Source organism: Nocardia wallacei (assembly GCF_029869545.1).
Taxonomy (GTDB): domain Bacteria; phylum Actinomycetota; class Actinomycetes; order Mycobacteriales; family Mycobacteriaceae; genus Nocardia; species Nocardia wallacei_A.
Window position 1 is genome coordinate 1 of record NZ_JARWQD010000055.1, and the last position, 43,364, is coordinate 43,364.

Below are 43,364 nucleotides of genomic sequence, written 5' to 3' on the forward strand. Positions count from 1 at the left end.
CTCAAACATTTGAACGGCCTTGCTCCGCGCGGTCCTCCGGCGTGTCGACCACCGGAACGCGTTGCCGCAGAAGGCCGTACGTTTCCGCGCCCAGCACGATCAGCAGCGCACCGACGACGGTGAGGAACAGGGTGCCGGGGCGCCCGGGTCCCCCCCCCGCGCGCTGGGGCGGCGGCCACGTCCCCCTGCAGACCGGGCTCGGGTGCGGAACCGGGACCGCATGGCGCGGGCTTCGCCGCGTCGCGGGAGATCGTGGTGATTTCCTGCGCGGGAACGGCTTTCGGCGGTTGGGCGACCACGGTGACCGGCAGTAGCGCCGCCGCGGTGGCGAGGATCACGACGGCGCGGCGCGCCGGACGTCTGAACGAGAAGGTCATACGGCACCGCCCTCGACGCTGAGGGCACCTTTCGTGTGAGCTGGTCGATCCCGTGCTGCTATCCGGTGGCTCTGCGGGCGCGGATGGCTTCGAAGACGTTGGGGTCGACGAGGGTGGAGGTGTCGCCGAGTTCGCGGCCTTCGGCGACGTCGCGCAGCAGGCGGCGCATGATTTTGCCGGAGCGGGTTTTGGGGAGTTCGGGGACGATGTGGATTTCGCGGGGGCGGGCGATGGGGGAGATTTCGCGGGAGACTTCGGCTTTGAGTTCGTCGATGAGGTCTTGGCCGGTGTCGGTGGCTTCGCCGGTGAGGATGACGAAGGCGACGATGCCCTGGCCGGTGGTGGCGTCGCTGGCGCCGACGACCGCGGCCTCGGCGACGCCGTAGTGCCCGACCAGCGCGGATTCGACCTCGGCGGTGGAGATGCGGTGCCCGGAGACGTTCATGACGTCATCGACACGGCCCAGCACCCACAGGTCGCCGTCGGTGTCGAGTTTGGCGCCGTCCCCGGCGAAGTACCAGCCCTGGTCGGCGTAGCGCGACCAGTAGGTGGCCTGGTAGCGGTCCGGGTCGCCCCAGATACCGCGCAGCATCGACGGCCACGGCTGGTCGAGCACCAGGTAACCGTTGGCCTCGGTCTCACCGAGTGACACCGGACGGCCGTCCTCGTCGACGACCTGCGCGGAGATGCCGGGCAGCGGGGTCATCGCGGCGCCGGGCTTGGCGGCGGTGACCCCGGGCAGCGGGGAGATCATGATGGCACCGGTCTCGGTCTGCCACCACGTATCCACCACCGGGACCCGGTCGGCGCCGATGACCTCCCGGTACCAGCGCCACGCCTCCGGATTGATCGGCTCACCCACCGAGCCGAGCACCCGGATACTGGACAGGTCGTGGGCGGCGGGGATCTCACGGCCCCACTTCATGAACGTGCGCACCAGCGTCGGCGCCGTGTAATAGATGGTGACACCGTACTTTTCGACGATCTGCCAGTGCCGGTGCTCGTCGGGGAAGTTCGGGGTGCCCTCGTACACCACCTGCGTGGCCCGGTTCGACAGCGGCCCGTACACGATGTAGGAGTGCCCGGTCACCCACCCGATATCGGCGGTACACCAATACACGTCCTGCCCGGCCTTGTGATCGAACACCGCATGATGGGTGTAGGACGCCTGGGTCAGATAACCGCCCGAGGTGTGCAGGATACCCTTCGGCTTCCCGGTGGTACCGGAGGTGTAGAGGATGTACAGCGGGTGTTCGGCATCGAAAGCCTGGGCCTCGTGCTCGGGCGACGCCTGCGCCACGGTCTCGTGCCACCACAGATCGCGGCCCTCGGTCCACGGCACCTCGATCCCGGTACGCCGCACCACGAGTACGTGCTCCACGCTCGACGGCGTGCCGCCGCTGGCGTACAGCGCCTCGTCCACGGCCTCCTTCAACGGCGCCGCCTTACCGCGCCGCCACTGCCCGTCGGTGGTGATCACCAGCCGCGCCTCGGCATCATCGACCCGCTGCCGCAAAGCGGACGGCGAGAAACCCGCGAACACCACCGAATGCGTCAACCCCAGCCGCGCGCAGGCGAGCATCGACACGACCGCCTCGGGCACCATCGGCATATAGATCGCAACGCGGTCACCGGCCTCGAGGCCCAGCCCGGTCAGATAGTTCGCGGCGCGCGACACCTCCGCCAGCAGATCGGCGTAGGTGATATCACGGGAATCGCCCGGCTCACCCTCCCAATGAATCGCGACCTGATCACCATGCCCGTCGAGCACATGCCGATCCACACAGTTGTAGGCGACGTTCAACTTCCCGTCGCCGAACCACCGCGCGAACGGTGCGTCGTCCCAATCCAGGACACGGGTGAAAGGCTGATGCCAATACAGCCGCCGGGCCTGCTCCGCCCAGAACGCATCCCGGTCGGCAGCGGCCCGGTCGTAGAGAGACGCATCGGCATTGGCAGCAGCAGCGAACTCCGCGCTCGGCGGATACACATCCCGGTGTTCAGCGGTGGTTTCGGTCATCTCGTCTCTTCCTTCGCCTGCGCTTCGGCCGGGGGTGACCGCGGCCACGTTCCCGACCCTAGTGGACGGTGACCGGGGCGGCGTTCGGTCCCGGTCGGTGGTTGGCCGAATGTTGCACCGCTGACACTTCGGTTCGGCCGACTGCTCAGTGTCCTCGCGTATCGATGATCGAATCGCCAAGTCGGTGCCCGCGCGGTTGTGCAAAATGTGACCTCGACCCGCCGTCATGAGTCGGCCATGTTGCCGGATTGCTAACAAGGCGAACAAACCCCGCGCGAACCGCTGACAACGATCCGCCGGGTAGCTACTGTCCGATTCACCCAGGGTGGAGCGAGGGATGCGTGCCGGAGGATCCCCGCGCGTACTCGACGCTGTGCCCAGCCCTTCCTGGAATCGGGAGATTGCGTTGCGATTCAAGACGATCACCGCGCTGGCCGCGGCAGCATTGGTGGCCACGAGCCTCGCACTGACGGGCTGTTCCTCGGACGGCGGCGACAGCGACATCGTCACCGTGAACGCCGGTGAACCCCAGAACCCGCTGGTGCCCACGAATACCAACGAGAACATGGGCGGTCGCGTGGTCGACCGGCTGTTCGCCGGGCTGAAGTACTACGACGCGAACGGCAAGCCGCACAACGAGATGGCACAGTCGATCGAGACGCCGGACCGGCAGCACTACACGATCAAGATCAAACCGGACTGGAAGTTCACCGACGGCACCACGGTGACGGCCAAATCGTTCGTCGACGCCTGGAACTACGGCGCCCTCGGCACCAACGGCCAGGTGCAGAACTGGGTCTTCGCGCAGATCGCCGGGTACGACGACGTGGCCTCCAATCCGCCCAGGGCGCAGACGATGTCGGGCCTGAAGGTGGTCGACGACCAGACCTTCACCGTCGACCTGAAGCACCCGTCGATCGATTTCGAACTGGAGATGGGCTTCGCCCCGTTCTATCCGCTGCCCGAGGTCGCGTTCAAGGATATGAAGGCGTTCGGGGAGAAGCCGATCGGCAACGGCCCCTACAAGTTCGACAGCTGGGACCACAACGTCAAGATCGAGATGACGCCCAATCCGGACTATCACGGCGGCCGCCCGGCCAAGAACAAGGGCCTGCGGTTCGTGATGTACCAGTCCTTCGAAACCGCCTACGCCGACCTGCAATCCGGCAATCTCGACGCGCTCGATGTCATCCCCGACACCGCGCTGGGCACCTACAAGCAGGACCTGGGTGATCGCGCGATCAGCAAGCCGATCGCCTACAGCCAGCACATCGGCGTGCAGCAGAACGTGCCGCACTTCGCCGGTGAGGAGGGCCTGCTGCGCCGCAAGGCGATCTCGATGGCGATCAACCGGCAGCAGATCGCGGACAACATCTTCCACGGAACCCGCGTTCCCGCAAAGGATTTCACCGCCTTCACCCTCGACGGCTTCCGGGACAACCTGCCCGGCTCGGAGGTGCTGAAGTACAACCCGGACGAGGCCAGGAAGCTGTGGGCGCAGGCCGACGCCATCTCACCGTGGTCGGGCACCTACCAGATCGCCTACAACTCCGACGGCGGCCACCAGGCCTGGATCGAGGCGGTCGCCAACAGCGTGAAGAACACGCTGGGCATCGACGCGGTCGGCGTGCCGTATCCGACGTTCAAGAACATCCGCGACGAGATCAACGCCAAGACCGTCGGGAAGGCGTTCCGCTACGGCTGGCAGGGCGACTATCCGTCGATGTTCGAATTCCTGACCGCGCTGTATCTCACCGGTTCGGGGACCAACAACACCGACTACAGCAGCCCGGAGTTCGACCGGCTGCTGTTCGCCGCGCAGGCCGCGCCCACCCCCGAGCAGGCCTACGACATCGTCGCGCAGGCACAGGCGGTGCTGTTCAAGGACATGGCCGATATCCCGATCTTCGACTACAACGTCGCGGCCGGGCACTCGGACCGGGTGAAGAAGGCCGAGGTCACGTGGAGCGGCCTGTTCGACTTCGAGAACATCGAAAAATAGTCGCCGCTCGATGGAGTGAAACATGGCTTGGTATGTCGTGCGGCGGCTGCTCCAGATGATTCCGGTCTTTCTCGGAGCGACGCTGCTCATCTACGCAATGGTCTTCCTGATCCCCGGCGACCCGATCCGGGCGCTGGCGGGTGACAGGCCGATGACCCCCGCGGTCGAGGCCACGCTGCGGGCCCGGTACCACCTGGATCAGCCGTTCTTCGTGCAATATCTGCAGTACCTGAAGGGCATCCTCACCTTCGACTTCGGCACCTCCTTCTCCGGACGGCCGGTGCGTGCCGAGCTCGCGCGGGCATTTCCGATCACGCTGAAGCTGGCGGTCATGGCGGTCGTCATCGAGGGCGTGTTCGGCGTGCTGTTCGGCCTGATCGCCGGGCTGCGCAAGGGCAAGCTGTTCGATTCGACGATGCTGGTGCTGAGCCTGATCGTCATCGCCGTGCCCATCTTCGTCATCGGCTTCCTCGCGCAGTTCCTGCTCGGGGTGAAGTGGGGGATCGTCCCGGTCACCGTGACCGGCAAGGCCAGCTTCACCGATCTGCTGGTCCCGGCGTTCGTGCTCGGCTCGCTGTCGTTCGCGTATGTCCTTCGGCTGACCCGCAATTCGGTCGCGGAGAACATGACGTCGGACTACGTGCGCACCGCGACCGCCAAGGGTTTGAGCGGGCGGCGGGTGATCGGGGTGCACATCCTGCGGAATTCGATGATTCCGGTGATCACCTTCCTCGGGGCCGATCTCGGCGCGCTGATGGGCGGCGCGGTCGTCACCGAGGGCATCTTCAACATCCCCGGTGTGGGCGGGACGCTGTTCCAGGCGATCACCCGCGGTGAGCCACCCACGGTGGTGGCCTTCGTGACGGTGCTGATCGTGATCTTCCTGATCTCGAACCTGATCGTCGACCTGCTCTACGCCGCACTCGACCCGAGGATCCGCTATGCCTGAGCAGCCGACCGACGTCCGGGAGAGCAGGCCCGGGCAGGAGCATTTCGTGGCACCACCGGACGAGGTGGAGGTGCTGGCCACCGACCGGCTGGACGAGACCTCCACCCCGACCAGCATCTGGCGCGACGCCGGACGGCAGCTGCGGCGCAATCCGATATTCCTCGTGGCGGCGCTGCTGATCGCGATCGTCCTGCTGGTGGTGGTGTGGCCGAGCCTGTTCACCGACCAGGACCCGCGGTACTGCAGCGGTGATTTCAGCATGCGGCCACCCGGCGGCGGCCACCCCTTCGGTTTCGACAAGCAGGGGTGCGACATCTACGCGCGCACCATCTACGGCGCGCGCGCCTCGGTGGTCACCGGTATCGGCGCGACCGTGATGTTCGTGCTGATCGGTGGCGTATTGGGTTCGCTCGCAGGGTATTACGGCGGACTGCTCGATTCGGTGGTGTCGCGCATCGCGGAGATCTTCTACGCGCTGCCGCTGATGCTGGCCGCCATCGTGATCATGCAGCTGCTCGAGTCGCGCACCGTGTGGACGGTGATGCTGATCCTCGCCTCGTTCACCTGGCCGCAGGCCGCGCGCATCGCCCGCGGTGCGGTGATCCAGGCGAAGAACAGCGAATACGTCACGGCGGCAAAGGCATTGGGGGTATCCAGATTCCGGATCCTGCTGCGGCACGTGCTGCCGAACGCGGCCGGACCGCTGATCGTCATCACCACGATCTGGCTCGGGGTGTTCATCGTCACCGAGGCGACGCTGTCGTATCTCGGTGTCGGCCTGTCCCGCACCATCGTGTCCTGGGGTTCGGATATCGCCGCCGACCAGAAGGAGATCCGTACCTCGGCGATCCTGTTCTATCCCGCGACCGCGCTGGCGCTCACCGTCCTCAGCTTCATCATGCTGGGCGACGCGGTGCGCGATGCGCTGGATCCCAAGGCCCGCAAGAGGTGATGGCGATGGACCCACTGCTCGAAGTACGCGATCTCAACGTGTGTTTCACGGCCGAGCGCCAGAAGATACCGGCGGTGCGGGACGTGAGCCTGTCGGTGTATCCGGGGCAGACGGTGGCGATCGTCGGGGAGTCCGGATCGGGCAAGTCGACGACCGCGCACGCGATCGTCGACCTGCTGCCCGGCACCGGCGAATGCACCTCCGGCTCCATCATTTTCGACGGCAAGGATCTGACGAAGGCGTCGAAACGAGACATCGTCGCGGTCCGTGGCCGGGGGATCGGTTTCGTTCCCCAAGACCCGATGTCGAACCTCAACCCGGTGTGGAAGGTCGGCTTCCAGATCCGGGAAACGTTGGAGGCCAACGGAATCGCCAAGGGTAAGGCCGCCCGGGAGCGCTCGATCGAGCTGCTGGACGAGGCCGGGATGTCGGATTCGGCACGGCGGGTGAACCAGTACCCGCACGAGTTCTCCGGCGGAATGCGGCAGCGGGCGCTGATCGCGATCGGACTGTCCTGTCGGCCCAAGCTGCTGATCGCCGACGAGCCGACCTCCGCGCTCGATGTCACCGTGCAGCGGCAGATCCTCGACCATCTCGACGGACTGACCAGCGAGCTCGGCACCGCGGTGCTGCTGATCACGCACGACCTGGGCCTGGCCGCCGAGCGGGCCGAACATCTGGTGGTGATGTATCGCGGCCGGGTCGTGGAATCCGGTCCGGCACTGCAGATTCTGCGTGAGCCACAGCACCTGTACACCAAGAGGCTGGTGAATTCGGCGCCGTCGCTGGCCTCGCAGCGGCTCTCCTCGGTGCGCAAGCGCGCGGAGGTGCGCGAACAGGCCGTGCAGGTCGCCGGTCAGCTGGCCGAGGCGGATGACCAATTCTCCGGCGCCACAGACGATGTCGTCATCGTGGACGAACTCACCAAGGTGTTCAAGATCCGCGGCAGCGCGCCCTGGAAGTCGACCACCATGACCGCCGTCGACGAGGTGTCGTTCCGGCTGCGCCGCGGCACCACCCTCGCCATCGTCGGCGAGTCCGGCTCGGGCAAATCGACTGTGGCGCAGATGGTTCTGGGCCTGCTCGCGCCGACCTCGGGCAGGGTGACCTTCGACGGCCGCGAGGTGGCGAAGCTGGACCGCAAGGCCGCGTTGGCATTTCGGCGCCGCGTGCAGCCGGTGTTCCAGGACCCTTACGGCTCACTGGATCCCATGTATTCGATCTACCGCACCATCGAGGAACCGCTACGCACCCACGGCATCGGCACCTCGAAGGAGCGCGAGGCCACGGTGCGGGACCTGCTCGACAAGGTGTCGCTGCCCGCCTCGGTGATGCGCCGCTACCCCAACGAGCTGTCCGGCGGCCAGCGCCAGCGCGTGGCGATCGCGCGGGCCCTGGCGCTGTCGCCCGAGGTCGTGGTCTGCGACGAGGCGGTATCCGCGCTCGACGTCCTGGTGCAGGCACAGATCCTGAACCTGCTCAACGAGCTGCAGGCCGAGCTGGGCCTGTCCTACCTGTTCATCACCCACGACCTGGCCGTGGTCCGCCAGATCGCCGACGACGTGGTGGTGATGCAGGAGGGAAGGGTCGTGGAGGCGGCGACAACCACCGAGGTCTTCGACAACCCGCAGTCGGCGTACACCCGCCGCCTCCTCGACGCCATCCCGGGGAGGGACCTACTGCGCTCGGCCTGACCGCCGCCCGGCTCGGCCGCACCGCCGGGTTGTGGACCGGGGCCGCGAGCGTCTCGAGTAGCGTGTTCCCTCGTGACCGATGTGCTCCAGCCCCTTGCCGACCTGCCGGGCGTGCGCGCGGCGGCCGATCGCGCGCGCGACGCGCTGGCCGAGGTGCACCGGCACAAGACGAATCGGCGGGGCTGGCCGACCACGGCGGCCGAGGCGGCGCTGCGGGCGGCGCGGTCGTCCTCGGCGATCGACGGCGGTGGTACCGAGCTGTCGGCCGCTACCGGCGACGACCATCCCGCCGATCCGATCCTGGCGGGAGCGCTGCGGGTCGGACAGGCGCTCGACGGCGACGCCCTGCAGAACCTGGTCGGGGTGTGGCAGCGCGCGCCGCTGCAGGCCCTGGCCCGGCTGCATCTGCTGGCCGCCGCCGATCTGGTCGATGATCAGGAGCAGCTCGGCCGACCCCGCTCGGACGCGGGCGTCGCCGAGCGCCTCGACCTGCTCGCTCAGACCGTTCTCACCTCGACCGTCTCCGCGCCGGTGCGGGCCGCCGTGGTGCACGGTGAGCTGCTGGCGTTGCGCCCGTTCGGCAGTGCCGACGGGATCGTCGCCCGTGCCGCGTCAAGGCTGGTTGCCGTGTCGAGCGGGCTCGACCCGCACAGCCTCGGTGTGCCTGAGGTGTTCTGGCTGCGACGGCGGCAGGCGTATCTGGACGCGGCCGCGGGCTTCGGCGGCGGCACGCCGGAGGGCGTCGGCGGATGGGTGATCCTGTGCTGCGGTGCGCTGGAAGACGGTGCGCGCGAGGCCCGTTCGATCGCCGACGCGGCCGCGGCGCAGTAGCGCGATGAACCCCCCGCACATCAAAGCGGGCGGCGTTGTCGTTGACGACCTCACCGCCCGCTAGCACGGATCACCCGGTTACCAAGCGTGCTTTCTGGGTTGTGTTCTGCGGCCTCGGCGATCGTCCGCACCCCGGCGGTTCATCCCCACAACCTGTGCGAGGCCCTCGCCGCCGGAAGCCCGGATTTCGCAGGCCCACAACGCTGCTGCCCTGTCGCGGCGTGCTCCGCGTGGGTGCCTGGCGTCCGTGCTGGGAAGGGTGGGATGGGAGATCGAACCTTCTCTTCCGCTCCGACCTTGGCCTTCCGTCCTTCCGTGGCTCCATTGTTACTCTGTGCCCCCGGTCACAGCAAGAGCTGCGGAAACATTGAAGTAATCGGTGTGTCGCCCGGCGTTTCGTGGTTTTATTGATAGTTGGTGTCAATCAACGCCGCTTCCGAAGCAGCCGGTAACTGATCGCGCCCGCCAGCACCGCGCTCACCCCGACCGCGGCGGTCGCGGCGACGGTGGTCGACGACGGGGCCGGTAGTCGCGCCCACAGCGACACCGGATTCGAGAAGGTCAGCACCGGCCAGCCGCGAGATGTGGCCTCCCGCCGCAGATTTCGGTCCGGATTGACCGCCGTCGGGTGCCCGACCGCGCTGAGCATCGGCAGATCGGTGATCGAATCGGAGTACGCGTAGCACCGGGACAGGTCGTAGCCCTCGGTGGCGGCCAACCGGCGCATGGCCTCCACCTTGCCCTCGCCGTAGCAGTAGAAGTCGACCGCACCCGTGTACCGGCCGTCCGCCACGACCATGCGGGTGGCGGCGGTATGGGTGGCGCCCAGGGCGGCGGCGATCGGGCCGACGATCTCCTCGCCCGACGCCGACACGATCACCACGTCGTGACCCCGGATCTTGTGATCGGCGATCAGGTCCGCCGCCTCGGCGTAGATGAGCGGGTCCACCAGTTCGTGCAGGGTCTCGGCGACGATGGCCTTGACCTGCCCGACGTCCCATCCGGCGCACATCTTGGTGAGGTGCTCGCGCATGCGTTCCATCTGGTCGTGGTCGGCGCCGGAGAGCAGGAACAGGAAGTGGGCGTAGCTGCTCTCCAGCACGGTCCGGCGGTTGAGCAGGCCCTGATCGAAGAACGGCTTGCTGAACACGAACGCGCTGGACTTCGCGATCACCGTCTTGTCCAGGTCGAAGAACGCCGCCACCCGGCTCTGCCGTGCGCTCGGCGCGGGGTGCCGCTGCGTGCCCCCGCCGGTCTCGCCTGTCCGATCCTCCGCAGCTGTCGGGTCGCCCTCGGCCGTCACGGTGTTCAGAATAGGGAGCTTTTCGTCCGCCGTCGTGGTGGGGGCCGGTGGGCGTCCTCCGGTGCTGTTCCCGCGCGGTTTGCCGCCGTTACGCCCGGTGTCCGGCACGAAACTTCCTCGCCGGTGGACTTGCGTTTCCGCCGGGGCCTGGGTGTAGTATTGCTGGCACCTGGACATGGTCCAGGCGCGTTCAGCCCGACCCCCCGGGGCTGAACCCCGACGGCCCCAGCCTCCTCCCCCCCCGGCTGGGGCCGTCCTCTATTTCTGGACGCCCTGTGTGCGTGGTACTCGGCGTGCACCTTTCGCTCACAGCCCCGTAGTTATCCACATTCGGTCCGAGGGTGGTGGTGCGGCCGTGCTCGTCGAGCGAGGCTGGCCTGCATGAATTCCATTGCGGCAAGCCTGGATTGCGGTAGCGAGGCACCGGGACCGGCGCTGGTGCTGGTCACCGATCGGCGCCTGTGCGACGAGGTCGGGCGGGTGGCCGCCGCGGCGGATCGGCGCATCGACGAGGGCCGGATGCCGGTCGGCAGGCACGCCTGGTCCGGTGCGGCGATGGTGATCGTCGACACCGCCACCGCGCAGGCCTGTGCCGCCGCCGGATACCCCCGCCGAGCGGGCGTTGTGCTGGTCGTCGAGGGGGAGCCGGGCCTGCCGGAATGGCAGGCGGCGGCCGCGGCCGGTGCCGAGCGGGTGCTCGCGCTGCCCACCGCCGCCGACCTGCTGATCGAATCCTTCGCCGAGCATGCCCACTGCGGCCGGGGCGACGGCAGCGTGGTCGCCGTGATCGGCGCGCACGGGGGAGCCGGGGCGTCCACGCTCGCCGCGGCCGTCGCGCACACCGCGGCCGTCGCCCGGTTCCGGCACGACACGATCCTGGTCGACGGCGCTCCGCTCGGCGGCGGGGCCGACCTGCTGCTCGGCATCGAATCGGTCCCCGGGTTGCGCTGGCCGGATCTCGTCGTCGAGCAGGGCCGGGTCGCCGCCGCGGCACTGCACGACGCGCTGCCCGCCGCGGCGCCCGGGCTCGCCGTACTCGCGTGCGGGCGCGTGGTGGGCGATGCCGTCCCCGCCGAGTTGGGGCCGGGTGCGGTGCGCGCGGTGATCGAGGCGGGCCGCTCCGCGGGCGACCTGGTGGTCTGCGACGTCTCCGGGGAGCGCGGCCCACACGCCGACCAGATGCTCGACGCCGCCGATCTGGTGGTGCTGGTCGTCCCCGCCCGGTTGCGCTCCGTGGCGGCTGCCCGTGCCGTGGTCGCCCACACTCGCCGCCGAAACCCCAACCAGGGCGTGATAATTCGCGGTCCCGCTCCGGGCGGGTTGCGTGGCGGTGAGGTGGCCGCGGCGCTCGGCGTGCCGCTGCTGGCCGCGGTCCGGGCGCAGCCCCGGCTCCCGGCGCGGCTCGAGCGCGGTGGCCTGGGCGTACCGCGCGGCCCATTGCGTACGGCGGCCGACGCCGTGCTGGATGTGCTGGACGGGGGTGCGTGATGAATCTTTCGGTCATCACCCGCCGCGAGTCTACCGCGCAGCTGCTTGAACGTTTCGCTCATGGGCAGCGAAATCGACTGCGGCACTGGCACATCAGTGGCACAGTCGCGGTGCTGGGCATCGCTGTGGAGCGCCACGGCGCGGATGAACTCGGGCGTCGGCGGCCAGCGGGCCCGGTGCGGTCGCAGTCTCCTGCGTCGCGGTCCGGCCTCGGGCGGAAATGTGGAGTCCGCCGCCGCGCAGGGAGCCCCGGGCCGCTCGCCCTCGTAGCTGTGCATCGCTCGGAGTTGTTCGACACGGTCGCGGCCGCGCGCCCCGGGCCACTCGGCCCCGTAGCTGTCCCGCGCCCTTCGCAGCCGTTCGACATGGTCGCGGCCGCGCGCCCCGAGTCGCTCGGCCTCGTAGCTGTTCTGCGGCCTTCGCAGCCGTTCGACATGGTCGCGGCTCGGCAGCTGGTGCAGGTCGCTGTCCTGCGCAAATGCCGAATGCGCCGAGTGGCGGTACAGGCCGCTGCCGCGTGGTGGAAGGTCCGCCGATGAGCGCGCTCGTGACCACGGACCTGCTGGACCGAGTGCGGGAGCGGCTCGCCGCGCAGGCCGGTGATCCGGATCCGGCCCGGCTGGCCGCGGCGATTCGCGCCGAATCCGGTGGCGTCCTGGGGGATACCGACCTGCTGCGGGTGCTGCGGCTGTTGCAGACGGAGCTGACCGGGGCGGGCGTGCTGGAGCCGCTGCTGCACGATCCCGAGGTCTCGGATGTGCTGGTCACGGCGCCGGACGCGGTGTGGGTGGACCGTGGCCAAGGCCTGCGGCGTACGGCGGTGACGTTTCCCGACGAGCACGCGGTGCGTCGGCTGGCGCAACGGCTGGCCCTGGCCGCCGACCGGCGCCTCGACGATGCGCAGCCGTGGGTCGACGGGCGGCTGCCGGGATTCGAAGGGGCGCTGGGGAATTCGTTCGGCGTGCGGTTACATGCGGTGCTGGCGCCGATCGCGCACGGCGGCACCTGCCTGTCACTGCGGGTGCTGCGACCGGCCAGCCAGGGGCTGGATGCGCTGAGCGCCTCGGGTTCGGTGCCTGCCGAGGCAAAGTCGTTGCTGGAGGCCATCATTCGCGCGCGACTCGCCTTCCTCGTCGTGGGCGGGACCGGGGCGGGCAAAACCACCCTGCTGTCCGCCATGCTCGCGAAAGTCGCCGCGGCGGAACGCATCGTCTGTGTCGAGGACGCGGCCGAGCTCGCCCCGCCGCATCCGCATGTGGTGCGGCTGGTCGCCCGGGCGGCGAACGTGGAGGGCGCGGGCGCGGTCACCGTGCGCGACCTGGTCCGGCAGGCCCTGCGCATGCGTCCCGACCGTATCGTCATCGGCGAGGTGCGCGGCGCCGAGGTAGTGGATCTGCTGACCGCCCTCAACACCGGCCACGACGGCGGTGCCGGAACCGTCCACGCCAACTCGCCGCGGGAGGTGCCCGCCCGATTGGAGGCGCTGGCCGCGCTGGGCGGGATGGGCCGAGCCGCCCTGCACAGCCAGCTCGCCGCCGCGGTCCAGGCCGTCCTGCATATGCACCGGTGTGCCGACGGCACCCGCGCCCTGCGCGAGATCGGTCTCGTGGTCCGCGACGCCAGCGGCCAGGTCCATATCGAACCCGCCTGGTGCGCAGAAGGATCCGACGCCCCCGCAGCCCCCGACCTCGAACGCCTACTCACCGATCGGCTCGCCCGGTGAACGGGCCACGCCGCCGCCTGGCTGATGCCCCGGCCCTCATCGGCCGTGCGGTTGCGAGCGGATCACGCACCGGTGCGCTCGAGGTCCTCGACGCCAACCGCGCACCACAGCCCGGCATAGCCTGTCGTTGCGAAAACCCCCGCGCCCGCCGACCACCCCGTGGGCAGCGGTCCAGTAATTCCGACCTACCCATATTCCCGTTCGGTGGGTTGTGCCGGTGCCCGGTCGGTGGGCTGTGGCGGTGCCCGGTCGGTGGGCCCTGCCGGTGCCCGGTCGGTGAGTTGTGCCTGTACGCGGGAGGTCGGACGTGAGCGCGGCCCTTGTCTGCCTGGCGTTGGCGGTGGGGCTCTTGCCCGCGCCTGCGGGACGGCGTCGTTTCACTCGGGTATTCGGCGGCACACGAAGGACGCGAAAAGTACCACCGGGATTCATATTTCGCATCGGGGCTGTACTAGCCGTGGCCGGTGCCGCGGTAGCGGGGATCGGCCCGTTGCTCGCGGTTGCCGCGGGAGTCGGCACGGCGGCCGTGCGCATGCGCCGCTCCCGTCGCGATCGGGAGCGCGCTGCCGAATGCGTGGCGCTGGCGGAGGGACTCGATACGGTCGTCGGCGAACTGAGAGTCGGCGCCCACCCGAGCGCCGCCGCGGCTGCGGCCGCGGATGCGATGTGCGACATGCCGAATGGGCGGTATGGCAACTCGCCACCGACGCGGAACCCCGCGGGCATCGCCGACCGAGTCGAACCCGGCCGTCTCGGGCCGTCGGCCGAACCGGTAGGCCGCGCCCGTGGCGCAGCCACCAGGGCATTCGCGGTCTGCTCGGCACGCAGTCGGTTGGGCGGCTCGGCGGCGGCCGGTTTGCGCGATCCGAACGCGGTGATCGCCACCGAGCTGTCCCGCATCGCGGATGCCTGGGATGTCGCGGACAGGCACGGTCTGGCCCTCGCCGACCTGCTCGCCGCGGCCCGCGCAGACCTGCTGAGCCGCAGGCGATTCCGCGACCGCACCGTGGCCGCCCTGGCCGGTGCCCGGGCCACCGCCACCGTCCTCGCCGGACTCCCACTCCTGGGCATCGCACTCGGCCAGCTACTCGGCGCCGCCCCACTGCGAGTCCTGCTGACCCCCGGCCTCGGCACCATCCTGCTCCCCCTGGGCACCGCCTTGATCTGCGCCGGACTCCTATGGACCGACACGATCACCCGAAGGGTCATGACATGACCCCAAACCAACCCCCTTGTCCCCCTTACCCCGTCCCCACACGACCTCGCCGCGCGGCCTCGCCGCCCATCGGGAGACGACCGGGCCTGCCCGAGCAGAAAAGGAGCGGTTGTGCCCACTTCCGTGCCCCCGATCCTCCTCCGACCCGTCGCCGCACGTGCCCGCGCGACATGAACGGCAACCGCAACCCGTCGCCTGGTTGGGGCGGCGAGGCTACTCGAGCGGAGGAGCAGTGTTGTGTCCACATCCGTGATTCCGTTGCCGCCCTGGCCTGTTGCCGCATGCATGCGCGAGGCGTGGGCGGTGAGCGGGGTTTGTCGCCATGGCGGGCACGGTGCGGCCGCTCGAGCGGGGGAGGAGCGGTAGTGGCACCTTGCGTGATTCCGTTGCTGCCCTGGCCTGTTGCCGCATGTGTGTGCGAGGCGTGGGCGGTGAGCGGGGTTTGTCGCCATGGCGGGCACGGTGCGGCCGCTCGAGCGGAGGGGAGCGGTTGTGGTGGCTTCGGTGATTTCGGTGCTGCTCTGGTCCGTTGCCGCGTGGGTGCGCGAGGAGTTGGCGGTGAGCGGGGTTTGTCGCCAGGTCCGGGGGACGGTTGTCGTCGGAGGGATGAAGGAGCGGATGTGGCGGGTGGCGTGATTCCTTTACTGCTCTTGGCTGTTGCCGCGTTGGTGGTGCCCCGAGGCGTTACGTCCGGGGCGCGGCTGTCGGCGTTACCGGGTGGGGCGGGCGGTCCGGTGGTGCGCGCATCGCGTGGCGGGTTGGGGGGTCCGGTGGTGCGCGTACTGCGTGCTGGGCGGGGCGGTTCGGTGGTACGCACATCGCGTGCTGGGCGGGATCGTCCGCCGAGACGCCTGCCGGGCGGTGGCTCTGCCTGCGCGGATCCACTGGCCACCGCCTCGGTTCTCGAGCTGCTGGCGGCATGTCTGCGGGCGGGTTTGCCGATCGGGTCCGCCGCTCGGGCCGTGGCGCCCGCCGCGCCCGCGCCGATAGGTGACGCACTGCGCCGTGCCGCCGACCTGATGACGCTCGGGGCGGACCCCATCGACGCCTGGGAGCGGGTCGCGGGCGAGGCGGGTGGTGACGAGATCCGCGCGTTGGCCCGGCTGGTGCGCCGCTCTGCCCGATCCGGTGCCGCGCTGGCGGCCGCGGTATCCGACCTGGCCGAACAGTGCCGCGGCACCGTCGAGGACGCGACCATAGCCCGCGCCGAGCGGGCCGGGGTGCTGATCAGCGGACCGCTCGGCCTGTGTTTCCTTCCCGCATTCGTGTGCCTGGGCATCGTCCCGGTGGTCGCGGGCCTGGCCGACCGGGTGCTCGAGGGCGGGGTGCTGTGAACACACGGGAGCCTCGGCGCGGACCGGCCGCGCCTGTGGAGGAGAAAGGGGACAACGGTGCGCTTGGCAGTTCGTTCTGCGGTACTGGAGGTGCGCTCGCGCCTGATCCAGGCGGCGGTGGCCGACGACGGCATGAGTACCGCCGAATACGCGATCGGCACCATCGCCGCGGCGGCGTTCGGTGCGGTGCTGTACACGGTGGTCACCGGCGATTCGATCGTGAACGCCCTGACCCGGATCATCGATCGGGCCCTCAACACCGAGGTGTAGGGGAAGGGCGCGAGGCACGTTCGGCCGCAACGGATTACGGTCGCGATGCGGGTGCGGTGACCGTGGAGGCGGCGATCGCCCTGGCCGCGCTCGTCTCCGCGGTGCTGCTGTGCCTCGGCGGCCTGCTGGCGGCGCCGACCCAGGTCCGCTGCGTCGACGCCGCCCGCGAGGCGGCTCGCCTGGTCGCCCGCGGCGCCGACTCCGACGCGCTGCCCGCAGCCCGCCGGATCGCGCCGCGCGGCGCCGAAATCACCATCCGAACAGACGGAGACCAGGTCATCGCGATCGTCACCGCGGGCACCCCCTTGCTCCCCCTCCAACTACGCGCCGAAGCGGTCGCCGTCCTGGAACCGGGAGAACCGGGATGATCGCCCCACGCCAACACACCGTCCACCCCGGCCACGCGACAGAACGCGGCGACCAACCACCGTGCACCGACCGCCCCGGGTGCGCGAAGGGATGCGGTGATGCGGGCATCGCTACGGTTGCGGCGTGTCTTGTGTTGGCTGCGCTGCTTGCGGGGACGCTGTTGATCGCGCATGTCGGGGGTGTGGTTGTGGCGCGTCATCGGGCGCAGGCGGCGGCGGACCTGAGTGCTCTCGCGGCGGCGGGCGCACTGGACGAGGGGGCCGAGGCCGGATGTGTACGGGCCGATGAGCTGGCCCGGCGTATGCGCGTGCGGGTGCGCGCCTGCGAGGTCGTCGGGTGGGAGGTGACCGTCACCGTGACGACCGCGGTGTCGGTGGGACCGCTGGGCACCCGCGCGGTCAGTGCCACGGCGCGCGCCGGTCCCGTGACCGAGTCCGGTGAGCAGTCGTGAACGATCTTGAATACCGGACGGTTGGTAATAGAAAGAATGCGTGACCCAAGCCACATCGCGCGCGGGATAGTGTCCGAGGTTGTCGAATTCGCGCCACCCCGGAATTCTGGTATCGCCGCTTTTCAATTTGTCCACGACTCGCTATTCGAGCGAATCGGCGGGATGGCTCGAATCGCAAGAGCAATGCCTCAGTTAACATGAGCACATTCCTCTTTATTAATTTGTTGAAGTGTCATCGGTGATGTGGCTCGCTCGGCCGACAGCTCATTCGGCCCCGGACACATCGTTGCGCTGCCGTCTCACGATGATGACCGCACCGTCACGTTTCGGGCGCATCGCCGTGATCGGGCGGATCGTCCGGCAGTTCCGCCAGCACCGCGGTCAGCAGCGCCGCGGCGCCGCGCTTGTCCAGCGGATGATTTCCGTTGCCGCACTTGGGCGACTGCACACAGGACGGACAGCCGCTGGGGCACCCGCACGACTCGATGACCGCGCGCGTGGCCGCCAGCCAGGTCCGCAGGCGGTCGAACCCGCGCTCGGCGAATCCCGCACCTCCGGGATGTCCGTCGTAGACGAAGACGGTGGGCAGTCCGGTGTCGGGATGGTCGGCGGTGGACACCCCGCCGATATCCCACCGATCGCAGCTGGCGACCAGTGGCAGCATCCCGATCGCGGCGTGCTCGGCGGCATGCAGCGCGCCCGGCACCCGCTTCGGCTCGATCCCGGCCCGCGCCAGCAGGGCGGGGGTGACCGTATAGAACACCGCCCTGGTGGCGAGCGTCTGCTCCGGCAGCTCCAGCTCCACCAGATCCAGCACCTCGCCGGTCGGCAGCCTGCGCAGATATCCCACCACCTGGCGGCTCACCCGGACCTGCGCCAGCGCCGCGGTGACCGCGCCGTGGACGCGCACGGTGGTCACCGCGTCGACGGCGATCGATGTGACGGCCCGGGCGCTGGTCGTCCATCCGGGCTGGTCGGCATGCACGAATGCCACGCCGGCGTCCAGGTCCAGCTCGTCGACCACATAGGTCTCGCCCTGATGCAGATGTACCGCGCCCGGGTGCACGGTCGCCGCGGCGCGGCCCGCGTCGGTGGTGCCGAGCAGGCGCCCGCTCTCCTCGTCGACGATGGCCACCGGCGTCCCGATGCCGCCGCGCACGTCGACGGCGTCGTGCGGCTGGTCCGTCGCCGTGGCGAACCAGCGCGCCGGGCCCTTGTTCGTGGTCCGGCGCCGGATCAGTCCCTGTGCGGCGAACTCGGCGACCAGCTCGGCACCGCCGAACTCGTCCACTTCGGCATCGGTGAGCGGCCGCTCCAAGGCCGCGCACAGCAGATGCGGGCCCAATACATAGGGATTGCGCGGATCGGTGATGGTGGCCTCGACGGGCCGCCCGAGCAGGGCGTGCGGGTGGTGCACCAGATACATATCGAGCGGATCGTCGCGCGCGACCAGCAGCACCAGCGACCCCTGCGCCCGACGTCCGGCCCGCCCGGCCTGCTGCCAGAACGAGGCGACCGTGCCCGGAAATCCGGTGATCACCACGGCATCCAGCCCGGCGATGTCCACACCGAGTTCCAGCGCGGTCGTGGTCGCGGCGCCCAGCAGCGAACCGTCGGACAGCCCCGCCTCCAGCTCCCGGCGATCCTCGGCGAGGTACCCGGCTCGGTAGGCGGACACCCGGGCGGCCAGCTCCGGGTCGACCTCGGCCAGCATGCGGCGGGTTTCCAGCGCCACCACCTCGGCCGCCCGGCGCGATCGCACGAATGTCAGCGTGCGGGCGCCCTCGGCGATCAGATCGGTCATGATGCGGGCCGCCTCCACGGTCGACGGCCGCCGCACCGGGGCGCCGTTCTCACCGCTGACCTGGGGCAGCAGGCCGGGTTCCCACAGCGCCACGGTGCGCGCACCCTGCGGTGAGCCGTCCTCGGTCACCGCGACGCAGGGCGCCCCGACGAGCCTGGATGCGGCGGCCGCCGGGTCGGCCGTGGTGGCCGAGCACAGCACGAACACCGGGTCGGCGCCGTAGTGCGCGGCGATCCGCCGCAGCCGCCGCAGGACAAGCGCCACGTGCGATCCGAACACCCCGCGATAGGCGTGGCATTCATCGACGACCACGTAGCGCAGCTGCCGCAACACCCGCGCCCAGCGCTGATGCGATCGGAGAATCCCCAGGTGCAACATGTCCGGATTGGTGAAGATCCAGCGGGCATTGGCCCGAACCCACTGCCGTACCTCGGCCGGAGTATCCCCGTCGTAGGTGGCCGGATGGATATCGCGCAGCGGGCCCTCGTGCGTGAGGGCCCCGATCGCGCGCAGCTGGTCCGCGCCCAGCGCCTTGGTGGGGGACAGATACAGCGCGGTCGCCCGCGAATCCTGTTGCAGCGCGGTCAGGACGGGCAGCTGGTAACCGAGCGACTTGCCCGATGCGGTCCCGGTGCACACCACGACGTGCCGTCCGCTCGCGGCCAGTTCGGCCGTGCGAGTCTGATGCGACCACGGTTCCCGCACGCCCGTTTCCCGCAGTGCGGCGACCACCTCCGGCGTCACCCACGAGGGCCAGGTTGTGACCCGTGCCGCGCGCGCGGGCAACTCGGTCACGTGAGTGAGACGGGCGTCTCCGTCCGGTAGTCCGAAAAGGACACGATTCAGCAACGATCGACCAAAGCTCGAATGGTCGAGTGGACGAACTGGAGCGGACGGGTCGGTCGGATTCATCGAGCTGAGACCACGACACGCAGGGAATGTGTGAATCGTGTGTGTCGCAAGAGCCCTACCTGCCTTTTCACTACCGAGTAGCGATCTGCGTCACAGCCTGTTTGCCTGACGCTCGCTCGGTTATCCGGAAGCAAACCTACTCCAAGTCTGGATTTGGGCATTGTGCCCCTCACCTGCGCATTCGCAAGATCATCTTTTTTGCAAATTGTCGGTAACTCGACTGTTGAATTGCTCGGAGACATGGTTCACTGGTTCCTGGTCGCAAGCTTCTGTGTTCGAGGGAACGGATCCAAAGTCCAAACCATCAGCAGGATCGATGTTGCGAACGGTGTGCTTGATGCTTCCTGCAGGGGGAACAGAGTACAGCGGTCGGAACGGACCCGGTGGACGAACCAAACTTGTCCGCCGTTCCGGTATGGAAAGAGAAGGAACAGAATGGCACAGGGAACTGTGAAGTGGTTCAACGCGGAGAAGGGGTTCGGCTTCATCGCGCCCGAGGACGGCTCCGCTGACGTCTTCGTCCACTACTCCGAGATCCAGGGGACGGGCTTCCGCACCCTCGAGGAGAACCAGAAGGTCGAATTCGAGGTAGGCCAGGGCACCAAGGGCCCGCAGGCCACCGGAGTTCGCGCGCTCAGCTGAGCGGGCAACCCAACAAGGTCCGATCGCTCGTCCCTCACCGCCCACTGCGGTGGGGGACGAGCCGTTTCCAGGGGCAGTACACTCGACCGCAAACCGGGGCTATCCACCGAACCACATCCGAAGTGTGGCGGTCCGTGACCCGTCGTACCGCAGGTGCGGCCACAAACACGGTATAAACGTCATCGGCGGGGGACATCTGTCTTCCGCCGCTTGCCCCAGCCGCGCGCTGCGTCACCCCCGCCGCGCGGGTCGACAGGAAAGGTGTGTTCGCCGGTGGCAACACGAGACCGCGGTGCAGCGCCGACTCCCGACCAGGGCCGTCCCCTGCGTCGTCTCGTGATCGTCGAATCACCGACCAAGGCCCGCAAGATCGCCCCCTACCTCGGCCGCGGCTACACCGTCGAGGCCTCCGTCGGCCATATTCGTGACCTGCCGCGCGGTGCCGCGGATGTGCCCGCCAAATACAAGGGGCAGTCCTGGGCGCGCCTGGGCGTCGATGTCGACAACGATTTCGAGCCGATCTATGTCGTCAGCCCGGATAAGAAGGCCAAGGTCTCCGAGCTGAAGAGCCTGCTCAAGGACGCCGACGAACTGCTGCTGGCCACCGACCCCGACCGCGAGGGCGAGGCCATCGCGTGGCATCTGCTGGAGACGCTGAAGCCGAAGGTTCCGGTGCGGCGGATGGTGTTCCACGAGATCACCGAACCGGCCATTCGCGCCGCCGCGGCCGACACCCGCGACCTGGACAACGATCTCGTCGACGCCCAGGAGACCAGGCGCATCCTGGACCGCCTGTACGGCTACGAGGTCAGCCCGGTGCTGTGGAAGAAGGTCATGCCGCGGCTGTCGGCGGGCCGCGTGCAGTCGGTGGCGACGCGCATCATCGTGCAGCGCGAGCGCGAGCGCATGGCGTTCCGAACCGCCGAGTACTGGGATATCGCCGGGAAATTCGATGCCGGAACCGGCGAGGGCGACGCCGCCAACCCGCGGACGTTCGGGGCGCGGCTGGTCAGCGTCGACGGCTCCCGCGTGGCGGGCGGCCGGGACTTCGGATCCGACGGTCAGCTCAAGACGCGCGGCGTCACCGTGCTGGACGAGGGCTACGCCCGGCGGCTGGCCGAGGCGCTCGAGGGGGCCGACTTCCAGGTCAGCTCGGTCGAGTCCAAGCCGTACACGCGTCGCCCGTACGCGCCGTTCATGACCTCGACGCTGCAGCAGGAGGCCGCGCGCAAGCTGCGGTTCAGCTCCGAGCGCACCATGCGGGTGGCGCAGCGGCTGTACGAGAACGGCTACATCACCTATATGCGTACCGACTCCACCACGCTGTCGGAGTCGGCGATCGCCGCGGCCCGCGCCCAGGCCACCCAGCTGTACGGACCCCAGTTCGTGCACCCGACGCCGCGCCAGTACAACCGCAAGGTCAAGAACGCGCAGGAGGCACACGAGGCGATCCGGCCCTCCGGCGACACGTTTTCCACTCCGGGCCAACTGAGTTCGCGGCTGGACACCGACGAATTCCGGCTCTACGAACTGATCTGGCAGCGCACCGTCGCGTCCCAGATGGCCGACGCCCGCGGCACCACGCTGACCGTGCGGATCACCGGCCACGCCGGGACGGGCGAGGAGTGCGTGTTCTCCGCCTCCGGCCGCACCATCACCTTCGCCGGTTTCCTCAAGGCCTACGTGGAGAGCGTCGACGAGGATTCGGGCAGCCAGTCCGACGACGCCGAGTCGCGGCTGCCCGCGTTGACCGAGGGCCAGGGCGTCAGCGCCGTCGAGCTGACCCCGGACGGGCACACGACCAATCCACCCCCGCGCTACAACGAGGCGTCGCTGGTGAAGGCCCTGGAGGAGCTGGGCATCGGCCGCCCGTCGACCTACGCGTCGATCATCAAGACCATTCTCGACCGCGGCTACGTGTACAAGCGCGGCAACGCGCTGGTGCCGTCGTGGGTGGCGTTCGCGGTGGTGGGTCTGTTGGAGGCGTACTTCGGCCGCTTGGTCGACTTCGACTTCACCGCGGCGATGGAGGACGATCTCGACGCCATCGCGGGCGGTCGCGAGCAACGCGGAAATTGGTTGTCCAGCTTCTACTTCGGGGGCGATCACGGCGTCGAGGGCTCGGTCGCGCGCTCCGGCGGGCTGAAGCGGATGGTCGGCCAGCAGCTCGACGACATCGATGCGCGCGAGGTCAACTCGATCAAGATGTTCACCGACGACGAGGGCCGCGATGTGGTCGTGCGCGTCGGTCGTTTCGGGCCGTACCTGGAACGCATGGTCGCCAATCCCGATGACCCGGACGGTGATCCGGTCTCGCAGCGGGCCAACCTGCCCGACGATCTGCCGCCGGACGAGCTGACGCCCGAGGTCGCCGAGAAGCTGTTCGCGACCCCGCAGGAGGGCCGCTTCCTAGGCAACGACCCGGAAACCGGGCATCGAATCGTGGCCAAGGAGGGCCGATTCGGGCCGTACGTCACCGAGGTGCTGCCGGAGCCGGAGGAGGATCCGGACGCCAAGAAGAGTTCGAAGAAGGCCGCCGGTCCCAAGCCGCGCACCGGATCGCTGTTCAAGTCGATGGATCTGTCGACCATCACCCTCGAGGATGCGCTGAAGCTGCTGTCGCTGCCGCGCGTGGTCGGCAAGGATCCCGAATCCGGCGACGAGATCACCGCGCAGAACGGCCGCTACGGCCCATATCTGAAGAAGGGCACCGATTCTCGGTCGCTGACCAGTGAGGACCAGATCTTCTCGGTGACGCTGGAGGAGGCGCTGAAGATCTACGCCGAGCCCAAGCGCCGGGGGCGGCAGGCGGCCAGTGCGGCGCCGCTGCGCGAGCTCGGCAACGATGCGGCCAGCGGTAAGCCGATGGTCATCAAGGACGGGCGGTTCGGGCCCTACGTCACCGACGGCGAGACCAATGCCAGCCTGCGCAAGGGCGACGAGGTCGAGTCGATCACCGACGAGCGGGCCTCGGAACTGCTCGCCGATCGCCGGGCCCGCGGCCCGGTGAAGAAGGCGGCCAAGAAGACCGCCAAGAAGACGACCGCCAAGAAGGCCGCGGCCAAGACCACGACGGCGAAGAAGACCGCCGCGAAGAAGACGGCCGAGAAGTCCACCGCGAAGAAGGCGGCCGCGAAGAAGACGTCGAGCAAGTCCTGAAGGGCGACAACCGAATTGCGGCCACACGCCGGGTGGAGTAGCGGAAATCGGTCAGCCCTCTTCCGTTCGCCACGTTCTGCCGTAGCGTGGGCAGCCATTCGGGCCCGCCGGCGGAAGGACATTCGATGACCGCACCCTCGACCGAACGCACCGACCCGGAGCGCGAGAACCTGATCGCCATGCTGGCCGAGCAGCGCGAGATGTTCCGAATTACGTTGCGCGGCATGGAAGATGACCAGGCGCGTCAGCGCAGCACGGTCAGCGAGCTGACGCTGGGCGGGCTGCTGCATCACCTGGTGCACGTCGAGCAGCACTGGACGACCGTCATCATCGAACGCGACGAGAACGCGGAAATCGATGTGTCCCAATTCGATTCGGAATACCAGCTGGCTCCGGAGGAGACGGTCGAGGGACTGCTGAAGGAATGGGATGTGGTGGCGGACAACACCGCTCACCTGATCCGGACCGTCGACAGCCTGGACACCTCGATCCCCACCCCGACCGCGCCCTGGGCACCCGAGCGGGTGTGGTGGACGGTCCGTTTCACGCTGCTGCACATCCTGCGGGAGATCTCGCAGCACAGCGGGCACGCCGACATCATTCGCGAGGCGCTGGACGGCGCCAATACGACCCACCAGCGCGCCTCCTGAATCCCGGCGCGGCACTCGGCCCGCTCGGGTTGTCGGGGGCGGCCGCTAGGGTGTACGACGTGGCGGGTGTCTTCGATCGGCTGGTCGGCCAGGATGCGGTCGAGTCCGAGCTGACCGCGGCCGCGGTGGCCGCGCGCAGTGGTGTGGTGTCGTCGGCTATGACGCACTCGTGGCTGTTCACCGGGCCGCCCGGGTCCGGTCGCTCGGTCGCTGCGCTGTGCTTCGCGGCGGCGCTGCAGTGCACCGACCCGGAGCGCCCCGGCTGCGGCCGCTGCCATGCGTGCACCACGACGATGGCGGGGACCCACGGCGATGTGCGCCGGGTGATTCCGGAGGGGCTCAGCATCGGCACCAAGGAGATGCGCGAGATCGTGCAGGTCTCCGCGCGGCGGCCCAGCACCGGCCGCTGGCAGGTTGTGCTGGTCGAGGATGCGGACCGGCTGACCGAGGCCGCCGGGAATGTGCTGCTGAAGGTGGTCGAGGAGCCGCCCGAGCGGACGGTGTTCCTGCTGTGCGCCCCGTCCGACGATCCCGAGGACATCTCGGTGACGCTGCGATCCCGCTGCCGCCACATCCATCTGGTGACACCGTCGACCGACGCCATCGCCCGGGTGCTGCGCGAGCGCGACGGGCTGGCCGCCGACAAGGCATCCTGGGCGGCCTCGATCAGCGGCGGGCACGTGGGCCGGGCCCGGCGCCTGGCCACCGACGAGGAGGCGCAGGCCCGCCGCCGGCGCGCATTGGCGCTGGTGTCGGCGACCGCGCGCCCGGCAGCGGCCTATGCCGCCGCCGACGAGTTGGTGAAGACGGCCGAGGAAGAGGCCAAACAGGTCAGCGCCGCCCGCGACGAGCGCGAGCGCGAGGAGCTGGCGACCGCACTGGGTGCCGGTGGTACCGGCAAGGGCGCCGCCTCGGCGACGCGAGGGTCGGCCGGGGTGCTGAAGGATCTGGAACGCCGCCAGAAGTCGCGCGCCACCCGCACCAGCCGCGATTCGCTCGACCGCGCCCTGATCGACGTCGCCGGGCTGTACCGGGATGCGCTCGCGGTCCGATTCGGCGCCGCGAAACCCGACCCGGCGGCCGGGGTCACCCTGACCCACCCCGACCTCCCCGACCAGATCCGCGACCTGGCGTCCGAGGTCCGCCCCGAGGGCCTGCTCCGCTCGATCGAGGCGGTCCTGGCCTGCCGCGAGGCCCTGGACCAGAATGTCAAACCCCGCTTCGCCGTCGCCGCCATGGTCGCGGGCCTGATCGCCGCCCGCACCCCGTGAGTGGGGGCGGCGAATAGCGGGACTTCTCGACACATTTGGTTGCTGCCCGGCGAACACGACCAGGTGCTTGTCGTCTATTCCGCCAGCGGCGGTGCGGCTGCTCGCGGGTGGTCATGCGGTTGCGGGTGGTGTGGTGTGTGGCGGGTTGGGGCGTCCCGCAGCGGCATTCAGGCGGTACGCGCCGCCGCGTCCGTGGAATATCGCCATCGGCAAGGCCCCGAGAAACAGCCCGGTGAGCCCGGCGAGGGGGTGGTCGGGGAGGTGGGCCCAGTAGCCGAGGCAGGCCGAGATCGCCAGGCCGACGGTTCCGGCGAGGGCGTTGCGCACGGGGTCGTTGCCGAGCAGATTCGGAAACTGTTCTCCCACCATGCCTTTGACGAAATGCGGGATCGCGTTCGCGCCCATCGTTCCGGCGAGTGCGGACAGCAGAGCCGTGTGCCACATGGTGGCCACCTCCATTCGGTCAACAATCGTAGACTGAATGCTACTGAGCGATACCGCTTCGGTCAACGGTTGTAGGCTGAGGGAGTGAGTCCGTCGAGCCGAGCAGCGCAGCGCCGTGATACCGAATCCCGGATCCTGGCGGCGGCGCGGAGATTGTTCGCCGAGGTCGGCTACGACCGGGCCACCATTCGCGCGATCGCGTCGGCGGCGGAGACCGACCCGGGTCTGGTGATGCGGTATTTCGGATCGAAGGACAATCTGTTCGCGCAGGCGTCGGGGTTCGATGAGGACGAGTTGGTCGCGGGGACGCCGGAGCAAGCGGCCGAACAGCTGCTGGCCGCGCTGGAACAGAAGCTGGCCGACCGCCCGACCGATGCGCTCGCGGCGATCAGGTCCATGTTCACTCACCCCGACGCCGCCGGTGAGGTACGGGCCGCCATGCTGTCGCGTCAGCAACAGGCGGCCCAGCATCTGGCCGAGGACGACGCCGACCTACGCGCGGGCCTGATCGGCGCGCTCACGATCGGAACGGTCATCGGACGGCACCTGCTGCGGCTCGACGGCCTGCACGACGCACCGCCCGAACGAGTCTCCGCACTACTCCGAGGCGCGTTCCACGCCATCGCGCACGGCACGCCGGATGAGGGATCGCCCCGGCCCGGCAGGGCTGACGCCACCGCTCGCCCCGCCGATACGCTGCCCTGACCTGTAGTTTTCGTGATCCCGCCCCGATTCGATAGACTCGCGGGGCCGCAAGGCATGCCGCCTTAGCTCAGTCGGTAGAGCGCTTCACTCGTAATGAAAAGGTCGGGGGTTCGATTCCCCCAGGCGGCTCCAGGTGGAGGGTGGTTCGGCGATCTGGCTCCACGCCACCGATGTCCGGGCCATCCACGATGCGCTTGTCGCCGACGGTCACATCATCGTCTCGGCACCGGTCGATGGGCCCTTCGGCCGCACATTCACCGTGCCTGATCGGCTGGGTGTCACCGTTGAGCACCCCGTATCGTCACGACCGTCTCAGAATCGCTGGTTCGACGAGGAGATTCCGCATGAGCATGGTCCCTGTCACCGCCGACGGCCCGACCGAACGGGACGTCGAACACCTGCGGGCGACCGTCGGGATCGCGGTGCGGTCGCGGGACAACGGGAACCACCCGTTCGGCGCGCTGCTGGCCGGGTCCGACGGGCGGGTACTGCTCGAAGCCGAGAACAGCGTCGTCACCGGGCGCGATGCGACCGGTCATGCCTAAACCAACCTGGTCCGGGCGGCCTCGGCCGCCTACGACCCGGACTTCCTGCGGGACTGCACGCTGTACACCAGCACCGAACCGTGTGCCATGTGTTCGGGCGCCATCTACTGGAGCGGTATCGGGCGCGTCGTCTACGCCTTGGGCGAGGATCAATTGCTGGCGCTGACCGGCGCCGACCCGGAGAACCCGACCATGGCGCTACCGTGCCGCCAGGTCTTCGCCGCCGGGCAGCGCCTCCTGCCGGTGGTCGGACCGATCGAGCTGCCCGAGGCCCGCGCCGTCCACGACGGTTTCTGGAACCGGGGCTAGGCGTCAGCGGACCAGGCCGCGGCCCGTGGTGAGTGGCAGGTCCACCGCGGTGAGGAGGCCGGGCCGGGCGGCTACGACCGCGGGGACGGTACTGACCAGGCGGGCCGCCGTGCCGACCAGGCCCGCCTTGGCGTGGTCGCCGCCGCTGTAGAGCTGCAGGTCCAGCTGGTAGTCCGGTTCACCCTCGATTTCGACTCGGTAGCAACCCTTTCCGGTCGGCTGCGGCCAGTCGGGGGCGAGCGACGGGTGCAGGCGGGTGATGTGCTCCAGGACGAAAACCTCTCGGCCGGAGTGGATTCCGCTGACCTGGAAGCGGAGTGCCGCGGCGGTTCCGGCGGCGACGCGCTGCCCGGCGACATCGAGCGGCTCCGGTGTCGGCAGACGGTCGAAATGCTGTGTCACCTCGTCCAATTCGACGTCCAAGGCGGCGGCGAGCTGGCGCACGACGCTGCCCCACGCGAGCGTCAGCACGCCCGGCTGCAGCAGCAGCGGCAGGTCGTCGAGATCGCGGCCGAAGCCCATGATCTCGAACAGCACCTTCGGATTGTCGTAGGTGGAGTAGTCCATCAGTTCGGAACAGGTGACCTTGTCGATGCGTTCGCAGCCGCTGGACAGCAGCAGCGGCAGCCAGTCGTTGGCCCAGCCGGGGTCGATCCCGTTGACCCACAGCGACGCGCCGCCCTCCTCGGCGGCCGCGACGACCGGATCGATCATCTCCGAAGGCACTGTGCCATAAGGGAATTGGAGAAACACCGGACTGCTCGACACCACATTGATGCCCGCCCGCAGGAACATCTTCAAGTCCTCGACCGCCTCCAGCAGCCGGTCGTCGGCCATGGCCGTGTGCACGATGCAGTCGGGCTTCAGTGCCAGCAGCGCCTGCGCATCGTTGGTGGCGAGCACGCCCGTCGGCTCGTCGAGCCCGGCGAGTTCGGCGGCATCCCTGCCCGCCTTGTCCGGGCCGGAGACCCAGACGCCGACCAGTTCCAGTTCGGGCCGGGCGATGATCGACCGCAGCGCCCATCTCCCGACATTGCCCGTGCTCCACTGCACTACGCGATAGGTCATCGTGATCTCCTCACAGATCCGGAAGTCCCAGTTCGAGATTCGGGCTCTCGATGCCGCCGTCGACCTCGAGGATCTTGCCGGTGACATACCCGCCCGCCCGCGAGCTGAGATAGACGATGGCGGCGGCGATCTCCCACGGTTCGCCGAGCCGGTGCAGCGGCGTATCCGCCTCCATGCGCTGCTTGATTTCCGGTTGCTGCGCAACGACCTCCAGCGCGGAGGTCAGGACCGAGCCCACCGCGATGGCGTTGACCCGGATGCGCGGGGCGAGATCCGTTGCGGCCAAACGGGTCCAGTGGGCCAGTGCCGCCTTCGCGGTGCCGTAGGCGAGGAATCCGCGACCGGGGGAGCGGCCCATCATGGAGGAGATGTTCACGACCGAGCCGCCGTCACCGGCGAGCATGTGCGGCACCGCGGCCTGTGTCAGCGCGTGTGCGGTGGAGACGTTGAATCGGAACGCCTCTTCGAGGAATTCGGGTGTCGTGGTCAGGAATGTGTTGGGCATGGTGCCGCCCACGTTGTTGACCACGATGTCGATGCGCCCGAGTTCGGCCGCCGCGGTATCGGCGAAGGCGGTGACGGCCGAGAGGTCGGACAGATCGCAGGGGACGGTGACCACCCGGCGGCCGAGGGCGCGGATCTTGCCCGCCACCTCGTCCAGCTGGGCTGCGGTACGCGCGGCGATGGCGACATCGGCGCCCGCCTCGGCCAGGGCGAGCGCGGTCGCGGCACCGATGCCGCGGCCCGCGCCGGTGACGACGGCGACGCGGCCGTCCAGGCGGAAAGTATCCAGGATCATCGGGGCTCCTCCTCCGGACCTGATGTTCGGCGCGTACTGGGAAGACGGTGGCGGTCCGGTGGCCTACCGGCGGCCGCTCCGGCGTGAGGGCCGTCACACGCAGTCTTAAGAACAAGCGCTTAACTGTCAAGCTTTGTTTCTTAAAGCGCTGGTGGGCGCTACAGTCCTCCTGTGGAGACGGCAACCGCGCGAGAGCGGCTCATCCTGGCGGCGGAGCGCCTGATCGCCGAGCGCGGTCAGACCGTGCCGCTGCGCGATATCGCGGCGGCGGCGGGGCAGCGCAACAACTCGGCGATCCAGTACCACTTCGGTTCCCGGGACGGGCTCATCACGGCGGTGGTGGAACATCGGCTGGCGACACTCGAGGTACGGCGGCTGGAATTGCTTGCCGAGCAAGCGGGTTCGGAGGAGTCCGTGCACGGGCTGCTGGAGGCGTTGGTGATTCCGATGCTCGAGCTGAGCGCACGGCACGGGATCGACCACTACGCGCGATTTCTCGAGCAGATCCGCACGCACGCGGCCGTGACGGATGCGGCGAATCTCGGTAGCGAGCAACGCACTTCGGTGCGGGTGATCATGCGCGGGCTCGAGCGCGGGCTGCCGGAGCTGCCGGTCCGGTTGCGGCACCGCCGGATGCGGTCGCTGCCGACGATGCTGTTCGCCTTGCTCGCCGATCACGAACGCGCGGTCGAGGCCGGTCGGGTGGCGGCCGACGATCAGGGGGCATGGGGCGAGATCGTCGACATGCTCGCGGGTGCGCTCACCGCGCCGGTCGGCGAGCGGGCGGTCATGTCGCACCCACCTGGCACCATCGGGTCATGACCGACTCGCCCCGGCTCGCCGCCCCGATCCCGGTGCTGCGCATCTTCGACGTTCCGAAGGCACTCGAGTTCTATTGCGAGTACCTCGGTTTCACCCTCGACTGGGAGCATCGCTTCGAGCCCGGGTTGCCGCTGTACGCGCAGCTGTCGCGGGCGTCGGCGGTGATCCATGTGAGTGAGCACCACGGTGACGGCACACCCGGGACGGTGGTGTGGATCGCTGTGGACGATATCCACGCTTGGCATGCCGAACTGGCGGCGAAGGAGTACGGCTACGCCCGGCCGGGCGCGCCGGAGGAGGGCCCCGGCGGCCCGGGATTCTCGATCACCGACCCGTTCGGCAACGAGCTGCGGTTCGCGCAGGCGGACTGACCTGGCGGATCCCGGCCCGCGGCGGCTACCGTGGACGACTGTGGATATCGCGCATGTGCAGCCGCCCGAAACCCGCGCGCGATGGCGGGCTCTCGGGCAGCCGGCCATGGTGGCGGGCGGGGCCGCGGCGGTGGTCGCCCTGCTGCACTTCCGCGATCCGCACGTGCCGGGTTCCTACAGCATCTGCCCGTTCTACGAGCTGACCGGGTGGTGGTGTCCGGGCTGCGGCGGCCTGCGCGGCATGCACAACCTCACCGACGGCCGCCTTCTCGACGCCGTGCACAGCAATGTGCTGCTGCTGCCGCTGCTGGTCGGCTTCGCGGTGTGGTGGGGCAGCTGGGTGCTGCGCCGCTGGCGCGGGCAGGACGGACGGCCCTTTCCCTTCGCGATCGGGCGCACCAGGCTGTGGCTGATCCTGGCGGTACTCACCGCGTTCACGGTGCTGCGCAATACCCCGTGGGGGACGTGGCTGGCCCCCGTCTGACCGTTGCGGCGTGGTCGCTGGGGCAACCGCGGCAAACTGGGCATGCTGACGGTATGGGCGATTCGCTGAAGGCAAGAGTGCGCGAGAAGATGCTGCGGCAGTTGAACGAGGACGGTGCCCCGGACCCCGAGCAGGACGACCCACGCCAGATCTCGGTCGAGACCGACCTCGAGGCCCTGGAGGCGGTTGCCGACGACGACCCGCTGGTGGAGGAACTGGCCACCCGCTACCTGGTGCCGTAACCCACGGCGGTGGTGCCGGTCAGAGGGTGCAGGGGGCCGCGCCCGCGACGGTCTGCGGGGTGAGGCGGGGGCGGGTCTCGGGGACCGGGTTCCATTGGCCGTCGGTGCAGGCGTAGGTCCAGCCGGGGCCGTGGTCGACCAGCGTGGACACGGCCTCGACGAGGCGGTCGACATCGGCCGCGGTGCTGCCGAGGCCGATGCTCGCGCGCAGGGCGCCGTCGACGCCGAGCCGGGCCAGCAGCGGGTGGGCGCAGAACCGGCCGTCGCGCACGCCGATGCCGTGCTCGGCCGACAGGTACGCCGCCACCCGGCCCGGCTCGAACCCGTCGAGGGTGAACGCGACGATGCCGACGCCGTCGGTACTGTCCGACCAGATGCGCAGGAAGTTCACTCCCGCAATGTTTTTCAGGCCGTCGCGCAGTCGCTCGGCCAGGCCGCGCTCGTGCTCGGCCACGGCCCGCTCGTCCAGCGCCCCCAGCGCGTCGCAGGCGGCGGCGAGGGCGGCGACCCCCAGGACGTTCGGCGAGCCCGCCTCGTGCCGCTGCGGGGCCGGGGCCCACCGCGCGCCGGTGGCGGTGACCTCCTCGACGGCACCGCCGCCCGCGAGATACGGCTCGGCGGCATCCAGCCAGTCGCGCCGCCCGACCAGTACTCCCGCGCCGAACGGCGCGTACAGCTTGTGCCCGGAGAAGGCCAGGTAGTCGATGCCGGTCGCCCGCAGGTCGATGCGGCGGTGCGGTGCGAGCTGCGCGGCATCGACCAGGATGCGGGCACCGCACTGATGGGCGATCGTCGCCAGGCGCTGCAGCGGCAGCACCTCGCCGGTCACATTCGAGGCGCCCGTGATGGCAAGCAGCGCAGCGGGTTTGGTGCACAGTTCGGCGACGAGGCGGCGGATGGTCTCCTCGATCGTGTCGGCGGCGGGCACCACGCGGCGGCCGTGCCGGGTCCACGGCAGGAAGTTGGCGTGGTGCTCGATATCGAGCACCACGGTGTCCCCGGGTACGCAGGAGGCCAGCAGATTCAGCGCGTCGGTGGTGTTGCGCGTGAAGACGACCACCTGATCGTCGGCGCAATTGAGCAGGCGCGCAACCGAACCCCGGCCCGCCTCGTAGCAGTCGGTGGAGATGCGCGAGGCGTAGCCGGCGCCGCGGTGCACGCTGGCGTAGTACGGCAGCAGCTCGGCGACCCGGTCGGTGACCTGCGCGAGCGCGGGGGCGCTGGCGGCGTAGTCGAAATTGGCGTAGGTGCGAGTTCCGCCCTGTACCAACGGAACTCGCAGATCACGCCCGGAGACAACGGCGGCCGGGGCACAGGTACGGTCGAGAATTGCGGTCATCACATCATCCTTCGGCTCCGGGACTCCGTGACGAAAGATGATCGGAGTCCGCGCTTGCCGTGCCCGGTCGGACAGCGGCCCGGTCGTCACCCGGAGCACCCCACCGCGGAGGAGGGTTGCCGGCCAGCAAGCCGGGGCTTGACGCTGGCACTCATGACCTGTCGCCGAGATTGGCAGAAGCGGGCGGAGCTTGTCAAGCGGGTTGTCAGTCCAAGCCCTTGGGGCGGTGATAGTCGCCGTTGTAGTACAGCAGGGGCGCGGCGATGGGGTCGTCGCCGGTGTTGTCGTGAACCCGCGTGACCAAACCCACGACCAGCGTGTGATCGCCGATCGGGATGAGCCGGTGCACGGTGGCGCGCACCCAGATCGGGGTGCCGTGCAGGATCGGCTCGCCGGTGTCGAGCCGCGTCCACAGCGACTTGTCGGCGAAGCGCTCCTCGGCGGTCCGGGAGAATCGCTGCGCCAGGTGCCGCTGATGCTCGCCGAGGAAGTGCACCACCAGGGAGTCCGCGGCGAGCATGGCCTCGATGCTCGACGAGGTGTGCGCGATATTGAACGAGATCAGCGGCGGATCCGCCGACAGCGACGCGAACGACGTCGCGGTGAAACCCACCGGGCCCTTGTCCGCGCCCAGTGTGACGATGGTGACACCGGCCGGGTAGTGGCGCATGGCGGCGCGGTACTGCGTGGAGGTGATCCCGCTCAGGTCGTCGGGCACCTCGCCCGTGCCCGCCGGATACGCGGCGCGCTGTGCCGATGGTTGCTTCCCGAGCTCGCTCACATCCCCAACCTACGTCTCCCGGGCCTGGAGTATTCCGGGCACGGTGGTCGGCGGAGGGAACGAACTCGGGCCGAGGATGATCTCAGGCGGTGGGATAGCCGCCGTCGGGGCCGAGCATGCGATCGATGCGCTCGCGGTTGATCCGAGCCAGCTCCTGGGCAGATCGGTCCGGGATCGTCTGGTGCACAACGGAATCGCAGAGGCGGTCCAGGTCGCCGCGCGACAGCGCCAGCAGTTCGGCGTCCGCGGCCGCGAACAGGGCGGCGCGGTCGGGGTAGGGGCGCTGGTCGGCGAGTTTCTCCGCCCACGTGACGCTGCAGCAGCATTCGAACAGGGCGTGGACGGCGCGCCCGCGCGGGAGCGTGTTGAAACGATCCAGGCCGATGCCCTTGTGCATCAACATGGTGGCCTCCGAGAAACCGGCGGCGGCGAATCCTGATGTGTTACATGATGCCCCGTAGCCCACCTCGTAAAACACTGCCCCACAGCAGATTTAGCACAGGCGTTACATGGCGGCGGGCTCGTGGCCGCGGCGCGGTCAGGGCCGCTACGCTGGGCGAATGACCGATTGGAAGGCTTTCACAGTCGAGAGCAAGGATCATGTCGCGCAGGTGACGCTGATCGGCCCGGGTAAGGGCAACGTCATGGGGCCGGACTTCTGGCGAGAACTGCCGCTGATCTTCGGCGAGCTCGATGCCGACCCCGAGGTGCGCGCGGTCGTGCTCACGGGCTCGGGCAAGCACTTCTCCTACGGCCTCGACCTGCAGGCGATGAGCCCGCTGTTCGGTCCGCTGCTGGCCGATAGGGCCCTGGCGGCCCCGCGCACCGCCTTTCTGCACGATATCCGGCGCCTGCAGGCGGCCGTGACCGCCGTCGCGGAGTGCCGCAAGCCGGTCGTCGCCGCGATCTCCGGCTGGTGCGTCGGCGGTGGACTGGACCTGATCGCCGCCGCCGATATTCGCCTGGCCAGCGCCGAGGCCACCTTCAGCCTGCGCGAGGCGAAGGTCGCGATCGTCGCCGACGTGGGGTCGCTGCATCGGCTACCCGGCATCATCGGCGAGGGCCACCTGCGCGAACTCGCCTACACCGGCAAGGACATCGACGCCGCGCGGGCGGAGAAGATCGGCCTGGTCAACGACGTGCATCCGGATCGGGAGGCGGTGCTCGCGGCGGCGCACGAGCTGGCCCGGGAGATCGCCGCGAATCCGCCGCTGGTGGTGCAGGGCGTCAAGGACGTGCTCGAGCAGCCGAAGGCGGGCAGGGTCGCCGACGGGCTCCGCTACGTCTCGGCGTGGAATGCCGCGTTCCTGCCGTCGGAGGATCTCACCGAGGCCATTCAGGCCGTGTTCGAGAAGCGGTCGCCGGAGTTCAAGGGACGGTAGCTGCCGATCACGCGATCGTCTACCGTCACTGCACAACGATCGCGCGTTTCGGACAGGACCGATGCTGAAGTTTGCCGTGCTGGGTGAGGTGCGTGCTTGGCGCGGCGAGAACCGGTTGGATCTCGGGCCCAAGCAGCGCCGGGCCGTGCTCGCGGCACTGCTGCTGCGGCGCGGGCGCTCGGCGACGGTCGGCGATCTTGTCGCCGACGTGTGGGGCGATCGGGCCACCGCGAGCGCGGTCGGGGCCCTGCGCAACCACATCCTGCATCTGCGCAAGACGCTCGAGCCGGACCGGGCCGCGGGGGCACCGCCCACGGTCCTCGTGGGTTTCGCGGGCGGCTACGCGCTGCGGCTGCCCCCGGCGTCGGTCGATGTCGAACTGGCCGAGCAGTATGCGGCCGAGGCCGAGCGCGCCGTCGCGGCCGAGCAGGCGCGGGAGCATCTGCAGACCGCGCTGGGACTGTGGTCCGGGACCCCGCTGGCCGGACTGCCCGGACCGCATGCCGAGCGGCTGCGCGCCCAGCTCTGCGAACGCCGCCTGAGCCTGCTGGAGCAGCGGCTCGAGGTGGATCTGCGGCTGGGCCGCCACGCCGAGGCGATCACCGAACTGCAGCCGCTGGCCGCCGAGCATCCGCTGCGGGAGAAGACGCGCGAACTGCTGATGACCGCGCTCTACCACGCGGGACGGCAGGCCGAGGCGCTCGAGGTGTTCGCCGATACCCGCCGCACCCTGATCGAACTGCTGGGACTCGAGCCCGGTCCCCGGCTGACCGATCTGCATCAGCGGATCCTGCGGGCCGAGCTGGCCCCGCCGCGTCCCGCCGCGGCCACCGCCGAGCGGGTGCGGGCCGCGCAGCTGCCCGCCGATATCGCCGATTTCACCGGGCGGGCCGACTGCGTGCGCCGCCTGGTCGACCGGCTCACCAGCGACGGTGGCGCGGTGCCGGTCTGCGCGATCACGGGCATGGGCGGGGTCGGCAAGAGCACCCTCGCCGTGCACGTCGCGCACCTGGTCCGCGGGCACTTCCCGGACGGGCAGCTGCACGTCGACCTGCACGGATTCGAACGCCGCACCGCCGCCATCGACACCCTGGGCGATTTCCTGCGCGCGCTCGGAGTTCCGGAGGGAGAGATCGCCTCGACCGCGGCGCAGCGGGCCGCCCAGTTCCGCAGCCGGCTCGACGGCAAGCGGGTGCTGGTGGTGCTCGACAATGCCCGCGACGCCGAGCAGGTGGTCCCGCTGATCCCGGGTACGTCCGGGTCGGCGGTGCTGATCACCAGCCGCTCCGGGCTGCCCGAACTGGCCGGGGTGGCGGGCGTCCGGCTCGACGAGATGTCCTCGGACGAGGCGCTGGTGCTGCTGGGCCGCATCGTCGGGCCGGAGCGCGTCGAGGCCGAGCCCGAGGCCGCCGCCGCGGTCGTGCGCGCGTGCGGCCGGTTGCCGCTGGCGGTGCGGATCATCGGGGCGCGGCTGGCCGGGCGGCCGCGCTGGAACATCGCCGCGGTCGCCGAACGGCTGGCCGACTCCCAGCAGCGGCTGGGGCTGTTGCGCACCGGCGATCTCGGGGTCGGCCCGGTCTTCCGGCTCGGTTACGACCAGCTGGAACCGGCGCAGGCCAAGGCCTTTCGCATGCTCGCGGTGCCGGATGTGGAGGATCTGCCGCTCGCCGGCGCCGCCGCGGTCCTGGGGCTCGATCGCGACGAGGCCGAGTTCCTGTGCGAGTCGCTGGTGGATCTGAGCCTGCTCGACTCCACCGCCGTCGGCCGCTACACCTACCACGACCTGCTGCGGTTGTTCGCGCGCGACCTGGGACCGGTCCACGAGTTCGACGCGTTGCCGCGGTTGCTGGATTTCTACTTGGCGACCATGAAAAACGTTGTGTCGGTGTGCAATCCGGGCACCCGGCTGCCGGAGTACCTGAAACCGACGCGAGCGCAAGGGCTGTCGTTCGCCGACGGTGCCGACGCACAGTCCTGGCTCAATGCCGAGCGCCGCAACCTCGTCGCACTGCTGCGGCAGGCGGCCGGGCGGGACGGCGTCGCCCTGGCGCTCTGCGCCGACCTGGCCTGGGCGATGGCGGAACTGATCGACGGCGGGCCGAACGCCCAGGAACTCGCGCGGGCCCTGGAGGATCTGCTGGGCGCGGCCCTGCGCGCCGGTGATCGCGGCCTGGAGTGCCGGGTGCGGGTGGCGCTGGGCTCGGTGCTCACCTACGCGCTGGCCCGCATGCGCACCGGACGCGACCATCAGCGCATCGCGCTGTCGCTCGGCAGCGATTCCGCGGGCAACGCCCGGCTGACGGCGTTCGCGGCGCAGTTGCTGGCCAGCTCCACCCGAATGGGTGTGGAGGCGGCCGCCTCGCTCGCGCACGCCGAACGGGCCATCCGGCTGGCGCGGCGGGTCGGCGATCCGGCGACCGAATGCGCCTGTCTCATCCACGCCGCCAAGACGCTGTCGGACGCCGGTCGCCTCGGGGAATCCGTCGAGCGCGCCGAACGCGGGCGGGATCTGGCCCGGCAGATCGGCAATGCGGCGCTGGAGGCGATGGCACTGCACGAGCTCGGTGCCGCGCTGGCCTTTCGCGGTGAGCACGACCGGGCGATCGAATTGTGCACGCGCGCGGTGGAATCGGCCCGGCGCAGCGGAATGCGGCTGCGGGTGGGTTTCGCCCTGGCCCGGCTCGCGCACGTGTGCATGCTCGCCGGGCGGCTCGAGCAGGCGGAGCCGATCGCGGCGGAGGCGGTGGAGAATGTCACGCGGGCGGCGGGGCCCCTGCATCGCGGCCGGGCCATGCTGATGCACGGTCTGGTCCTGCAGGGTCTGGGCCGCATCGAGGACGCGCGGCGGGTGCTGCGCCGCACCGCCGAGATCGTGATACAGCTGGAGGAAACCGCCCTGGTGCACGAACGCATCGACGCGGAGCTCGAGGCGCCGGTGGCCGAGATACTCCGCCAACACCTGGACGCGGTGCTGGCCGAGCGTTCCGGCTCCGCAAGCTCCGCCGGAATGTTGTGAGCTGACGCTTTGTCTCTCGCCGGAGTGTTGTGCGTTGACGTCTTGTCTCTCGCCGGAGTGTTGTGCGTTGACGTCTTGTCTCTCGCCGGAGTGTTGTGCGTTGACGCTTTGTCCCTCGCCCTAATGTTGGCCAGGTGACGCTTTGGCTCTCGCCGGAATGGTGGCCAGGTGACGCTCTGTTCCGTCTCGAAGCAGGACACGTCATTTTTTCATCATTTCCGCCTCATTCGCCGCGGTGAACTGGCGAAACGAGACGAGCGGCGGGATGCGCGCGGCGGTGCCGCCCGATTAGCGTTCCAGGCACGGAATTCGGCCGCGCGGCTTCGCGTCTCGCGGCGGGAGGAGCGAATTCCGTCGCGTCCGCATGGCCGTGCGGTGCGGCATCGTCGTTCGGGGGGTCGGCGGTGGCGTCCGCGGCGTGCGGACGCGCTCGAAGCGCCCGGTGGGAGATTCGCCTCGCAAACCGAATCCCCCACCGGGCGTTCGCCGTTCAGTGCCCGCCCTGTTCCTTCAGCCGCGCGAAGGCCTCCTCGACCAGGGTCTCGGCCTTGGCCCGGCCGTCCCAGCCCTCGACCTTGACCCACTTGCCCGGCTCCAGGTCCTTGTAGTGCTCGAAGAAGTGCTCGATGGCCTTGCGATCGAACTCCGGCACGTCGGCGACGTCCTGGATGTGGTCCCAGCGCTTGTCGCCCGCCGGTACCGCGACGATCTTCTCGTCGCCGCCGGCCTCGTCGCTCATCAGCAGCACGCCCACCGGGCGGGCCTCCACGATCACGCCCGGGAACACCGATTCCGGGAGCAGCACCAGGACGTCCAGCGGATCGCCGTCGGAGCCGAGGCTGTTCTCGATGTAGCCGTAGTCGGCCGGGTAGACCATCGGGGTGTAGAGGTAGCGGTCCAGCCGCACCCGCCCGGTCTCGTGGTCGACCTCGTACTTGTTGCGCTGACCCTTGGGGATCTCGATGGTGGCGTCGAACTCCACGTCATCTCCTTCGTCTGGTGCTTGCCGACTCGCCAGCTTGTTCGGGGGAACGCCAGCCAGGTGAGGATAGTGTGGTCGACGGGCACATGGGTGCGGCAGGGACCGGGGCCCCGTGAAATACGCGCGATGCGGCCCTGTCACAGGTGATTTAGGGAGACTGCGGTCAGGTGGTTGGTCGAGGCAGCAGGAACATCGGCGGGCTGGCCGCCCGGCGTCGGCGCACGATGTGGATCGGGGTGGTCACCGGGCTGGTCGTCGTGGTGGTGGCCGTCGCCGCGGTGCTGATCGTGGTGCGCCCGTGGACCGCGGAGTTCCGGCACGGCGGCCTACGGATCGCCGCCCCGCCCGCACCGGTGAAACCGTTCCCGCAGCTGCCGCCGGCCTCGCCGAACGCGCCCGAGCCCAGCCCGCAGGGGCTGGCTGCGGCCCTCGGCCCGGTGGCCGGAAATCCCGATCTCGGTGCGTTCACCGCATCGGTCAGCGATCCGGACAGCCGCAGCGTGCTGTGGGGTGTCGACCCCGGCAAGCCCGTCATTCCGGCGTCGACCGCGAAGGTGCTCACCGCCGCCGCGGCCCTGCTGGTGGTGCCGCCGGACAAGCGCGTCACCACGAAGGTGGTGGCGGGAGCGAATCCGAACGAGCTGGTGCTGGTCGCGGGCGGCGACCCGACGCTGACCGCGCAGGCCGACGGCAAGGGGTATTACAAGAACGGGCCGCGGCTGTCGGATCTGGTGGCCCAGATCCGCGCGGCCGGGCGCACCGCCGACACGATCGTGGTGGACACGTCGGTCTATACCGGCCCGGCCTGGCCCTCGGGCTGGGATCCGGCCGATATCGAGGGCGGTTCGTGGGCGCCGATCGAACCGGTGATGATCGACGGCGGCCGCAAGGATCCGCTGGTCGAATACTCCCCGCGCACACCGACTCCCGCGCTGGACGCCGGGCGCCGCCTGGCGGTGGAGCTGGGGCTCGATCCCGGCAAGGTGCGGCTGGGCCGCGCGGCGGCGGGGGCTCCGGAGATCGCGCAGGTGCAGTCGGCGCCGATGCGGGACCGGCTGCGCGAGATGATGATCCACTCCGACGACGTGCTGGCCGAGACGATCGGCCGCGAGATCGCCGCCGTCACCGGCAACGAGCAGTCCTTCGCGGGCGCCGTGACCGCGATGATGACGGCCCTCGCCGCGGCCGGATTCGATACCGCCGGGACGACCATGCTCGACAACAGCGGGCTGTCCACCGACGACCGGACCCCCGCGCGCCTGCTCGACCGGATCCTGGTGGAGGCGGCCGCCCCGCAGCCCGGGCAGCAGCCGGGCACTTCGGCGGTCAACACCGGTGGATCGACCGCGACCGGTTCCCCGCTGGCCCCGCTGCTGGACTATCTGCCGGTCGCCGCCGGTACCGGCTCACTGGCCTACCGGTTCGTCACCCCGCGCGATCACAGCGGCGCGGGGTGGGTCCGCGCGAAAACCGGAACTCTGTCGGTATCGAGCGCGTTGGCAGGGTATGTGCTGGACAGTGATGGTCGTGTGCTGACCTTCGCGCTGATGTCGAACGATCGGCCGCCCGAGGCGAGCCGACCGGCATTGGACGCCATCGCGGCCACACTGCGCAACTGTGGATGCTCCTGACGGGTGGAAAACTATGACCGGCACCGGTGACGCGGCCCGAGACGGCGGCTCAGAACGTTCCGAACAGGTGGTGGTCGACGTCGCGACCGGTCAGCTGACCCACAAACCCCGCCGTCCCGCGCTGGCCGGGGCGATCGACTGGCCGCTCGCGGCCCGCACCGGATCCGCGCTGGTCCCGGCCGGTCCGCGCACCACGCGCTACTCCGCCGAGCAGGTGGTCGAGGAGCTCGCCGCGGACTCCGCGCGCGCCGAGGCCCCCGTGCGGGAGGTCAGCCTGCTGACCGACGACCGGCCGATCCCGGCGGCGCGGGTGGTGGACCGGCCCGGCTGGATTCGCGCGGCCGCCGAGTCGATGTCCGAGCTGACCGGTGCCCCCGCCGCCGACCGCGGCCGCTTCACCGGAAAACCGGCGGGCGTGCAGGCGGGCGCGATGCTCGCCTTCCTGTCCACGGCGATTCTCGGCCAGTACGACCCGTTCAGCGGCCCCGACGGGACGCTGCTGCTGGTGGCGCCCAATATCGTCGCGGTGGAGCGGGCGCTGGGCGTATCGCCCGCCGATTTCCGGCTCTGGGTGTGCCTGCACGAGGTGACACACCGGGTGCAGTTCTCCTCGGCGCCGTGGCTGGCCGACTACATGAAGCACAACGTGGAGGTGCTCGGCGACGTCGGCGACGAGCCGCTCGACGAGATGCTGTCGCGGCTGCTGGAGCAGGTGCGCGAGCGCCGTCGCGGCGCTGAGGACAACGGCGACGATCCCGCCAACCGGGGAGTGATCGGGCTGCTGCGCGCCACCCAGGCCCCGCCGCAGCGCGAGGCGCTGGACCGGCTGCTGATGCTGGGCACCCTGCTCGAGGGCCATGCCGACCACGTGATGGACGCGGTCGGCCCGGCCGTGATCCCCTCGGTCGTGCAGATCCGGCAGGCATTCGACCAGCGTCGCCGCCGCCCCGCGAATCCGCTGCAGCGGCTGCTGCGGGCCCTGCTCGGGGTGGACGCCAAGGTGGCCCAGTACGTGCGCGGCAAGGCGTTCGTCGACGAGGTCGTCGGCACGGTCGGCATGCAGCGGTTCAACACAGTGTGGACCGACGCCGAAACCCTGCCCCGCACCGACGAGATCGCCGACCCGCAGCGCTGGATCATCCGGGTGCTGGGCTGAGATGAGCCGCCCGCGGGTGGGCGAGAATCGGACGATGCGCGCCGGTTCGACAGATTCGACACAGCCTCTGCCCGAGACCCCGTCCGCACTGGAACTGCGGCACGCGCTGCGGGACTGGCTGGCGCGATACGCACCGACCGGTGTCGTCGCGGTGGCGCTGTCGGGCGGCGCCGACTCGGTGGCGCTGACCGCCGCCGCGGTCGCCGAGGCGCAGGTGGTCGATGCCCTGATCGTCGACCACGGCCTGCAGGCGGGCTCGGACCGGACCGCCGCCGCGGCCGCCGCCGTCGCCGAAACGCTGGGCTGCCGGTCGGCCCGGGTGCTCACCGTCGAGGTGACCGGCGACGGCGGGCCCGAGGCGGCGGCGCGCCGCGCCCGATACGCCGCCCTCGACGACGCCCGCGCGGGCCTGCCCGTCCAGCTCGGCCACACCCTCGACGACCAGGCCGAAACGGTGCTGCTCGGACTGGCCCGCGGCTCCGGATCGCGCTCGATCCAGGGCATGGCCGAATACGCCGATCCCTGGGGCCGCCCGCTGCTCGGAGTGCGCCGCGCGACGACCCGGAGGCTGTGCGCCGAACTCGGGATACGCGCCCACGACGACCCGCACAACTACGCGCCCGAATTCACCCGGGTCCGGTTACGCACCGAGGTGCTGCCCGTGCTGGAAGAGGTCCTCGGCGGCGGAGTGGCCGCCGCGCTGGGCCGCACCGCCGAACAACTGCGCGAGGACGGCACCGTGCTCGACACGCTTGCCGAACAGTTGCTGACAGCCGCGAGTGATGGGCCCGCGCTGACCATCGAGACGCTCGCCACTGCGCCCGCGGCGCTGCGCCGCCGCGCCCTCCGGCGCTGGCTGCTCGACGGCGGTGCAAAAGCCTTGACCGACAAGAACTTACGAGCCGTCGATGCGCTGGTCACGGACTGGCACGGCCAGGGCGGCGTCGCCGTCGGCGGCGGAAAGCCGGGGACCCGGTTGGTTGCCACGCGCGAACATGGGAAGCTGACCCTGGCGTTTGCACGATAATGATCCGGTGACGCCGGCGCCGCGATCGGACTTCAGCGAAGGGAAACCAGCGCACGTGTACGGGGACGACATCGCGTCGGTGCTGATCACCGAGGAACAGATCAAGGCGAAGGTCGACGAGCTGGCCGAACTGATCGCCAAGCGGTATCCCGCCGGGGCGCCCGAGGGGGATCTGCTGCTGGTCGGCGTGCTCAAGGGCGCGATCTTCTTCATGACCGACCTCGCCCAGGCGCTGCCCATCCCCACCCAGATGGAATTCATGGCCGTGTCCTCCTACGGGTCGTCCACCTCCTCCTCGGGCGTGGTGCGCATCCTCAAGGACCTCGACAAGGACATCGCCGGGCGCAACGTGCTGATCGTCGAGGACATCATCGACTCGGGGCTCACGCTGTCTTGGCTCAAGCGCAACCTGTCCAGCCGGAACCCGGCGTCGCTCGAGGTCGTGACGTTGCTGCGCAAGCCCGATGCGCTGCGGACGCAGGTGGATGTGGCGCATGTGGGGTTCGATATTCCCAATGAGTTCGTTGTGGGGTATGGGCTGGATTATGCGGAGCGGTATCGGGATGTGCCTTATATCGGGACTTTGGATCCGCGGGTTTACAGCGGTTGAGGGGGGTGGGCGTCGAGTTTGGGTGGGGTGGGCGTCGAGTCTGGTGGGGAGGATGTCGAGTTGATGAGGCGGACGTCGAGTTGATGAGGCGGACGTAAGTCTGATAGGGCTCACGTCAAGTTGATGGGCGGGCTGGGTTTTTGGCCTCCGCTTCGCTCCGGCGGGTTTTCGGCGCCTGGGAGTCTCGAGTTTCGAGGGCCGCTGCTCGCTCCTTCGTCGCATGCGCAGCGGCCC

40 protein-coding genes, 1 tRNA gene, 1 pseudogene and 1 riboswitch are annotated in these 43,364 nt (G+C 69.7%); of the genes and pseudogenes, 32 read left to right on the plus strand and 10 right to left on the minus strand.

Going from position 1 to position 43,364, the window contains the following annotated elements; translation table 11 throughout:
* Window positions 1–435 precede the first annotated feature (435 nt).
* Entirely contained in the window at window positions 436–2,397 is a 1,962-nt protein-coding gene (gene acs, locus QH290_RS02845; protein WP_280381875.1) for an acetate--CoA ligase, read from the minus strand.
* Between the two features lie 337 nt (window positions 2,398–2,734).
* Here acs and QH290_RS02850 point away from each other — a divergent pair, with 337 nt between their 5' ends.
* The 5 genes from QH290_RS02850 to QH290_RS02870 all read left to right on the plus strand — a co-directional run bounded on the left by QH290_RS02850 (window position 2,735) and on the right by QH290_RS02870 (window position 8,825).
* Window positions 2,735–4,399, plus strand: a complete 1,665-nt coding sequence (locus QH290_RS02850) for a peptide ABC transporter substrate-binding protein (protein ID WP_425301865.1) — start codon at window positions 2,735–2,737, stop codon at window positions 4,397–4,399.
* Between the two features lie 22 nt (window positions 4,400–4,421).
* The gene (locus QH290_RS02855; RefSeq protein WP_280269188.1) at window positions 4,422–5,348 is read left to right on the plus strand and encodes an ABC transporter permease; all 927 of its coding nucleotides are present in this window, start codon (window positions 4,422–4,424) and stop codon (window positions 5,346–5,348) included.
* On the plus strand, window positions 5,341–6,300 hold the full coding sequence (locus tag QH290_RS02860) for an ABC transporter permease (protein WP_280269187.1): 960 nt from the start codon (window positions 5,341–5,343) through the stop codon (window positions 6,298–6,300). Before QH290_RS02855 ends, QH290_RS02860 begins: the two co-directional genes overlap by 8 nt.
* Window positions 6,300–7,994, plus strand: a complete 1,695-nt coding sequence (locus QH290_RS02865; RefSeq protein WP_280269186.1) for a dipeptide ABC transporter ATP-binding protein — start codon at window positions 6,300–6,302, stop codon at window positions 7,992–7,994. The genes QH290_RS02860 and QH290_RS02865 overlap by 1 nt, the downstream gene beginning before the upstream one ends.
* A gap of 72 nt (window positions 7,995–8,066) precedes the next feature.
* Window positions 8,067–8,825, plus strand: coding sequence for a Fic family protein (locus QH290_RS02870; RefSeq protein WP_280381876.1), 759 nt, complete (start codon window positions 8,067–8,069; stop codon window positions 8,823–8,825).
* A gap of 424 nt (window positions 8,826–9,249) precedes the next feature.
* Here the strand turns inward: QH290_RS02870 and QH290_RS02875 are convergent, their stop codons facing one another.
* A complete protein-coding gene (locus QH290_RS02875; protein WP_280269196.1) occupies window positions 9,250–10,029 on the minus strand; it encodes an HAD family hydrolase in 780 nt (259 codons plus the stop codon).
* Between the two features lie 480 nt (window positions 10,030–10,509).
* Between QH290_RS02875 and ssd the strand changes: the two genes are divergently transcribed.
* From ssd to QH290_RS02915, 8 genes are all read left to right on the plus strand, one after another.
* Complete coding sequence (ssd, locus tag QH290_RS02880; RefSeq protein WP_280381877.1) at window positions 10,510–11,616, plus strand: septum site-determining protein Ssd; 1,107 nt, start codon at window positions 10,510–10,512, stop codon at window positions 11,614–11,616.
* A gap of 535 nt (window positions 11,617–12,151) precedes the next feature.
* Complete coding sequence (locus QH290_RS02885) at window positions 12,152–13,339, plus strand: TadA family conjugal transfer-associated ATPase (RefSeq protein WP_280381878.1); 1,188 nt, start codon at window positions 12,152–12,154, stop codon at window positions 13,337–13,339.
* Between the two features lie 490 nt (window positions 13,340–13,829).
* Window positions 13,830–14,555, plus strand: a complete 726-nt coding sequence (locus QH290_RS02890) for a hypothetical protein (protein ID WP_342213708.1) — start codon at window positions 13,830–13,832, stop codon at window positions 14,553–14,555.
* A gap of 450 nt (window positions 14,556–15,005) precedes the next feature.
* Entirely contained in the window at window positions 15,006–15,191 is a 186-nt protein-coding gene (locus QH290_RS02895) for a hypothetical protein (protein ID WP_280381879.1), read from the plus strand.
* A gap of 170 nt (window positions 15,192–15,361) precedes the next feature.
* Complete coding sequence (locus tag QH290_RS02900) at window positions 15,362–15,889, plus strand: type II secretion system F family protein (RefSeq protein WP_425303543.1); 528 nt, start codon at window positions 15,362–15,364, stop codon at window positions 15,887–15,889.
* Window positions 15,890–15,952: 63 nt separating this feature from the next.
* Window positions 15,953–16,159 carry a DUF4244 domain-containing protein gene (locus QH290_RS02905; protein WP_280269167.1) on the plus strand — a complete coding sequence of 69 codons (207 nt, stop codon included), beginning with the start codon at window positions 15,953–15,955 and terminating at the stop codon, window positions 16,157–16,159.
* A gap of 56 nt (window positions 16,160–16,215) precedes the next feature.
* Window positions 16,216–16,527 carry a TadE family type IV pilus minor pilin gene (locus QH290_RS02910; protein WP_280269166.1) on the plus strand — a complete coding sequence of 104 codons (312 nt, stop codon included), beginning with the start codon at window positions 16,216–16,218 and terminating at the stop codon, window positions 16,525–16,527.
* The gene (locus QH290_RS02915; protein ID WP_342213709.1) at window positions 16,524–16,979 is read left to right on the plus strand and encodes an Rv3654c family TadE-like protein; all 456 of its coding nucleotides are present in this window, start codon (window positions 16,524–16,526) and stop codon (window positions 16,977–16,979) included. Before QH290_RS02910 ends, QH290_RS02915 begins: the two co-directional genes overlap by 4 nt.
* A 319-nt stretch (window positions 16,980–17,298) precedes the next feature.
* Here QH290_RS02915 and QH290_RS02920 read toward each other — a convergent pair whose 3' ends face one another.
* The gene (locus QH290_RS02920) at window positions 17,299–19,695 is read right to left on the minus strand and encodes a DEAD/DEAH box helicase (protein ID WP_280381880.1); all 2,397 of its coding nucleotides are present in this window, start codon (window positions 19,693–19,695) and stop codon (window positions 17,299–17,301) included.
* Window positions 19,696–20,130: 435 nt separating this feature from the next.
* Between QH290_RS02920 and QH290_RS02925 the strand changes: the two genes are divergently transcribed.
* The 4 genes from QH290_RS02925 (at window position 20,131) to QH290_RS02940 (ending at window position 25,417) form a co-directional block, all read left to right on the plus strand.
* Window positions 20,131–20,337, plus strand: a complete 207-nt coding sequence (locus tag QH290_RS02925) for a cold-shock protein (protein WP_019044597.1) — start codon at window positions 20,131–20,133, stop codon at window positions 20,335–20,337.
* Between the two features lie 273 nt (window positions 20,338–20,610).
* The gene (topA, locus tag QH290_RS02930; protein ID WP_425303544.1) at window positions 20,611–23,496 is read left to right on the plus strand and encodes a type I DNA topoisomerase; all 2,886 of its coding nucleotides are present in this window, start codon (window positions 20,611–20,613) and stop codon (window positions 23,494–23,496) included.
* Window positions 23,497–23,621: 125 nt separating this feature from the next.
* Window positions 23,622–24,146, plus strand: coding sequence for a mycothiol transferase (locus tag QH290_RS02935; RefSeq protein WP_280381881.1), 525 nt, complete (start codon window positions 23,622–23,624; stop codon window positions 24,144–24,146).
* A 59-nt stretch (window positions 24,147–24,205) separates the two neighbouring features.
* Window positions 24,206–25,417, plus strand: a complete 1,212-nt coding sequence (locus tag QH290_RS02940; protein WP_280381882.1) for a DNA polymerase III subunit delta' — start codon at window positions 24,206–24,208, stop codon at window positions 25,415–25,417.
* Between the two features lie 111 nt (window positions 25,418–25,528).
* On the opposite strand, the gene QH290_RS02945 is transcribed toward QH290_RS02940, so the two are convergent.
* Entirely contained in the window at window positions 25,529–25,876 is a 348-nt protein-coding gene (locus QH290_RS02945) for a hypothetical protein (protein ID WP_280381883.1), read from the minus strand.
* A 69-nt stretch (window positions 25,877–25,945) separates the two neighbouring features.
* Between QH290_RS02945 and QH290_RS02950 the strand changes: the two genes are divergently transcribed.
* The 5 genes and pseudogenes from QH290_RS02950 (at window position 25,946) to QH290_RS02970 (ending at window position 27,420) form a co-directional block, all read left to right on the plus strand.
* Complete coding sequence (locus QH290_RS02950; RefSeq protein ID WP_280269161.1) at window positions 25,946–26,566, plus strand: TetR/AcrR family transcriptional regulator; 621 nt, start codon at window positions 25,946–25,948, stop codon at window positions 26,564–26,566.
* A gap of 56 nt (window positions 26,567–26,622) precedes the next feature.
* Window positions 26,623–26,698 (plus strand) — tRNA-Thr (locus tag QH290_RS02955).
* A gap of 10 nt (window positions 26,699–26,708) precedes the next feature.
* Window positions 26,709–26,852, plus strand: a pseudogene (locus QH290_RS02960) (VOC family protein); the annotation flags it as partial.
* 58 nt (window positions 26,853–26,910) lie between these two features.
* Window positions 26,911–27,111: a cytidine/deoxycytidylate deaminase family protein gene (locus QH290_RS02965; protein ID WP_280381892.1), complete on the plus strand. Its 201-nt coding sequence runs from the start codon at window positions 26,911–26,913 to the stop codon at window positions 27,109–27,111.
* 45 nt (window positions 27,112–27,156) lie between these two features.
* Window positions 27,157–27,420, plus strand: coding sequence for a deaminase (locus QH290_RS02970; RefSeq protein ID WP_280381891.1), 264 nt, complete (start codon window positions 27,157–27,159; stop codon window positions 27,418–27,420).
* A 3-nt stretch (window positions 27,421–27,423) separates the two neighbouring features.
* On the opposite strand, the gene QH290_RS02975 is transcribed toward QH290_RS02970, so the two are convergent.
* Both QH290_RS02975 and QH290_RS02980 read right to left on the minus strand, forming a co-directional pair.
* The gene (locus QH290_RS02975) at window positions 27,424–28,488 is read right to left on the minus strand and encodes an NAD(P)H-dependent amine dehydrogenase family protein (RefSeq protein ID WP_280269159.1); all 1,065 of its coding nucleotides are present in this window, start codon (window positions 28,486–28,488) and stop codon (window positions 27,424–27,426) included.
* 10 nt (window positions 28,489–28,498) lie between these two features.
* On the minus strand, window positions 28,499–29,287 hold the full coding sequence (locus QH290_RS02980) for an SDR family oxidoreductase (RefSeq protein WP_280381884.1): 789 nt from the start codon (window positions 29,285–29,287) through the stop codon (window positions 28,499–28,501).
* Between the two features lie 171 nt (window positions 29,288–29,458).
* Here QH290_RS02980 and QH290_RS02985 point away from each other — a divergent pair, with 171 nt between their 5' ends.
* Genes QH290_RS02985 through QH290_RS03000 form a run of 4 tightly spaced genes read left to right on the plus strand, consistent with a single transcriptional unit; the run spans window position 29,459 to window position 31,206 of the window.
* On the plus strand, window positions 29,459–30,109 hold the full coding sequence (locus QH290_RS02985) for a TetR/AcrR family transcriptional regulator (protein ID WP_280266994.1): 651 nt from the start codon (window positions 29,459–29,461) through the stop codon (window positions 30,107–30,109).
* The gene (locus tag QH290_RS02990; RefSeq protein WP_280266993.1) at window positions 30,106–30,480 is read left to right on the plus strand and encodes a glyoxalase superfamily protein; all 375 of its coding nucleotides are present in this window, start codon (window positions 30,106–30,108) and stop codon (window positions 30,478–30,480) included. The genes QH290_RS02985 and QH290_RS02990 overlap by 4 nt, the downstream gene beginning before the upstream one ends.
* 40 nt (window positions 30,481–30,520) lie before the next feature.
* Window positions 30,521–30,964, plus strand: a complete 444-nt coding sequence (locus QH290_RS02995; protein WP_280266992.1) for a DUF2752 domain-containing protein — start codon at window positions 30,521–30,523, stop codon at window positions 30,962–30,964.
* 53 nt (window positions 30,965–31,017) lie between these two features.
* Window positions 31,018–31,206: a hypothetical protein gene (locus tag QH290_RS03000; protein ID WP_280266991.1), complete on the plus strand. Its 189-nt coding sequence runs from the start codon at window positions 31,018–31,020 to the stop codon at window positions 31,204–31,206.
* Window positions 31,207–31,225: 19 nt separating this feature from the next.
* Here QH290_RS03000 and QH290_RS03005 read toward each other — a convergent pair whose 3' ends face one another.
* The 3 genes from QH290_RS03005 to QH290_RS03015 all read right to left on the minus strand — a co-directional run bounded on the left by QH290_RS03005 (window position 31,226) and on the right by QH290_RS03015 (window position 33,729).
* Window positions 31,226–32,545, minus strand: coding sequence for an aminotransferase class V-fold PLP-dependent enzyme (locus tag QH290_RS03005; protein WP_280266990.1), 1,320 nt, complete (start codon window positions 32,543–32,545; stop codon window positions 31,226–31,228).
* Between the two features lie 45 nt (window positions 32,546–32,590).
* Window positions 32,591–32,704, minus strand: a riboswitch (SAM riboswitch).
* A gap of 46 nt (window positions 32,705–32,750) precedes the next feature.
* Window positions 32,751–33,215, minus strand: coding sequence for a flavin reductase family protein (locus tag QH290_RS03010; RefSeq protein ID WP_280266997.1), 465 nt, complete (start codon window positions 33,213–33,215; stop codon window positions 32,751–32,753).
* 193 nt (window positions 33,216–33,408) lie between these two features.
* The gene (locus QH290_RS03015; RefSeq protein WP_280266989.1) at window positions 33,409–33,729 is read right to left on the minus strand and encodes a 2-oxo-4-hydroxy-4-carboxy-5-ureidoimidazoline decarboxylase; all 321 of its coding nucleotides are present in this window, start codon (window positions 33,727–33,729) and stop codon (window positions 33,409–33,411) included.
* Window positions 33,730–33,886: 157 nt separating this feature from the next.
* Here QH290_RS03015 and QH290_RS03020 point away from each other — a divergent pair, with 157 nt between their 5' ends.
* Both QH290_RS03020 and QH290_RS03025 read left to right on the plus strand, forming a co-directional pair.
* Window positions 33,887–34,708, plus strand: coding sequence for a crotonase/enoyl-CoA hydratase family protein (locus QH290_RS03020; protein ID WP_280266988.1), 822 nt, complete (start codon window positions 33,887–33,889; stop codon window positions 34,706–34,708).
* A 61-nt stretch (window positions 34,709–34,769) separates the two neighbouring features.
* Window positions 34,770–37,724 (plus strand): AfsR/SARP family transcriptional regulator, encoded by a 2,955-nt coding sequence (locus QH290_RS03025; protein WP_280266987.1) that lies wholly within the window; start codon window positions 34,770–34,772, stop codon window positions 37,722–37,724.
* A 490-nt stretch (window positions 37,725–38,214) separates the two neighbouring features.
* Here QH290_RS03025 and ppa read toward each other — a convergent pair whose 3' ends face one another.
* Entirely contained in the window at window positions 38,215–38,706 is a 492-nt protein-coding gene (gene ppa / locus QH290_RS03030) for an inorganic diphosphatase (protein ID WP_280266986.1), read from the minus strand.
* Window positions 38,707–38,930: 224 nt separating this feature from the next.
* Between ppa and dacB the strand changes: the two genes are divergently transcribed.
* The 4 genes from dacB to hpt are packed head-to-tail and all read left to right on the plus strand — an operon-like array spanning window position 38,931 to window position 43,130.
* Window positions 38,931–40,337, plus strand: a complete 1,407-nt coding sequence (gene dacB, locus QH290_RS03035) for a D-alanyl-D-alanine carboxypeptidase/D-alanyl-D-alanine endopeptidase (protein ID WP_280266996.1) — start codon at window positions 38,931–38,933, stop codon at window positions 40,335–40,337.
* A gap of 13 nt (window positions 40,338–40,350) precedes the next feature.
* On the plus strand, window positions 40,351–41,493 hold the full coding sequence (locus tag QH290_RS03040) for a zinc-dependent metalloprotease (RefSeq protein ID WP_280381885.1): 1,143 nt from the start codon (window positions 40,351–40,353) through the stop codon (window positions 41,491–41,493).
* Window positions 41,494–41,527: 34 nt separating this feature from the next.
* Window positions 41,528–42,520, plus strand: a complete 993-nt coding sequence (gene tilS, locus QH290_RS03045; RefSeq protein ID WP_280381886.1) for a tRNA lysidine(34) synthetase TilS — start codon at window positions 41,528–41,530, stop codon at window positions 42,518–42,520.
* A gap of 55 nt (window positions 42,521–42,575) precedes the next feature.
* Complete coding sequence (gene hpt, locus QH290_RS03050) at window positions 42,576–43,130, plus strand: hypoxanthine phosphoribosyltransferase (RefSeq protein ID WP_280266995.1); 555 nt, start codon at window positions 42,576–42,578, stop codon at window positions 43,128–43,130.
* Window positions 43,131–43,364 lie beyond the last annotated feature (234 nt).

Excerpts from the sequence above, each read along its gene's own strand:
- QH290_RS02850 (WP_425301865.1), top strand. The coding sequence starts at position 2,735 with ATGCGTGCCGGAGGATCCCCGCGCGTACTCGACGCTGTGCCCAGCCCT.
- QH290_RS02915 (WP_342213709.1), top strand. The coding sequence starts at position 16,524 with ATGATCGCCCCACGCCAACACACCGTCCACCCCGGCCACGCGACAGAA.
- ssd (WP_280381877.1), top strand. The coding sequence starts at position 10,510 with ATGAATTCCATTGCGGCAAGCCTGGATTGCGGTAGCGAGGCACCGGGA.
- QH290_RS02935 (WP_280381881.1), top strand. The coding sequence starts at position 23,622 with ATGACCGCACCCTCGACCGAACGCACCGACCCGGAGCGCGAGAACCTG.
- QH290_RS02885 (WP_280381878.1), top strand. The coding sequence starts at position 12,152 with ATGAGCGCGCTCGTGACCACGGACCTGCTGGACCGAGTGCGGGAGCGG.
- QH290_RS02920 (WP_280381880.1), bottom strand. The coding sequence starts at position 19,695 with ATGAATCCGACCGACCCGTCCGCTCCAGTTCGTCCACTCGACCATTCG.
- acs (WP_280381875.1), bottom strand. The coding sequence starts at position 2,397 with ATGACCGAAACCACCGCTGAACACCGGGATGTGTATCCGCCGAGCGCG.
- QH290_RS02945 (WP_280381883.1), bottom strand. The coding sequence starts at position 25,876 with ATGGAGGTGGCCACCATGTGGCACACGGCTCTGCTGTCCGCACTCGCC.
- QH290_RS02965 (WP_280381892.1), top strand. The coding sequence starts at position 26,911 with ATGAGCATGGTCCCTGTCACCGCCGACGGCCCGACCGAACGGGACGTC.
- QH290_RS03020 (WP_280266988.1), top strand. The coding sequence starts at position 33,887 with ATGACCGATTGGAAGGCTTTCACAGTCGAGAGCAAGGATCATGTCGCG.
- QH290_RS02990 (WP_280266993.1), top strand. The coding sequence starts at position 30,106 with ATGACCGACTCGCCCCGGCTCGCCGCCCCGATCCCGGTGCTGCGCATC.
- tilS (WP_280381886.1), top strand. The coding sequence starts at position 41,528 with ATGCGCGCCGGTTCGACAGATTCGACACAGCCTCTGCCCGAGACCCCG.
- QH290_RS03000 (WP_280266991.1), top strand. The coding sequence starts at position 31,018 with ATGGGCGATTCGCTGAAGGCAAGAGTGCGCGAGAAGATGCTGCGGCAG.
- QH290_RS03005 (WP_280266990.1), bottom strand. The coding sequence starts at position 32,545 with ATGACCGCAATTCTCGACCGTACCTGTGCCCCGGCCGCCGTTGTCTCC.
- QH290_RS02895 (WP_280381879.1), top strand. The coding sequence starts at position 15,006 with ATGGCGGGCACGGTGCGGCCGCTCGAGCGGAGGGGAGCGGTTGTGGTG.
- QH290_RS02975 (WP_280269159.1), bottom strand. The coding sequence starts at position 28,488 with ATGACCTATCGCGTAGTGCAGTGGAGCACGGGCAATGTCGGGAGATGG.
- QH290_RS02925 (WP_019044597.1), top strand. The coding sequence starts at position 20,131 with ATGGCACAGGGAACTGTGAAGTGGTTCAACGCGGAGAAGGGGTTCGGC.
- QH290_RS02865 (WP_280269186.1), top strand. The coding sequence starts at position 6,300 with ATGGCGATGGACCCACTGCTCGAAGTACGCGATCTCAACGTGTGTTTC.
- QH290_RS02855 (WP_280269188.1), top strand. The coding sequence starts at position 4,422 with ATGGCTTGGTATGTCGTGCGGCGGCTGCTCCAGATGATTCCGGTCTTT.
- QH290_RS02980 (WP_280381884.1), bottom strand. The coding sequence starts at position 29,287 with ATGATCCTGGATACTTTCCGCCTGGACGGCCGCGTCGCCGTCGTCACC.
- QH290_RS03025 (WP_280266987.1), top strand. The coding sequence starts at position 34,770 with ATGCTGAAGTTTGCCGTGCTGGGTGAGGTGCGTGCTTGGCGCGGCGAG.
- QH290_RS03010 (WP_280266997.1), bottom strand. The coding sequence starts at position 33,215 with ATGCGCCACTACCCGGCCGGTGTCACCATCGTCACACTGGGCGCGGAC.
- QH290_RS02860 (WP_280269187.1), top strand. The coding sequence starts at position 5,341 with ATGCCTGAGCAGCCGACCGACGTCCGGGAGAGCAGGCCCGGGCAGGAG.
- dacB (WP_280266996.1), top strand. The coding sequence starts at position 38,931 with ATGTGGATCGGGGTGGTCACCGGGCTGGTCGTCGTGGTGGTGGCCGTC.
- QH290_RS03015 (WP_280266989.1), bottom strand. The coding sequence starts at position 33,729 with ATGTTGATGCACAAGGGCATCGGCCTGGATCGTTTCAACACGCTCCCG.
- QH290_RS03040 (WP_280381885.1), top strand. The coding sequence starts at position 40,351 with ATGACCGGCACCGGTGACGCGGCCCGAGACGGCGGCTCAGAACGTTCC.